The organism is Cryptosporangium phraense (assembly GCF_006912135.1).
Taxonomy (GTDB): domain Bacteria; phylum Actinomycetota; class Actinomycetes; order Mycobacteriales; family Cryptosporangiaceae; genus Cryptosporangium; species Cryptosporangium phraense.
The window spans coordinates 1-46649 of the sequence record NZ_VIRS01000050.1 but is presented as its reverse complement, the minus strand read 5'-3'; the positions used below and the strand labels follow the sequence as shown (position 1 = coordinate 46649).

The window sequence follows — 46649 nt, the reverse complement described above, 5'->3', positions numbered from 1 at the left end:
GCGGCCCAGCGCTCCCGGCCTTCGGATCCCGGCAGTAGGCCACCGCCTCACCCCCGCATCCGCCCAGACAGACTCTCGCGCCGCCGAGCCCGGGTCACCCCAGGACTCCTGCGTCACCGAGCCGCCAACGGCAGCACCACAGAACGGCATGGTTACGCTGCTGCGGTGAGCGTGCGGAGTCTCCTGGTGCCCGCTCGGCCCCCCGAGCCCACCCTCGTCACCGACCCATCCGAACGACGAGCCCTGGCCACCGAGGTCTTCCTCGTCTTCGCGCTCACGCTCGGCCTCTCCGGCGTCCGGAGCCTGCTCTCGCTCCTCGACTCGCTGCTCCGACCCGAGCCACTCGCCGACCAGACGGTCGCTATCAACGTTCCTCGGGCCGCGGCCAACCTGATCGACCTCGCCTACCAACTCGTCTCCGCGGCCCAGCTCGGCGTGTGGGGCGGGCTCGGGCTCTACCTGCTCTGGCGGTCGGGAATCGGACCGCGGGCGATCGGGCTGGCGCGCGGGCGGGTCGGTAGCGACCTGGCCGGCGGCGCCGGGCTGGCCGCGCTGATCGGGCTGCCCGGTCTGGCGTTCTATCTGATCACCCGCGCGATCGGCATCAACCTGACCGTGGTGCCGGCGGCGCTGAACGACGTCTGGTGGCGCGCGCCCGTACTGATCATTCTCGCGTTCGGCAACGCCTGGGCCGAGGAAGTCCTGGTCGTCGGGTACTTCATCACGCGGCTCCGGCAGCTGGGGTGGGCCGAGAACACCTCGCTGGTCAGCGCGGCCGTCCTGCGCGGCTCGTACCACCTCTACCAGGGCTTCGGCGGCTTCCTCGGCAACCTGCTGATGGGCCTGGTCTACGGCCGCTTCTGGCAGCGTACGAACCGGCTCTGGCCGCTGGTGATCGGGCACACGCTGATCGACGTGACCGCGTTCGTCGGCTACACGCTCCTCAAACCGCACCTCTCGTGGCTGCCTTAGCCTGCTCTTGGCCTGCGTGTGCACACTGGAAGGCATGAGAGTCGGGACCGCCGTTCTTTCATCCGCCCTGTTCCTCGCCCCTCCGACCCCCACCCCGGAATTCCAGCTCACCACCGACCCGATCGCTGCGCCCGATGCTCGGCCCGCCTCCGTTCAGACCCGGTCGGCCGCTCGTCGTGACCCGGCCCGCCTCGGACCGCCCGAGCCGGACCCCAGCGACGCCCCCCGGATCGAGCTGCCCTACCGCGGGTTCGTCGTCGTCGGTGGCGTCCCGGGGGCGGGGAAGAGCACGCTGCTGCACCGCCTGCGGGTGACGTCACCCCGGGGCATCTTCAGCGTGCGCGATCCGGAGGACATCCGGACGCGGTGGGAGCGGTTCCTCGGCGGACGTCGCGCCTACCGGGTCTGGCGGCCGCTGGTCTACCTGGAGCACTACGTCCGGCTGCTGCTGGCGTTACCGGGGCGGAAGACGATCATCCTGCACGACACGGCCACCCGGGGCTGGGCCAGGCGCCTGCTCGGCCTCGTCGCCCGGCTGTCCCGGCGGCCGGCGATCCTGCTCTGGATCAACGTGTCGCTCGAGGAGTCGCTCGACGGGCAGCGCGTGCGCGGCCGGAAGGTGCCGCGCCGGTCGGCGCAGAAGCACTGGCGTCGCTGGGCCCGCTTACGCCCGATCACCGACGCCGGCGAGCCCGGCTTCGCCGAAGTCCACACGATCACCCGCGACACCGCCCGCCGCATCCTGCTGGCCCCGGATACCCGGCGCCCGTAAACAGGGCTTGTGGACAGAACATGTACGCAGCGATGTGAAGCCCTACTGTAAGTCACCACGCAGCCCACTTTTTCGCCAGGTAATTCATGTGCACACCCGGTGGACTCTGTCTTCGCAGGTAGAACCCCCTACGGCGAACGTGGATACCGCCAAGTTCACACCGTCCTGCACAGGTCGCACACAGAGTTACCCCCACTCTTCCACAGGGTTGTCCACAGGCCTGTGCACAGGACGGTTTGTCCGCTAGCCCCGCGACTTTCTATCGTCGTCTCACCCGGCTCACCGGGAACTGTCAGACCCATCCGGTACGACGTACTCGAACGCACCGAGATGGGCCGGGGGAGGGACGCTAGTGGCCGTCAGCGACGAGGTCGAGGCCTACGCGCCATCGGGCGACTTCGATCGCACGCCCCCGCAGGATCTCGCGGCCGAGCAGAGCGTCCTCGGCGGCATGCTGCTCTCCAAGGACGCGATCGCGGACGTCGTCGAGATCGTTCGGTCGCACGACTTCTACAAGCCGGCCCACGCGCTGGTGTTCGACACGATCATCGATCTCTACGGCCGCGGTGAGCCGGCCGACCCGGTCACGGTGGTGGCCGCGCTGGCCGATCGGGCCGAGCTCGCCCGGGTCGGCGGCGCCCCGTACGTCCACACGCTGATCCAGCAGGTGCCCACGGCGGCCAACGCGGCCTACTACGCCCGCATCGTCGCCGAGCGCGCGATCCTGCGTCGCCTGGTCGAGGCCGGCACCCGCATCGTCCAGCTCGGCTACGGCTCGGCGGCCGGCGCCGGCCGTGAGGTGGACGACGTCGTCGACATGGCGCAGCAGGCGGTCTACGAGATCACCGAGAAGCGCACCAGCGACGACTACACGGTGCTCGAAGAGCTCCTCCAGCCGACGATGGACGAGATCGAGGCCATCGGCGCCACCGGCGGCATCATGAGCGGCGTCCCGACCGGGTTCGTCGACCTCGACCGGCTCACCAACGGCCTGCACCCGGGCCAGCTGATCATCGTGGCCGCCCGGCCCGGTCTCGGTAAGAGCACGTTCGGCCTCGACGTCGCCCGGTCGGCGTCGATCCGGCACCAGCTCACCTCGTGCGTCTTCAGCCTGGAGATGTCGAAGATCGAGATCACGATGCGTCTGCTCTCGGCCGAGGCCCGGGTGCCGCTGCACAACCTGCGGTCCGGCCAGCTCTCGGAAGACGACTGGACGAAGCTGGCCCGCCGCATCGGCGAGGTCAGCGAGGCGCCGCTGTTCATCGACGATTCGCCGAACATGACGATGATGGAGATCCGGGCCAAGGCGCGGCGCCTCAAGCAGCGCCACGACCTGCGGCTCGTCGTCATCGACTATCTGCAGCTGATGTCCGGCAACAAGCGGGTCGAGTCCCGCCAGCAAGAGGTCGCCGAGCTCTCCCGGGGGCTCAAGCTGCTGGCCAAGGAGCTCGAGGTGCCGGTCATCGCGGCCTCGCAGCTCAACCGCGGCCCCGAGCAGCGCACCGACAAGCGCCCCCAGCTCTCCGACCTGCGTGAGTCGGGCTCGATCGAGCAGGACGCCGACATGGTGCTCCTCCTGCACCGCGAGGACTACTACGAGAAGGAGTCCCCGCGGGCCGGCGAGGCCGACTTCATCCTGGCCAAGCACCGTAACGGCCCGACGGACACGGTCACGGTCGCCTTCCAGGGTCACTTCAGTCGATTTGTCGACATGAGCACCGGGGTCTAGGGCAGCAAGAAGGCCGCGGCCCGGCGGATCTCCTCGAACGTCGCGCCGCTGCGCCAGGCCGCGGCCGCGCGGGCCACCTCGGTCAGGTCCGACGTGCCGCCACGCAGCCGCTGGCCGTCGTGCGAGCGGCCGTCGATGCCGAAGACCCGCTCGAACGGCGTCGTGCGGACCCAGAGCGGCCGGCCCTCCGGCGTCACGCTCCGGACCTCCGCCCACTCGAGCACCACCATGGGGTCGGCGGCCTGGATCTCGCCCAGGTCGAGCCCGGCGTCAGCGGCGGCCCGCCCCAGCGCGGTCGCCAGGCTGCCGGCCGCCACGACGTCGGGATAGACCTCGGCGAACGAGGCGGGCCCGTACGGAGAGGATGGAGTCACCCCTGCAGTGTGGCCGCTACCCGGGCAGCGGCGCGAAAGTGATCGTCCCGTCGTCGCCGAAGACGATGCCCGGGTTGTGGACGACCTCCCAGCGGAAGCCGTCCGGGTCGGTGAAATACCCCGACACTCCGCCCCAAGCCCGACGTTCGGCCGGCACGAGGATTGATCCGCCCGCTGCGGTGGCACGTTCCAGTACGGCGGCGACCTCGTCCTCGGAGCCGACGTTGTGCCCGAGCGTGATCGGCGCCGCGTCGCTACCCCGGTGAACCTCGCCGGCCTCGGCCGCCATCGCCTCGCGGTCCCACAGCGAGAGGAGCAGGCCGTGACCGACCTGGAGGAAGATGACCTCCCCGGGCACGTCCAGGTGCGGCTTCCAGCCGAGCCCGTCGACGTAGAACCGGCGGGTGGCGTCCAGATCGCGCACGCCCAGCGAGATGACGTTCAGCTTCTGTTCCATGCCGACCACTCTGCCGCGCGGCCCGGCCCCGGTCTTGAACAAAACGGCCACTACCGCGAGCGTCCGGCCACCGGCCTGGAGCACGTCGTGCGCTGCCGGTGGGAGCAGCGCGTCGGCGACACCCCGCACGTCCAGCGGGTGCTCCCCGACAACTGCGCCGACATCCTGGTCACCGCGGACGGCCGCGCGTTGCTCGTCGGCCCGCCCACGCACGTCGAACTGCCCCGCCTGCCGGCCGGCACGCTGATCCGCGGCCTGCGCTTCCACCCGTACGCGGTCCGTACTGCCCTTCATACCGACGTCGCTGAGCTCACCGATCAGTCGGTCGATCTCGACGACGTGCTGGGGGCTGCCACCGCCCGGACCGTCGCCGAGCAGATCTGGGCCGGTAGCGACGTCGAACTGGCGCACACCTGGGGGAACGCCGAACCGGACCGGGCCACGGCCGGCATCGTGCGGATGCTGACCGCGCCGGGCGCCCCGTCGGTGGACGCGGTCGCCGACCGGGCCGGCTACTCGTCCCGGCACCTGCGCCGCGTGGTCCACGCCGAGACCGGCCTGAGCCCGAAGACCCTGCAGCGGGTCGCCCGCCTGCACGACTTCCTGCGCGCGGCCGAGGCCGGCATCAGCTCGGCCGCGGCCGCCGCCGGGTACGCCGACCAACCGCACGCGTCCCGCGAGATCAGGGCGCTCACCGGGTTGGCCCCTGGTCAGCTCCTGCGGGAGCGCGGCCTCACTTAGCGGGGGGCTGCGGCGGGGCGCCGGCCAGGATCGGGCCGCCCGAGAGAACGGCCTTCGGCGTTCCGGTCGGGTCGGCGTGCTGCCCGATGCCGGCCATGTTGCGCGGGTCGACGCCCCGGTCGCCGTCGGTGGCCGCCCCGAGCCGCGCCTCCAGCTCCAGGTCCTCACCGTCCTGGACCTCGGCGGGCAGCCCGTGCCGCTCCCGCCAGTACGGGTTGTCCGGCGGCAGCGTGCCGCTGACGCGCCCGTACATGCCGAACGTCATCAGCGCGGTGCCGACGACGAACGAGAAGATGACGTTGCTCATCCGGAAGGCCAGGAAGTTCAGGTCGGTCCGCATCACGGCCAGGTTGACCAGGCCGCTGAGCATGAACGCCCCGCCGAAGAACATGTTGGCCCAGGAGGCGGTGTTGCCGCCGACGACCGCGCACCCGAGCAGGCACACGCCGACGACCACCGAGATCAGCGACAGCGCGCCATTGGACGAGAGGCCGGCGATGTCGCGGCCGTCGGTGCTGAAGAAGTCCAACTCGTCGACGAAACCGAGGATCCCGAACGCCAGCAGCACCAGGCCGATGAACAGCCCGCCGTACCGGTAGACCCGCCCAAGCTTGTGGTTTTTCGGCAGACCAGACATAGCGCCCCCTTGAGTCAGTTCACACCGATAGTGCCATATCCGGATAAACCGCACCCGATGGCGGAGCAACCGATGGGGGTGACACAACCGTGTCACAGTCTGATGCAGAGGAATCGAGCTCGCTCCGGCCCGCTTCCATCGGAACAGCCGATAGAACCTTAATAAGGCCTAAAACAAAGAAATGTCCAAAGCGGGACTTATTAGAATAATGCGGCTACGGTTGCCAAACGTACGGCAATGTTTAACAGATTCCCCTCCCGTATCGCCTTTTCAAACGCTACGGTGAAGCGCTCGTTCAAATACGCTCTGTCTACTGCCGGTAGAGAGAGTCAGGGTCGAGGCAACCCGAAGAGGTTCCATGGCAGACACCGCTCCGGTCGAGCCCGCGCTCATCGCCTGTCCGGCGTGCGACGGTCTCGGGTTCAGGATCGCTCCGTGCGCCTGTCGGCACAACGGCACCGAGTTCCTGGTGAGCGGCCGCCTGCTTCTGTCCGACTCGGACCCGTACCCGGACTGTGAGATCTGCCAGGGCTCGGGCGAGACCACCGTGATGTGCTTCCCGTGCCGCCAGGGCGGTTCGTTGCTCGCGCAGGGCGTCGTCACGGTCGTGAACGCGGTCACCGGGCAGACCGGTTCCGTGCAGGTGGTCCCGGGCGCGTTCGAGCCGGTGCCGTGGGAGGCCCGCCCCGGGCGCTGGATGATCGACCTCTCGGCGATCGTCGGCGACCTGGCCGCGCGGGTCGGCGTCGACACGCTCTACGACATGCTCGACCGCCCACTGTCCACGCTCGACCTGGCGACCCCGATCTACCTGCCCGACACGTGGACGCCCTCCGCGTCCGAGGCCGAGAAGGCGGCCGCTGAGCAGGCCGCGATCGCCGAGTGGGCCGGGCGTCGCCGCTGGCACCTGTACGTCGGCTACCCGGCCGGGGTCCGGGCCGCGGCCGATCCGGAGCTGCGCCTGGCCGAGCTGCGCCGGGCCGCCGACGCCGGTCGGCTCGACCTGGTGGTCCGCTACCTGGACGGCTTCTGGTCGGTGGCCTACGAGGTGCCGGGTGCGCAGCCCCGCCAGGGCCAGGCCTGGTACCCGGGCACGCCGACGCTGGCCGAGTCCTTACTCGCGCACACGCCGTCCGATCTGGTCGAGCAGGCCAAGAGCACGACGACCGCGTCCGGGCACTGGGTGGTCACGCCCCCGCCGCCGGCCGGCGACGGGACGTCGGCCTGGACCGTCGAGGACCTCGTCACCGCGGTCACCATCACCGCCGGTGGCGCGGCCGGCGGCAGCGCCACCTGGCGCGACGGTCGCTGGCAGCTCTCCGCGCTCGCCGTCGTCGAGGAGCGGGAGCTCCTGGCCGCGCAGCAGACCGGCCAGGTCCGGTCCACTGTCGAGCGCGTCGTCGGCCGCGTCGACGAGCTGAAGACCCCGCCGTGGCTGGGCCCGCCGATCTCGACCCAGCGCTGCGCGCGCTGTGTGTCCGGCGTCGCCTGGCGCGAGTGTTCCTGTACCTATCTGGACGACGTGGCGACGCCGGATTGCCCGCGCTGCGCGGGGGTCGGGCGGGCACCCGATCCCTACTGCTCCGGCTGTGACGACACCCGGCTGGTGCATCTCGGGGCGGTCGTGACGCTGATCGGCTCGGAGGGGCGTGGCCAGACCACGAACCTGCGGATCGGGAAGGCACCGGACGTCGAGTTCTTCGTCAACGACCAGGGCGTGCGCTGCGCGCGGGTGCCGCGGGAGCTGACCGCGGTGGCCTGGGCCGAGGCGTTCGGCACCGATGTGGACTGGCTCTGCAGCCACGGGATCCGGTCGATCGGGGCCCTGGCGCGGGACGGTGTACTGGCGACCGACCTGACCGATCCGCGCGAGGTCGTCGCCGAGTACCTGGCCCGGCTGACCGCGGGGCGCCCGGGCGGGCGGCTGGTCTACTTCGTCCGGCCGCCGGGTGACGTGCCGGTGGAGTCGCTGCTGCGCCCGGTGCTGGGCGTCGACGCCCGGGCCGAGATCTCGATCGCCGCCGATTCGCGCGGCCGGCTGCGCTGGGGCCTGGCGGTCACCCACCGGGGTGCCCAGAGCCGCTACGCGCCGCCGGAGATCGACCTGACGCTCGGCGACGCGGTCGGCCGCGTCCTGTCCGCGCTTCCGCAGCGCCTCGGTGGCATCGAGCACGACGTCGCCCGCACCGAGCCGCTCAGCCCGGCCCAGCACGGCCGGGCCGTCGAGATCGAGGCCGGCATCTCCACCCTGCTGCGCGAGGTCGCCCAGCGCTACGGCCGCGTGCTGGCCGCGGTCACCCGCGAAGGCTGGACGCTCCACGCCTGGACCCAACGCCGCTGGCAACGGATCGGCGCCGGAAGTTCCTTACGCGAGCTCGTCACCCACACGCGGATGGATCAGTGATCGACCGCTGAGCGGACCCGGCGGCGGGCGTCCTCGGCGGAGGCGGCCCGGGTGGCCAGCTCCGCGTAGCGCAGGCAGTCGGCGAACGAGTGACGGGCCAGTTCGGTGCGCACCGACGCCAGGCGGTCGACCGGCAGGATCAGCGACGTCACGCCCAGGCCGATCAGGACACAGGCCAGCAGCGGATCGGCCACGCCGGCGCCGCGGGCGCTGATCTCCTTACCGGCCAACGATCCGGACGCCCCGACCAGCTCGGCCAGCCGCAGCGACGCCGGCTGCCAGGGGTCGGCCCAGCGGCCGGTGCCGGCCGCGCCGTCGGCGCCGAGGGCGTAGCGGGTCAGCCCGTCGGTGTCCACGGTCGCGAACGACGCCGCGCGCAGGATCGGACCGGCCAGGACGGCCGCAGCGGGCAGGTCGACGAGCACACCGGCGGTCGCGACCCCGGCGTACCGCGCCTCCTCGAGGAACCACGTGGCCTCGTCGGCCTCGGTGACGGTGGCGACCACCACGCCGACGTCCACCTGGTCGGCGTCGGTCTCCCGCATGGCGCGCGCCAGAGCGTCCAACTGGGCGGAGAGAACATCGGGACGGGCCTGCAGGGCCCGCACGCCCCGCACCCCGAACGGACCTTGGCGATCGCCCGGGTCGAGCGCCTCGACCGAGACCCGCGCCCCCGGGAACGCGGCCAGCACCCGCCGGTAACCGGCCTGCTGGTCGGCCACCGACCGGGGCGAGCCGTCGGGCAGCACGGCGAACCAGCTGCGCAACAGACCGACACCCTCGGCGCCGGCCGCCACCGCGGACTCGGCCTCGGCCGGATCGACCAGCTCGGCGAGCAACGAGACCGGCTGGGAGTCCGAGAGCCGACCACGTAGCGGTGAAGTCACAGGTGCGACCCTACCGCCGCCGGTACAACCCGGGAACGGACAGTAAGCTCTGGTGCCATGCCCGAGCTCAGTCACGTCGACTCGGCCGGGGCAGCGCGGATGGTCGACGTCTCCACCAAGGAAGCGTCGGTCCGGACCGCTGTCGCGACCGGCCTGTTGCGGACAACTGCCGAGGTCATCGGCCTGCTACGTCGTGACGGGTTGCCCAAGGGCGACGCGCTGGCGGTCGCCCGGGTGGCCGGCATCATGGGCGCCAAGCGCACGCCCGACCTGGTTCCGCTGTGCCACCCGATCGCGTTGCACGGTGTGACGGTCGAGTTCGACGTCAGCGACACCGAGATCGGCATCACGGTCACCGCGCGCACCGCCGACCGGACCGGCGTCGAGATGGAGGCGTTGACCGCGGTCGCCGCGGCCGGGCTGACGCTGATCGACATGGTGAAGGCGGTCGACCCGGGCGCGGAACTGGACGCGGTGCGGTGCGAGTCCAAAGAAGGCGGCAAGACCGGGTCATGGCACCGGTGACCCGCACCGCCCGGGTGATCGTCGCGTCCAACCGGGCCGCGGCCGGCGTCTACGACGACACCAGCGGGCCGCTGCTGGTCGACGGGCTCCGCGAGCTGGGCTTCGAGGTCGGCGACCCGATCGTGGTCCCGGACGGCGATCCGGTCGGTGTGGCGCTGCGCGATGCGGTCGCCGACGGCGTCGACGCGGTGCTGACGAGCGGCGGCACCGGTATCAACCCGACGGACCGGACGCCGGACGTGACCGCCGAGGTGCTCGACTACCAGGTGCCCGGCATCGCCGAGGCCCTGCGCGCGTACGCCGTCCCGCGGATACCGACGGCCATGCTCTCCCGCGGCCTGGCGGGCGTCGCCGGTCGCACGTTGATCGTCAATCTGCCGGGTTCCCGCGGCGGTGCGAAGGACGGGCTGGCCGTACTCGGGCCGGTCCTCCCGCACGCCGTCGACCAGCTCCGCGGCGGAGACCACCCCGGAGGGCACGCGTGACCCACCCCATCAGCTGGGACGACGCTCGAGCGGCCGTGCACGGCGCGGCCAGGCCGACCTCGAGCCGCCCGGTGCCGCTGGCCGAGGCCGACGGCGCGGTGCTGGCGACCCCGCTGGTGACGCTCACCGCGTTGCCGGCGTTCGACACGTCCAGCGTGGACGGATACGCGATCGCCGGGCCGGCGCCGTGGCGGCTGGTCGGGCAGGTCCTGGCCGGCGACGCCAGCGAGATCACGGTGACGCCGGGCACCGCGGTGGAGATCGCCACCGGCGCGATGGTGCCGGTGGGTACCGAGCACGTGATCCGCTCGGAGAACTCCGAGGTCGAGAACGGGGCTTGGGTCACCGCCGCGCTGCCCGACAAGCAGGAGTGGCGTCAGACCGGCGAGGAAGCGGCCGCCGGTGAGGTGCTGCTGCCGCCGGGCGTCCGGGTGACGCCGGGCGTGCTGGCGCTGGCCGCCGCGTGCGGGCACGACGTGCTGTCGGTGCGGCGGCGCCCGCGGGTCGCGGTGGTGGTGTTCGGCGACGAACTGCTCGACAGCGGCCCGCCCGGAGCCGGCCGGGTCCGGGACGCGCTGGGCCCGTCGCTGCCGGGCTGGATCCGTCGGCTGGGCGCCGAGGTCGTCGGCGTCACCCGGGCCGCGGACACGCTCGAGGCGCACGAGACCGCGGTGCGCGAGGCGGCCGCCACCGCCGACGTGGTGTTCACCACCGGCGGGACGATGCACGGGCCGGTCGACCACCTGCACCCCACGTTGTCGGCGCTGGGTGGCGAGTACGTCGTCGACACGGTCGCCGTGCGCCCCGGGTTCCCGATGCTGACCGCGACGCTTCCCGGGCCGGGCGCGGGCTGGCTGGTCGGGCTGCCGGGCAACCCGCAGTCGGCGGTGATCGGCGTGGTGACGCTGGCCGCCCCGCTGCTGGCCGGGCTGAGCGGGTCGCCGTTGCCCCCGCTGTCGTCGGTGGTGCTGGCCAACGACGTCCCGGGGCGCGGGAAAGACACCCACCTCGCGCTCGCGCGGCTGACGCCCGACGGCGCGGTGACGCTGCCGCACGCGGGCTCGGCGATGCTGCGCGGAGTCGCCGGAGCGGACGGGTTCGTCATCGTCCGTCCGGGTGATAACGCGCTCGCTGGTACCAAGGCCGACTTCGTACCCATGCCGACCTGACGGTTCCGGTGGTTGTATGGGTTCCCATGAGCAGCAACCGGGTCGTGGTGGCTCAGGTCACTGAAGAACCGATCTCGACGGCCGAGCACGAGCACCTGGTCGGCACACTGGCCGCCGGGGCCGTCGTGGGGTTCGCCGGCGTCGTCCGCGATCACGACCACGGTCGCACCGTGACCGAATTGGAATACACCGGGCATCCGTCGGCCGGTGAGGTGCTCGCGCAGATCGCGGCCGAGTTCGCGGCCCGGGACGGCGTCGAGGCGCTGGCGGTGAGTCACCGGATCGGCCCGCTGAAGCTCGGCGACACCGCGCTGGCCTGCGCGGTCAGCACGGCCCATCGGGCCGAGGCGTTCGCGCTCTGCGCGGAGCTGGTCGACGCGGTGAAGGCGCGCATTCCGATCTGGAAGCGCCAGGTGTTCGCCGACGGCACGGACGAATGGGTCGCTTGCCCCTGAATCGTTCGCACTCCGCCAGAGCCTGTAACGCGGTGCAAGTACCATCGGGCGTCGAAACGGCGGAAGGAACTCGAGTGTGAAGGTCTTGATCACCGGCGGCGCCGGGTTCATCGGGAGCACGATCGGCTCGGCCTGCCTGGACGGCGGGATCCAGCCGGTCATCCTCGACAGCCTGGTGACCGGTAAGCGCGAATTCGCCGAGGGGCGCCCGTTCTACGAGGGTGACATCGCCGACGGCGCGCTCATCGACCGGATCTTCACCGACCACCCGGACATCGACGCGGTCATCCACTGCGCCGCGCTGATCGTCGTCCCGGACTCGATGGCCGACCCGCTGCGGTACTACCGGGAGAACGTCGCCAAGTCGATCCAGCTCGTCGAGCACCTGAGCCGTAACGGCTGCGAGCGGCTGATCTTCAGCTCGTCGGCGTCGATGTACGGCACCGAGGACGACTTCTCGGTCGACGAGAACTCGGTGATCGACCCGCAGAGCCCGTACGCCACCACCAAGGTGATGGTCGAGAACGTGCTGCGTGACGTGGCCAAGGCGTCGCCGCTGCGGACGCTGTCGCTGCGGTACTTCAACCCGATCGGCGCCGACCCGCAGCTGCGCACCGGGCTGCAGGTGGCCCGGCCGTCGCACGCGCTGGGCAAGCTCGTGCAGGCCTACGAAGACAAGGTGACGTTCTGCATCACCGGCACCGACTGGGACACCCGCGACGGCACCGGCATCCGCGACTACGTCCACGTGTGGGACCTGGCCCGGGCGCACGTCGAGGGGCTGCGCCGGTTCGACGCGATCGTCGACGACTACCGGGTCGTCTGCCTGGGCAGCGGAACCGGCACCACCGTGCGCGAACTGGTGAACGCGTTCGAGGCGGTCATCGGTCAGCCGCTGCCGCACGAGGACGCGCCGGCCCGCCCGGGAGACGTCGTCGGGGCGTTCGCGCGCAACGGGCTGGCCCGGGAGCTGCTGGGCTGGGAGCCGAAGTACGGCGTGGAAGACGGGATCCGGCACTCACTCGAGTGGGCCGCGATTCGTCCGCAGCGCCTGCACGAGATCCCTAGCTGATCGGAAGACCCACCACGATCTCGCCGGTGGGCTGGCCGTTGCCGCCCTCCGGCTCGACGGTGAACGCCACCGCGTCACCCTTGTTCAGGTCGAGCACCAGCGCGGTGCCGTCCCGGCCGTCCGGAGCCAGGATCTTCATCGACTTCATCACGTCGTTGCGGATGCGCCAGAGTTCGTAGGCCTGCTTCGGCTCGATCTCCGGCAGATCGGTGTAGGTGACGACCGCCGCGTGATTGTCGGGGGAGAACACGGTCGAGAGCCGGATGCCGGTCTTCGTCGTCGTGCGCTTGCTGACCGCGTCCGACGCGGTCAGCACGGTCTCGATGCGCTGCAGCCGGTCTTGCTCGGCGGTGATCAGGCTGCGCTGGTCACGGGCCCGCTGTTCCTCGACCTCGAGCGTCAGCGTGACCGCGCACACGACGAGCGCGCAGGCCAGGAGCAGCAGCGTCAGCGGTCGGCGCCTCTGGGTGGAGGCTTCCTTCGCTACGTCGGTCATCGAGCTACTCCCAGCCGGGTGAGGTCTTCACCGCTCACTCTGCCCGGTCGCCGCTACTTTCAATAAACTCAGGCCGGCTGGGTGCGGAGGTATCGGGCGAAGTGTGGCACGGTGAACGCGACTGTCCCCCGTTCGGCCGAGTAAATCAGTCCCTTCTTGATGAGGCTGTCCCGCGCCGGTGAGAGGCTCGAGGGCTTCCGGCCGAGGGAGATCGCGATCTCGGACGTGGAGACCGCGTCCGACTCGCTGTCCAGGCCCGCCATCGCGCGCATGTACTCGCGCTCGGCCGGCGTCGCCCGCTCGTAGCGGGATCCGAAGAACCCCACCGCCAGCTCGGCTTCCGCCTCGGGCGCGGCCACCTTCACGTCCGCGGCGGTGATCGGCGAGCGCGGGGCGACGTCCCAGGTCACCTTGCCGTAGGCCTGGACGAAATAGGGGTAGCCGTCGGCGGCCTCGTACAGCGCGTCCAGCGCGTCCTCGTCGAACGTGGCGTCCTCGCGCTGGGCCGGGGCGAGCAGAGCGAGGTCGGCCGCCGACCGTTCGAGGCGGTCGATCCGGACGTAGCGGAACAGGCGCTCGGAGTACGACTTGCTGGCCGAGAGCAGCGCGGGCAGGTGGGGGAGCCCGGCCCCGACGACGATCAGCGGCGCACCGGTCTGCGACAGCTCGTGGCAGGCCGCGCACAGCGCCGAGACGTCCTCGGCGCCGAGGTCCTGCATCTCGTCGATGAACAGCGCGATGCCGGTGCCGACGTCGGTGGCGAGCTCGGCCGCGTCGGTCAGCAGCTCGACCAGGTCGATCTCGATGTCGCCGGAGTCGGCGCGCCCGCTGACGACCGGCCCGTCGATGCCGGGCTGCCAGCGTTCGCGGAGCTTGCCGCCGGTCGGGTTCGAGCGGAGCGCGAACGCCTTCAGCGTCCCGAGGAAGTCGTCGATCCGGTCCAGCGCCCGGTGGTGGGACGAGAGCTCGCGCACCGCCATGTGCAGCGCGCCCGAGAGCGGACGGCGAAGGGGCTGGTCGGGACGGGCCTCGATCTTGCCGGTACCCCACTGGCGGCCGATCGCCTGCGACCGCAGGGCGTTCAGCAGCACGGTCTTGCCGACGCCACGCAGGCCGGTGCAGATCATCGAGCGCTCGGGGCGTCGGCGGGAGACGCGCTCGAGGACGACGTCGAACTGGTCGAGCTCGCGGTCGCGTCCGGCGAGTTCCGGCGGTCGCTGGCCCGCGCCGGGGGCGTACGGGTTACGCACGGGGTCCATGCGCTAGGACCGTATCGGGGTTTCTAGCGAAAGCCGTAGATCTCGTTAGATCGAGGTAGGCGTGTCGTCCTCGTTGTTGGCCTTGAACCACCGGTCGGACGCCGGGGCCGGCTCGTCGCGGTTGATCTGGATGATGCTGTTCCGGTGGACGTCGTCCAGCGCGGTGCCCGGCGTCCGCTTCGGCAGCGGAGGCTGTCGATCCAGCGGGACACGATCTACCAGGGCTCGCCGATCTGCAGCGCGCACGGGCGTGACCGGATGCCGTGACGTGCTGGTGCGAGCCGAGGGCTTGCGGGGACGAGGAACAGCGTGGGTCATGAATGAGTCCCTTTCCCGCGGGCGGACAGTTCAGACGCGCTGACCCGGGTCACGCGGGTCGGCGCCCAACGGTTCAGTGTTCGTTGGTGTTTGTCCGGTCGACTATGCAGCGTTGTATATCAGCCCAAATGCTAGCGCCGGTGCGCGAGGGGGTCGTGTGACGCGTAGCCGCCTCTAAGGGACTCTTCGGAAATTCCTAGATTCGGCTAGAGGGCGCTACGAAGCTCGATCAGGCTGATCTCCGGCGGCGCGCCGACGCGCACCGGCGGACCCCAATAGCCCACGCCCCGGCTGACGTAGATCTGGCTGTCGCCGTCGGTCGCATGTCCGGCGACGACCGGCTGCTGCAGCGGGACCGCGAGCGTGAACGGCCACAGCTGGCCGCCGTGGGTGTGGCCGGAGAGCTGGAGGTCGACGCCCCGGTCGACGGCTTCCGGCCACTGCACCGGCTGGTGGGCGAGCAGGACGACCGGGCGGTCGCGGTCCCGGCCGTCCAGGGCTTCGGCCAGGTTGGCGCCGTGGCCGGGGACCCCGGACCCGGCCGCGGTGACGTCGTCGACACCGGCGAGGTCGAAGCCGTTCGTGCCGCCGATCTCCAGGCGACGGTTGCGGAGGACGTCGACGCCGATCGTCGGGAGGAACTCCACCCACTCCTCGGCGCCGGAGTAGTACTCGTGGTTGCCGGTGACGAAGAACGTGCCGTGCGTGGAGCGCAGGTTGGTGAGGGCCTTGGCGTCGTCGCCGAGTTCGTCGACGGTGCCGTCGACCAGGTCACCGACGACGGCCACCGCGCCGACGTCGAGCGTGTTGACCGTGCGGACGACCTTGTCGAGGAACGGGCGGTGGAGGGTCGCGGAGAGGTGGATGTCGGTGAGCAGCGCGATCTTGTAGCCGTTCATCGCCGGGTCGAGCCGGGGGAGAGTGATCGCGATCCGTTTGACGCGCACGTGTCTTGCCTCGCCGATGCCGTAGCCGACCGTGCCCAGCGCCGTGACCCCCGCGGTGAGCGCGGCCGCGCGCCCGATGAAAGCGCGCCGAGCGAAGGGGGTGCTCAGGTCGGCCGACGGCGTGTCGTCGGTGGCGGCTGCGCGGCGGGCGATCAGCGTTCGGGCGATCCAGCGCACCGGCTCCAGCACGAGCAGGATCAGGAAGAGGTAGAACATCAGCGCGATCCACAGGGGCCCGCCCCAGCTGACGATCGTGTCGAGCGGAGACGGCAGCGCCGACGGAGCACCCCGCAGCCCGAACATCGCGAACGCGACGATCGCCACCAGCACCAGCGCCCCGATCCACCGCGCCCGCCGGGACCGGAACGGCGTCGCCACCATCCGCCACCACAGGTAGGCGTGGATCCCGCCGATCACCCCGACGACGACCACCACGATCACGACGACCCGCCCGATGTCCACTACACCTCTCTACAAATCTCTAGCAGAAAGCCTAGACAGCGCTATGGAGCTCGATGAGGCTGATCTCCGGCTGCGCCCCGACCCGCACCGGGATCGTCGCGTTCCCGATCCCGCTGGTCACGTACAGCTGGCTCGCCCCCGACCGGGCCCGCCCGGCGATCACCGGCTGATCCCGCGCCACCACGTAGTCGAACGGCCACGCCTGCCCACCATGGGTGTGACCCGACAACTGCAGATCGACCCCGAACTTCACCGCGTCCGGCCACTGCGCCGGTTGATGCGCCAGCAGTATCACCGGCCGGTCGACGTCCCGCCCGTCGAGAGCCGCGTTCAGATCGGCCGCCTGCCCTGGCCACTTCCAGTCCCAGTCCTCCGCGCTGACGTCGTTGACGCCGGCCAGGTCGAAGCCTCCCAGGTCCACCCGCTCGTTACGCAGCAGCTTCACGCCGAGCGTCGGGAGGTAGTCGAGCCAGTCGTAGAGGTCGAACCGGTACTCGTGGTTGCCGGTGACGAAGTACGTGCCGTGCTTCGAGCGCAGGTTCGCCAGCTCGGCCGCGTCGCCTCCGAGGTCCTCCACCGTGCCGTCGACGAGGTCGCCGACGATCGCGACGGCGTCCGCGTTCAGTCCGTTGACTTGGGAGACCACGCCGTGCAGGAACGGTCGGCGCAGCGTGTGCGAGAGGTGGACGTCGCTGATCACGGCGATCCGGTAGCCGTCGAAGCGCGGATCGAGCTTGGTCAGCGTCATCGGCACCCGCTTGACCTCGACGTGCCGGGCCTCGACGAGCCCGAACCCGGTGGTCCCGAAGGCGACGGCACCCGCGGTCACCGCCGTGGCCCGAGCCAGGAACAGACGCCGATCCAGCCGCGGCGAAGCGTCCGAATGAGGCTCTTTACGGGCCCAGAGGAGGTGCGCCGCCAGGCGCACGGGTTCCAGGACGACGAGGACGAGCAGCAGGTAGAAGAGGACCGCCAGGTACAGCAACCCGATCCAGGCCAGTACCTCGAAGAACGCCGGACCCCCGTACCCGGTACGCAATCCGAACGGCACACAGGCCACGACCGCGACGAGCCCGGCCGCGCTGAGGATCCGCGCCCGACGAGACCGGAACGGCGCACCGAACAGCCGCCACCACACCCAGACGTGCGCTCCGACCACCAGAGCCAGCGGAACGAGGAGGAAAAGGAAGCGCACCTCGCGGAGCCTAGGACCACGAGACTGAAAACGGCCTGAGGGCCTAACCCCCGGCGAACGGAGGAAGGACGTCGACGGTGCCGCCGGACGGCAGCGGCGCCTCGAAATCGCGGGCCGCCACCCCGTCGACCAGGAACGAGCAGGCGGTGAGCACCTTCTCGAGACGGTCGCCGTGCGCGTCGGCCAGCTGCGAGCGCAGCTCGGCGAGCGTGCCCGCGGTCGCCGGTTCCTCCTCGACACCCGCCGCGGCCCGCGCTCCGGCGAAGTACCGAACGGTGACGTTCACTCAGCCTCCAATAGCCGACATCGGCCGGTCCGGCTGCAGGAAAGTCGGGTCGTCGATCCCATGGCCGGCCAGTTTGCCCCACATCGCCATCCGCCACAGGTCCGCGACCTCGTCGTCCGAGGCGCCCGACCGCAGCGCACCGCGCAGGTCGGTCTCGCCCGACGCGAACAGGCAGTTGCGGATCTGACCGTCGGCGGTCAGCCGGGTCCGGTCGCAGGCGCCGCAGAACGGCCGGGTCACCGACGCGATCACGCCGATCCGGGCCGGACCGCCGTCGACCAGCCAGGTCTCGGCCGGAGCGGCGCCGCGGTGGGCCGGATCCGGGGTCAGCGCGAAGCGCTCCTGCAGCGCGCCCAGGATCTCGGCCGCGGTCACCATCGACGACCGGTCCCACGAGTGCTGGGCGTCCAACGGCATCTGCTCGATGAAACGCAGCTCGTGCCCGTGCTCCAGCGCGAACTCGGCAAGCGCGACCACCTCGTGCTCATTCACTCCGCGGAGCAGCACGCTGTTGATCTTGACCGGCGTGAGCCCGGCCTCGGTCGCGGCTTCCAAGCCAGCCAGCGTGTCGGCGAGCCGGTCGCGGTGGGCCAGCGAGCGGAACGTCTCCCGGTCGAGCGTGTCGAGCGAGACGTTGACGCGATCGAGCCCGGCCTCGGCCAGCGTGGGGGCCAGCCGGGTGAGACCGATCGCGTTCGTCGTCAGCATGGTCTCGGGCCGGGGCCGCAGCGCGGTCGTCTCGCGCAGGATGCGCGTCAGGCCGCGCCGCAGCAGGGGCTCGCCGCCGGTGAAGCGCACCTCGGTCACGCCGAGCCGCTCGACCGCGATGCCGATCAGCCGGACGACCTCGTCGTCGGTGAGCAGCCGGTCGGACTGCAGCCAGGGCAGCCCCTCCGGCGGCATGCAGTAGCTGCATCGCAGGTTGCACTTGTCGGTCAGCGAGACTCGGAGGTCGGTCGCGACCCGGCCGAACCGGTCGACCAGCCCGGCCTCGCCCACGGGTCGGCCGGCCATGCCGGCTCGCTGGGTCGGCACGGCCGGCAGCCCTAGCGGAACCACAGCCATGTTTCCGAGCGTATCCGGCGGAGGTTGGAACTGAGTGGGTCAGACGTGGCGTCGATCCTCCATCCTGAGGTGTATGACGCAGGTCGCCTTGGCGCCGCTGAATCGTTGGATCTGGGTCGTCGCGGCGGTGCCCACCGCCATCCTCCTCGCGCTCGCCGGCCGGTACGGCTACCACCGCGACGAGCTGTACTTCTTGCTGTGCGGCAAGCACCTGAACTGGGGCTTCGTCGACCAACCGCCGCTGACCCCGGCGATCGCCCGGGCGATGGACACGATCGCGCCGGACAATCTGACGGTCCTGCGGACCCCGTCGGCGCTCATCGCCGGAGCGTGCGTCGTGCTGTGCGCGCTGATCGCCCGGGAGGTGGGCGGTGGCTGGGGCGCGCAGTTGCTGGCGGCGGTGCTGGTGGCGACGTCCGGCGGGGTGTTCGCGTTCGGTCACCTGCTCAGCACGACGACGGTCGACGTCGTCATCTGGCTGGTCGTCCTCTGGCTCTTCGTTCGCGTCCTCCGGACCGGGGACACCCGGTTGGCCCTGCTGATCGGGGTCGTGGCCGGTATCGGGCTGCTGAACAAGTACCTGATCGGGCTGTTGGCGATCGGGCTGGTCGGCGGCCTGCTGATCGCTGGGCCGCGCCGGCTGCTGCGCGACCGGTGGGTGGTGATCGGGGTGCTGATCGCGCTCGTGCTCGTGTCGCCGAACCTCGTCTGGCAGGCTGCGCACGGGTTCCCCCAGCTCGACGTGGCCGGCGAGATCGCGTCCGGAGACAGCTCCTACGCCGGCCGGCCGGTGGCCGTCGTTCTGCAGTTGGTGCTGGTCAGCCCGATCGCGACGGCCGTCTGGGTGACCGGCCTGGTGTGGCTGTTCCGGCGTGCGCAGTTCCGCGCGCTGGCCTGGGCCTGGGTCGTCGTCTTCGCGGTGCTGCTCATCGGCGGTGGCAAGGGTTACTATGACGTGCCGCTGCTGCTGGCCCTGACCGGCGTCGGCTCGGTGCCGGTCGTCGGGTGGCTCACCGGCGCGGCCCGGCGGGCCGCTTTCGCGTCCGCGGTGGTTCTGTGCGCTTGTGTGGACGCCTTCCTGATGCTGCCGTTGGCGCCGGCGTCGTCGGTCCCGGACGCCGTGGTCGCGATCAACTACGACGCGGGCGAGACGATCGGCTGGCCGGCCGTGGTGGAGTCGATCGAGAAGGTCACACCGCCCGGCGCGGTGGTGCTCGCCAACAACTACGGCGAGGCGGGCGCGGTCGCCCGGTACTCCGGCCTCCCGGTCTTCTCCGGGCACATGAGCGTGGCCGACTTCGGGGTACCGCCGGAGTCGGCGTCGACGGTGGTGGCGGTTGGGTTCGAGGATCCGGCGTACCTGCGGAGGTTCTTCGGCTCGGTGGAGCGCGTCGGCTCGGTGGACGTCGGCGTAGACATCGACAATGAAGAGAACGGGGAGCCGATCTGGCTGTGCCGGAACCGCCAGGGCTCCTGGGGCAGCATCTGGCCGCAGCTACGCAGGGTTTGACGACTTATCGGGGTTCTGAGGGCGGGCGGTTTTTGGCCCGATAAGTCGGCAGATCACGCGGCGGACCAGATCGAGTGGACGGCCATGGCCGCGTCGGCGGCCTGGGCGCGGCCGGCCCGGGCGCTCGGGCCTCGACGGCTGGGGTCGAGCACGTTGCGGCCGAACGCGGCCCGCGCGGTCGGGTTCGGCGTCACGACCGCGACCCGGGCCGAGTCGCCCAGCCGCGCGACCTGCGCCGACACCGCGGGCATCGGGCCGCCGCCCTTGGGGATCGGCGCCAGCACGACGATGCGATCGCACCCGGCGGCCAGGTCGACGTTCGCGGTCGACCGCACGCCGCCGTCGATGTACTCCCGCCCGTTGATCGTCACCGGCGGCCACACGCCCGGCACCGCGCAACTGGCCGACACGGCGTCCACCAGCGGGACGCCGCTGGTGCGGTCGAACGGCTGGAGCTCGCCGGTGTCGGCGTCGACCGCGGTGAGGACCAGCCGCCGGTTCGGCCACTCGTGCACCGGCAGCCGGGACGCGATGACCCGCCGTCGCTCCTCCGGCGTCACCGTGCGGGTACGCCGGGCCAGCGCCCCGACCCGGGCCCGGAACCGCTCCGGGCTCCGGCTCGTCACCGCGGCGAATCCCCAGCGCAGCAGCATCGCGGTGGTCATCCGGGCGGCGATCTCGTTCGTCGGCGGCTCGAGCTGGCTCCGATAGAGGTCTTCGATGTCGCTGCCGGTCGCGACGACCGCGCCAACCACCGAGCCGGCCGACGTCCCGACGATCAGGTCCGCGGTCGTCAGGTCGACGCCCGCGTCCAGTAGCCCGGCCAGCAGCCCGATCTCCCAGGCTATGCCGGTGACTCCGCCCCCGCCGAGTACCAGTGCACTCCCCGTCATCCTGTGAATTCTGGCGGTTATCAGGGCGGGTGGGAGCAGAATGCGCGGTTCGATCTCGGTAAGGTAAGGCGACCCTAACTCGACCAGGGAGGCCTGATGAGTGGAGCCCGGCGCAAGGAACGGCCGCACGTCGGTATGGGTCTGTACGAGGTCGAGGTGGCCGCGGTCCGGGACGTCAGCCCGAACATGCGCCGGGTGACGGTGACCGGCCCGTCGCTGGCCGGCTTTCTCGACGATGGTCCCGACCAGCGGATCAAGCTGCTGCTCCCGCGTCCGGGCCAGGACGAGCCGGTGCTGGCCGCGGGCACGGACAGTGGCGAGTGGTACCAGTCCTGGCTCGCGCAGCCGGCCGACGTCCGGCCGATCATGCGCACGTACACGCTGCGCGCGGCCCGTCCGGACCGGTGCGAGGCCGACGTCGACCTGCTGCTCCACGGCGACAGCGGCCCGGCGTCGGCGTGGGCCGGGCGCGTGCGGCCGGGGAACCGGCTGGCGATCGTCGGCGCCTACGCCGAGTTCTACCCACCGGAGGAGACCGACTGGCACCTGCTGGTCGGCGACGAGACCGCGCTGCCCGCGATCGGCTCCACGCTGGAGCGCCTGCCGTCCTCGGCCCGCGGCTCGGTGCTGCTCGAGGTCGGTTCCCGGGCCGAGAAGGCCTATTTGGACGAGGTGGGAGTGCCGTCCGGGGTCGAGGTCACCTGGGTCCTCCGCGAGGGGGCGGCGCCGGGCGCCCGCTTGCTCGACGCGCTCCGGGCGGCGTCGTTCCCGGCCGGGCGCCCATACGCCTGGGTCTGCGGGGAGTCCGACGCGGTGAAGGTGCTGCGTCGCCACCTCGTGACCGATCGCGGTGTCGACAAGGACGACGTCCTGTTCATGGGCTACTGGCGGCTGGGCGCGTCAATCGACGACAACTAGTCGCACGTCGTCGGCGCCTCGGGCGGTGGCGATGATCTCGGCCTCCTCGTCGAGCTTCTCGACGATCGGCCGGAATCCTTCGACGGTGATCGTCAGCTTCCGGCCCGACGCCTTCGGACGCCAGAATCCGACGATCTCCCCGTCGGCCAGCACCGCACCCGGGTTCCCGAGTGGACGCCAGAGCGCCTTCTGCTCGGCCCGGTCGGGCACCAGCAGGCTGCGGTTGCGGGTCTGCAGGTACGGGTCGCCGGGCGGCAGCAGCCGGACGAAGTCGGGGCTCGCGGGCGTGCGCAGGGCGGCTTCCTGCTCGGCCGGGATCCAGTAGCCGGGCTTGCCGTCCACCCGAACCTCGACGAGGCCGGCCGGCCAGTCCTGTTCGACCGCGGCCCTGCTCGCCGCGAAGTAGGCCGCGACCTCGGCCTTCGTGGCGGGCCCGTGCAGCCGGAGATAGGGCTCCACCGGCAGCGCGGTGGCCTCCGGGATCGACCACCCCTCGATCGGCGAGACGATCAGCGGCGTGGTCCCCGGCTCGATCCGGACGCCGCCGAGCAGCCCGGCGATACGGAAGAGCTGGTCGGAGAGGTGGTCGACCCGGCAGCCGGGGCAGAAGTACGTGAGCCGGGGGAGCCGGGCGGACAGCGCGGTGCTCAGGTCGCCCTTGCCCATCGGCGTCGTGACGAGGTCGTGCATCGCCTCGGCGGCCGTCCGGACGGCGTCCAGATCGGCTCCGGGAACCCGGGCGGACGAGGCCCCCAGCCGCGCCTTGGCGTCGGCCTCGTCCTTGGGCCGCAGCGCGGCCGCCAGAGCCCGCACCTCGTCCGCGCGGTGCACGAACGGCGCACCGCGCGCGCCCCAGACCGTGATCTCGTCGCCGAGGCCGGCTCCGCGGATCGCCAACGACTGGCGCGCGGAACCGGCCGGGGTCTCGGCGACGCCGAGGTCGAGCACGGCGAGGCCGTCGGCCGAACGGTCGAGCTGGTGCGCACCGATGCGGTACGCGAGCACGGTGTCGCGGTCGACCTCGAGTGCGTGCGCCATGGCGTCATACTGACGGACGTGGACGGGGAGTTGCGTCATCGGTTGCTGACCCGGTTCCGCTGGATCGACCCGGGCGAGTGGTGCGATCACCTGCTGACCGACCGATCCGGATGGTGGCGCGATCCGGTGCTGCTGGACGCGCTCGGCCCGGCGCTGGCCGAGCTCGCGTCCGAGCCGCCCACCGTCGTGGTCGCGCCGGCCACCAGCGGCTTCCTGCTCGGACCGCTCGTGGCCCGGGCGCTGGGCGTCGGGTTCGTCGAGGCCTACCGCGACCTGAGCGGCGCCGAGCTCGCCGACGAGCTGATCACCCGCAGCAGCGGCCCCGGGCACGACGGTCGGCCGGTCGTGCTCGGCGTCCGCGCCCGGCACCTCGGGCCGGACGACCGCGTGCTGGTCGTCGACGACTGGGTCGAGACCGGGGCCCAGCTGGCCGCGCTGGCCGAGATCGTCGACGCGGCGGGCGCGAAGTATCTCGGGGCGGCCGTGATCGTCGACGGCGCCCAATCGGATGTCCGGAACAGATTGGGCGTTCGCGGGCTGGTTCGTGAAGCCGAGCTGGATCACTGGGACCGGGACACACAAAGCCACGGAATACCTGGATGATCATCAAGACGGCGTAAGTACCCCCAAAGGGACGGTTGGCCCTCAGACGAATGGGCGAGACAGATGGGCGCACGGCCCCTTCTCGTCGTGCCGGTGAGTCGGACGCCAACCGAACGGGCATCCTATGGAAGGTCCGTACGCAGACGCGTCACGCTGTGTTGTCAGGGGTGGACCCGTCGATGCCAACGAACCCGCACCTCGGGGACCCGGTGGTGTCACCACGCACCGGCGTCGTCGTCGCGTGCCTGTTGGCGTTGGCGATCGCGGCCTTCGACGTGGCGATGCCCGGCCTGCAGTTCGTCGGGTTGCTCGTCGCGCCGCCGTTCCTGGCCGCCGCACTGTCGTCGTACCGGTCGACGTTCGCGGTCGGCACCCTCTGTTTCGTGTTGGGCGCTGCGCTCGGGACGTTGAACGGCGCCGCGCTCGATCCACGCCAGGTGCTCCGGCTGGCCGCGATCCTGGTCTTCACCGCGCTGGCGGCCTGGCTGAGCATGCTCGGCGACCGGACGTCCAAGCGCGTGGCGACGTTGAGCAAGCTGGCGGTCGTCGCGCAGCAGGCCGTGCTGCGTCCGCTCGGGCCTCGGATCGGCGGGATGAACGTCGCCGTGCGGTACGTCTCGGCCAACGCCGAGGCCGACATCGGCGGTGACCTCTACGAGGCGCTGAGCACGCCCTATGGAACCCGGGTCCTGATCGGCGACGTCCGGGGCAAGGGCCTGGAGGCGGTGCGCCTGGCCAGCAGCGTCCTCGGGTCGTACCGGCACGTCGCCCACGAGCGCGTCGACCTACGGGCGATCGTCGCCGACCTCGACCGGGCGGTCGCGCGGTCGGTCGGCTACGAGGACTTCGTCACCGCGTGCCTGATCGAGGAGCGCGGCGGTCAGCTGACCGTGCTCAACTGCGGCCACCCGGCCCCGTTGCTGCTGCGTCAGGGCGAGGTGATCCCGTTGGAGCCGCCGTCGCCGGCGCCGCCGCTGGGGTTCCTGCCGGTGGTGCGACCGCGGGTCGAGCGGCTGGAGCCCGGCGACCGGCTGCTGCTGTTCACCGACGGCCTGGCCGAGGCTCGGCAGGACGGCGAGTTCTTCCCGATCCGCGAGCGGGCCTGGCGCATCGCCGGGCACGGCACGGTCGAGGACGGGCTGACGTCACTGGTCAACGCGTTGCGGGGCTGGGTCCACGGAGTTCTCGACGACGACATCGCGCTGATCCTGCTGGAGTACACCGGGGTCGAGCGCAAGCCCGAGGCCTCCAGCGCCGCCCGGCCCACCTGGGAGTGGGACCCGATCACCGGCGACTGACTCAGGTGACGCCCGGGCGTGCCGATGGCACGGCGACCCCTCTACCCCTCGAATTTCCTGCCGCTGTGTCGCCGCTCACTGTCATGTACCTACCGATTACCCGCCGGTAACCTATCATTTGTTACCGACCGGTATACCCATTGGTAGGCGCTCGTCAGGTCGGCGGGCCAGTCGGCACGGGAGGACATGCCGCGATGAGCCACTACAAAGCCAACCTGCGCGATCTCGAGTTCAACCTGTTCGAGGTCTTCGGTGCGGGCGACCGTCTGGGCCAGGGTGTGTTCGACGCGATCGACGAGGACACCGCCCGGGCCTTCCTCGCGCAGATGGTCGAGGTCGCCGAGGGCCCGCTGGCCGAGTCCTTCGTCGACGCCGACCGGAACCCGCCGGTGTTCGACCCGGCGACGAACTCGGTGACGCTCCCCGAGTCGTTCAAGAAGTCGTACCAGGCGCTGGTCGACTCCGAGGCCTGGCAGCTCGACGTGCTGCCCGAGCTCGGCGGCATCCGCAGCCCGCGCCAGCTGGTCTGGGCGATCTCCGAGCTGGTGCTCGGCGCGAACCCGGCGATCCACATGTACGCCAGCGGCTACGCGTTCGCCGGCGTCTTCCACAAGCTGGGGACGCCGCAGCAGAAGGAGTGGGCCAAGCTCTTCGTCGAGAAGCACTGGGGCTCCACGATGGTGCTCACCGAGCCGGACGCGGGCTCGGACGTCGGCGCCGGCCGCACGAAGGCGATCCCGCAGGCCGACGGCACCTGGCACCTCGAGGGCGTGAAGCGCTTCATCACGTCCGGCGACCAGGACATGACCGAGAACATCATCCACTACGTGCTGGCCCGGCCGGTCGGTGTGGAGGGTGCCGGCGGCCCGGGCACCAAGGGCCTGAGCCTGTTCATGGTGCCGAAGTTCCAGTTCGACGACGCCGGGAATCTGGGCGAGCGCAACGGCGTCTACGTCACCAACGTCGAGAAGAAGATGGGCCTCAAGGTCTCGGCGACCTGCGAGCTGACGTTCGGCGACAAGCACCCGGCCGTCGGCTACCTGGTCGGCGAGGTGCACGACGGCATCCGGCAGATGTTCAACATCATCGAGGCCGCCCGGATGATGGTCGGCACGAAGGCCATCGCGACGCTGTCCACCGGGTACCTGAACGCGCTGGACTACGCCAAGAACCGCGTGCAGGGCGCCGACCTGACCCGGCAGACCGACAAGACGGCCCCGCGGGTCACGATCATCCACCACCCGGACGTCCGCCGGAGTCTGCTGCGGCAGAAGTCCTACGCGGAGGGTCTGCGTGCGCTGGTGCACTACACCGCGTCGGTGCAGGACCAGCTGATCCTGGCCCGCGCAGCGGGCGACCTCGACGCGGCCGAGTCGTTCGAGCGGCTGAACGACCTGCTGCTACCGATGGTCAAGGGTGGCGGGTCGGAGCGGTCGTACGAACTGCTCGGCGCCGAGTCCCTGCAGACGTTCGGCGGCTCCGGCTTCCTGCAGGACTACCCGATCGAGCAGTACATCCGGGACGCCAAGATCGACACGCTGTACGAGGGCACGACGGCGATCCAGGGCCAGGACTTCTTCTTCCGGAAGATCGTCCGCGACTCGGGCAAGGCGCTCGGCGTACTGGCCGGCGAGATCGCGTCGTTCATCGAGTCGGAGAGCGGCAACGGCCGGCTGAAGAACGAGCGCGCGCTGCTCAAGACCGCGCTGGACGACGTCCAGGCCATGGTCGGGTGGAGCGTCACCCAGCTGATGTCGATGCAGGACGACCCGGCGAACATCTACAAGGTCGGTCTCAACACGACCCGGCTGCTGCTGTCGACGACCGACCTGGTCGTCGGGTGGCTGCTGCTCCGGCAGGCCGACGTCGCCCTGCGGGCGCTCGACGCGGGCGGCCCGGACGCGGACTTCTACACCGGCAAGATCGCGTCGGCCCGGTTCTTCGCGTCGACCGTGCTCCCGGAGCTGACGGCCCGCCGAGCGGTCCTCGAGGCCACCACTCTGGACGTCATGGAGGTGCCGGAAGGCGCGTTCTGACATCCACCGACTCGTTGCGGCGCGTTCCCGTCGTACCCTGGGTGGAGTAGCGTCGGCGGCGGTCACTTGATTCGCGTGTCAGGCAGGCCATTGCCGGGTATGGCGCCCGGCAACTGGCGTACACGACCGGGAGGTCGACATGGGTATCGGCGCGGGGCTCTTCCTCATCGCCCTGGGCGCAATTCTTGCCTTCGCCGTCACGGTCGACCTGCAGGGCATCGACCTTCAGGTGATCGGTTGGATCCTGATGTTCATCGGGGTGGTGGGCATCCTGATCAGCGTCTTCTACTGGGGTCCGCGCAAGCGCGCGAGTACGACGACGCGCGAGCGCATCTACACCGACGACCCGACGCAGCCGCCTCCGCCGCTGTGAGAACTCCGGAAGCCCCCGACCGCCGTGCGGCCGGGGGCTTTCGCGTTCGTCAGAGGCTCTCGCCGCGGAGCATCAGCACCAGCTCCGACGGGGCACCGGGGACGATGCGGATCGGGATCCCCCAGTCCTGCCGGCTGAGGTGGCAGGCCGGGTTCGGTCCCTCCACATCGCAGCTGGCCGCGTGCGCGCTCACCTGCAGTACGCCGTCGCCCTCTTCCGAGGGCTCCTCCTCGTCGCTCTCCTTCGCGAGGACGATCCGGCGCTCGAGGTCGGTGGTGACGCCCTCGCCGCCCCGGAGGACGTTCGACGGATTGGCCGAGATCTCCAGGCGGGTCGACGGGCCGTAGCGGTCGTCGAGTTTCTGGCCGGCCGGGGCCTCAAAGACGATCGTCACCTGGACCGGGCCGGGGCTGAGCTCGACCGGCGGCCGCTTCGTGCGGTGCCGGGTACCGGTGATCTGCTGCGACTCGCCCGGCGGAACCGGCCGGGTCACCCGGTGCGCGGCCGACTCGACGACGACCAGCGTCCCGTCGGCGACGACCGCGCCGGACGGCTCGGCCACGTTCATCGCCAGAGTGGACACCTCGTCGGTGACCGGGTCGTAGCGGCGGATCGCGTTGTTGTACGTGTCGCAGACCGCGATCGATCCGTTCGGCAGCACGGCCACCCCGAGCGGGTGCTGGAACAGCGCCTCGTCGGCCTTGCCGTCCATCGCGCCGAAGTCGAACAGGCCCTTGCCGACGGCGGTGTGCACCTCGCCGTTCTCGATCCAGCGGAGCGCGGAGCTCTCGGAGTCGGCGATCCAGAGCTTGCTGCCGTCGGCGGCCAGGCCCGAGGGCTGGGCGAACCAGGCCTGCGCCTTGGGGCCGTCGCGGAGCGACTCGACCGTGGTGCCCGCGTAGACCTCGAGGTGGTTCGCGACCGGGTCGTACGACCAGAGCTGGTGGGTGCCGGCCATCGCGACGATGACCCGGCCGTCGTACCAGGCGAGGTCCCACGGGCTGGAGAGGCGGGCCTCCCGCGGGTCTTCGGGGATGTCGACCGGGTCGCCCGGCGCTCCGCGCCAGACCTCGCCGGTTCCGGCGACGGTCGTGGTTCGTCCGGTCTCCAGGTTCAGCGCGCGCAGTTTGTGGTTGACCGTGTCCGCGACGAGGACGTCGTACCCGACCGTTGTCGCCACTTCGGACGGCAGGACGCAGACGCCCTGGGGCTCGGAGAACTGGGGATTCTCTCCGTCCCGGGCGCCCCTGGTGCCGTCGCCGATCCGGCGCAGGACGGTCTCGCCATCCTGGTCGAGTTCGACGAGCGAGTGGTGGGCGCTGTCGCTGACCAGGAAGTTGTCGTTCGGCAGGAGCGCGATCTTGCCGGGGAAGCGGAGCTCGGTGTCTTCGCGGGCTTCCTTCTCGGGGAGCGTTCCGCTCGTGTTCAGCGTGCCCTTGGCGGTGTGCTTCTCGATCAGCTCGCGGACGATCCGGCGGAGGCCCTCGGAGTGCCCCTCGCCGGACATCGAGGCGACCAGGTAGCCCTCCGGGTCGACGACCGCGAGCGTCGGCCAGGCGCGGGCCGCGTACTGCTGCCAGGTGAGCAGCTCGGGGTCGTCGAGCACGGCGTGCGGGACGTCGTAGCGCTCGACGGCCGCCTTCAGTGCCTCGGGGTCGCGCTCGTGCTCGAACTTCGGCGAGTGGACGCCGACCACGACGAGCGCGTCGCCGAACTCCTCCTCCACCGGGCGGAGCTCGTCGATGACGTGCAGGCAGTTGATGCAGCAGAACGTCCAGAAGTCGAGCAGGACGATTCGGCCTTTGAGGTCGTGCAGGGAGAGGCTCTGGCCGCCCGTGTTGAGCCAGCCCCGGCCCTGGAGCTCGGGGGCTCGGACCCGGAAGTTTGTGCTTGTCACGCCGTTAGTTTGCCTGGTCGAGGATCAGTCCTGCTTGCGGAGGCAGAGGACGTACTCGTCCTTGAAGTTGACGAAGGCGTCGGTGGTGTCGGGTGGGCAGGAGCCGTCTTCGACCTTCGTGGTGTCGTTGACGCGGTCGATGATCTGGTAGGCGCCGTCGCTGTTGCAGTCGACCGGCACCGCGCGGTCCTTGTCGCCGGAGGCCTCGCGCTTGATGCACTTGCCGGTGGAGTAGTCGCTGCCTACGACGGAGTCCGCGGCCCAGAAGGCGCCGCCGACGCAGAGGATCAGGACGACGACCGCGCCGATCAGCGCGGCGATGATCGGGCCGCGGGTGTACCAGGGCTTCTTGGGGCCCTGGGGGGCCTGGGGTGCGGTTTGGGGGTACTGGCCTGGCTGGGCGCCCGGGAGGGGCCCCTGGGGGCCCTGAGGGCCGGTGGGGGCCCATCCGGGGGTTCCGGGAGCGCCCGGGGCGGTCGGGGTGCCGGGGCCTGGCGGGGTGCCGGGGGGTTGGGTGCCGGGGGGTTGGGTGCCCGGGGCGGCGAAGCTGCCGGAGGCGGCGGGGCCGGGGGTTCCGGCGGGGCCGGGGGGTGCGGTGGGGGCGGAGCCGTAGGCCTGGGCGGGTGGGACGTAGCCGCCGCCGTACGGGGTGCCGGTCGGGGGTGCCCAGGCCGGGCCGGCGCCGCTGGTGGGCTGCTGGTGAGTGCCCGGGGTCGCCGGGGGCGGCGAGCCCGGAATCGGCGGCTGCGGCGGCGCGGAGGTCGGACGCGGCGGGCCGGACGTGGGGTGCGGCGGGCCGGACGAAGGGTACGCGGCGGTCGGCGGGGCCGAGGTAGGACGCGGTGGTGCCGAGGTCGGCTGCGGCGGCGCGGAGGTGGGGCGCGGCGGCGCGGAGGTCGGCTGGGGCGGGGCCGACGTGGGCTGGGGCGGGGCCGACGTGGGGATGGGGGTGGTCGGCGGGGCCGAGGTGGGTGGGTCGGACACCGGGTGCGTCCCCGCGGCGGCCGGCGCGCCGGAGGTCGGCGCGCCTGGCGTGGGCGCCCCGGACGTCGGGTGCGTCGGGCCGGGCGTCGGGCCGGGAACGCCCGAGGTGGGGCGGTCCGGAGTCGGCGGCTGGGAGATCTGGACCGTCTCGGTGGTGTCGTCCGACGGCCCCGACGGCGTCTTGATGACCTGCGTGGCCTCGGAGTCGTCGGGCGCGGGCGGCGGCCCGGACGTCGGAGCACCAGACGTCGGCGCGGCCGGCGCCTTCGAGTCGGGCTCCGAAGGTGACGACGGCTCAGGCGGGCGAGTGCCCTCGGTCATCGCGACGACTCCTCCACCGGTGCGGATACGGTCCGAGACCCGGACGCTATCGGGTCAACCGGTGACAGGGTACGAACACCGCAACTCCCGTTTCGTCCGGCCGGTGAATTCGCTGAGAAAGAAAGAGCCCGGCGCCTCTCGGCACCGGGCTCGGGATGCTGCTGCGGCTCAGAACTGCCGGCTAGCAATCACCAGGATCTCGTCGCGCATCGTGCCTTCCGGCACCCGTGCCAGAACCCTCTCCAGGGCCCGGGCACGACGGTGCGCAGTACGCCGCTCACGGAGCCGCTGGGCCAACGTGGACACGGGAATCGCCTTCTTTCCGTCGCTGTTCGAAGCTTAACGCCTTCAATAATGCGCCAGTAGCCTCGAATATTCCATCGATTTATCGGTGAGACGCCCCACTTGACCGTCGGCCGAACGCACCGCGCCCCGCCCTCGTCATCGGACGAGAGCGGGGCGCGGTGAGGGAAAATTACGACCAGGCGAGCGCGACGCCCTCCGGGTCCTCGAGGAACCGCCCGACGTCGGCGAGGAACTTCGAGCCGCCCTCGCCGTCGACGATCCGATGGTCGAAGGACAGCGCGAGCTGACACACCGAACGCGGCTTCACGACACCCCGGTGTACCCACGGCCGCTCGGCGATCTGCCCCACGCAGAGGATCGCCGCCTCGCCCGGGTTCAGGATCGGCGTCCCGGCGTCCACGCCGAACACGCCGACGTTCGTGATCGTGATCGTCCCGCCGGCCAGGTCGGCCGGGGGCGTGCGGCCGGCCTTGGCCACCGCTACCAGCTGATCGAGCGCCGCGGCCAGCTCGGGAAGACCCAGTCGATCGGCGTCCTTGACGTTCGGGACCAGCAGCCCACGCGGGGTCGCGGCCGCGATACCCAGATTGACGTAGTCCTTGACCACGATCTCGGCGGTGCCGTCGGGACCGTCGACCCAGGTCGAGTTGACCTCCGGGTGCCGGCCCACGGCCAGCGTGACCGCCTTCGCGATCAGCAGCATCGGGTTCACCCGGACGTCCGCGAACGCCGGGTTCTCGCGCAGCCGCCGGACCGCGCGGAGCGTCCGGGTCACGTCGACCGTGAGCCACTCGGTGACGTGCGGCGCCGTCGCGACGCTCGCCACCATCGCCTCGGCGGTCAGCTTTCGCACGCCGCGGACCGGTATCCGCTGCTCCCGCGCGTCCGGCGCGGCTCCGGCCACTGCCGTTTCGGACGTTCCGGCCGACGCTGCGCGAGTCACGTCGTCGCGGCTCACCGTGCCGTTGGGGCCGGTGGCCGGTATCGCGGTGAGGTCGACGCCGAGGTCGCGGGCGAGCTTGCGGACCGGCGGTTTCGCCCGGGGCCGGGTCGCCGTCGCGGGGTGGGGCTCCGGGCCGGTACTCGTCGGGAACGCAGTGGTCGGGCCGGCCGCCTGGGCGGCTCGTTCCGCGGCCCGGCCCATCTCGAGGCCGCCGTGGCGCACGGGTTTGACGCCCGAGGCCAGCGCGTCCGGGATGGTCGGGAGCAGCGGGAGCGTGGTGTCGGGTGCGGGCTCGGCCTGGTCGCCGACGAGGCCGGCGCCGCCGACCGCGGGTTCCGGCTCCGGGGTCGGCGTGGCCCGCCGAGGTCGCCGCCGAGCCGCCCCGGTGCGAGGCCCGTACCCCACGAGCACCGGCGTCCGCCCGCCCTCGCCGGGTTGGTCGCCGGCGGACGCCGCCACCACGTCGGCTCCGGCCGGGGGCGCGGCCAGGGCGGCGTCGCCGGTGATGGCAGTTTCGCCCGCGGCCGTAGCGTCCGTAGTGGCATCGGACGAGCCGGGGGCGGTGTCGATCGCGATGAGGGGCGAGCCCACCTCGAGGGTGGCGCCCTCCTCGCCGTGGAGGGTCGTCACGACCCCGGCGAACGGGGACGGGATCTCGACCGCGGCCTTCGCGGTCTCCACCTCGACGATCGGCTGGTTGAGCGCGACCGTCTCCCCGGGAGCCACGAACCACCGCAGAATCTCGCCCTCGGTGAGCCCTTCGCCCAGGTCGGGCAGGTCGAACGTGCGGATCTCAGCCATCTCAGAACCCGAACGAGCGGTCGACGGCATCCAGCACCCGGTCCAGGTCGGGCAGGTACTCGTCTTCCAGCCGGGCCGGCGGATAAGGCGTGTCGTATCCGGTCACCCGCAGCACCGGGGCCTCCAGCGAGTAGAAGCACCGCTCGGTCACCCGGGCCGCGATCTCCGACCCCATCCCCAGCGTCCCCGGCGCCTCGTGGACGACGATCAGCCGCCCGGTGCGCTCCACCGACGCGTACACCGGCTCCAGATCGAGCGGGGAGAGCGTCCGCAGGTCGATGACCTCGAGGTCGCGCCCGTCCTCGGCCGCGGCCTCGGCGCTCTCGAGCATCGTGCGGACCATCGGTCCGTAACCGACCAACGTGGCGTCGGAGCCCGGACGCACGACCCTCGCCGAGTGCAGCGGGTACCAGTCTTCGGCGGGGGCCTCCTCGGAGACCTCGCCCTTCTCCCAGTACCGGCGCTTGGGCTCGAAGAAGATCACCGGGTCGTCGGACGCGACCGCCTGCTGGATCATCGTGAACCCGTCGGCCGGGTTCGAGCAGGTCACGACCTTGAGCCCGGCGGTGTGGACGAAGTACGCCTCGGGCGACTCGCTGTGGTGCTCGACCGCGCCGATACCGCCGCCGAACGGGATCCGGATGACGACCGGCAGCTTCACCTGGCCGTGCGAGCGGTAGTGGATCTTGGCGAGCTGGCTGACGATCTGGTCGTACGCCGGGTAGACGAACCCGTCGAACTGGATCTCGCAGATCGGCCGGTAGCCGCGCATCGCCAGCCCGATCGCGGTGCCGATGATGCCCGATTCGGCCAGAGGTGTATCGATTACTCGGTGCTCACCGAAGTCTTTTTGTAGACCGTCGGTAACCCGGAAGACGCCCCCTAGACGGCCGACGTCCTCCCCCATGATCAGCGTCTTCGAATCGGTGTCCAGCGCGCTGCGCAGACCGGCGTTCAGCGCCTTGGCCAGCGTCATCGACGTCATCGACGGCTCCCTTCCCGGCGGGGGACGGTACTCCGCTCGGTTTCGTCGCCAGAAGCTAGGAATTCCGAGGAATAGGCGCGGAAGGTTTCGCGCTGGGCCTCGAGCGGTGCGGTGGGGTTGGCGTAGACGTGGTCGAAGATGGTCTCGGGGGCGGGATCGGGCAGCTCGAGGCAGCCCTTTCTCACCCGGGCGGCGAGCTCGTCGGCCTCGGCGTCGATCTCGTCGAAGAAGTCCGGGCCGGCCAGCTGCTGACGGACGAGGAACGAGCGGAGGCGCTCGATCGGGTCGCGCAGCCGCCACTCCTCGAGCTCCGCGGCGATGCGGTAGCGGGTCGGGTCGTCGGACGTCGTGTGCGCGCCCATCCGGTAGGTGAACGCCTCGATGAACGCCGGGCCCTGTCCGTGGCGGGCGTCGTCGAGAGCGCGACGGGTGACCGCGTAGGTGGCCAGCACGTCGTTGCCGTCGACCCGGACGCCGGGAAAGCCGAAACCGGCCGCCCGCCGGTAGAGCGGCACCCGGGTCTGCCGGTCGGTCGGCGCCGAGATCGCGTACTGGTTGTTCTGGCAGAAGAACACGACCGGTGCGGCGAACGCGGCCGCCCACACGAACGCCTCGTTGACGTCACCCTGGCTGGTCGCGCCGTCGCCGAGGTAGGCGATCACGGCCTCGCCGTCGCCGTTGCCGACCCGGCCGTCCTTCTGGACGCCCATCGCGTAACCGGTCGCGTGCAGGCACTGGGCGCCGATCACGATCGCGTACATCGCGAAGTTGTGCTCGTGCGGATCGGCCGCACCCAGGTCGACGCCCCGGAACATCCGCAGCGCGTGCAGCGGGTCGACGCCCCGGCACCAGGCGACGCCGTGCTCGCGGTAGGTGGGGAAGGCCATGTCTTGCGGGCGCAGCGCGCGTCCGGAGCCGATCTGCGCGGCCTCCTGACCGAGCAGCGAGGCCCACAGGCCCAGCTGGCCCTGGCGCTGGAGTGCGGTGGCCTCGGCGTCGACGCGACGCACCAGGACCAGGTCGCGGAAGAAGCCGCGGTATTCGTCGTCGCTGAGTTCGACGTCGTAGTCGGTGTCGTGGACCCGTTCGCCCTCAGGGGTGAGCAGTTGAACGAAGCCCCGCTCGGGGACGGATTCGGTCATGCCGATCTCCTCGCTCGTGCACTCCGGCGCGGGATTGCCGCACCGACGGTGAATCGCTGCCGATGCCGCTCGCAGGGGTGGCGCGGGGGACACCGGGGTCTGACGGCGAGGGCGTCGGTGGCCCTCGTCGCCAGCATGTCAGACCGATGCCTGCTCATGTCTGTCGGAAACCCACAGTGCGACCGGCCGTTAGCTGTCGCGATCGACGATTGTTGACGCTTCCGGTGCCGTCGTCCGATCGGGCAGCGGAGCCTGGGCGAACGCCGGGGGCGTCAGGATCGCTCCCGGCGGGGGTGTCGTCGGACGATGAAGTCGTCAGCACGGCGGCGGGGGCGAGGCGCCGGTCGCCGGGACGCGACGACGGGGAGGGCGGGCGATGCGACGGTCTCGTTCCCGTCGGCGGTCTCCTCGTCGGCAGTCTCCTCGGCGGCGGGCGACCTGGGGTGGGCTGGCCGCGTTGTGTGTGTTGGCGACGGGGTCCACGGCGGCGCTGCTCGTCGTGGCGAACGCCGGGGCGGATCTGGTGACGATCGCACCCGCCCGGCCGGGGAGTCTGCCGCCGGCTGCGGGGGGTGGGCCGGGCGGGCAGGCCGGTTCGGCTACGCCGTCTCGGGCGTCGGCGTTCGGGTGGTCGGAGGACGAGGCTCGACGTCCGTATGTGGCGCCGTCGCCTCGGCCGCCCTGGCGCCTGCCGTCGCCGTCGTTCTCGTCTCCGTCGTCTCCGTCGTCATCGTCTTCGTCGTCTTCATCGACGGCGGAGGCGGCGGAGACGGCGGAGCCCGACGAGTGGGGTGCGGCGACGACGCCGGCTGGACCGGCGTCCCCTGGGGAGGGGTCGGACCGGTCGGACGCCGCCGTACCCGACTCGTCGGAGACTCCGTCCGCGAGCCCGTCGGTGAGCCCGACGACGAGCCCGACCGCCGGTCCGTCGCCTACGCCCACCTCAAGCCCAGGGGGCGCCGAGGATGCGCGGGCGGAGGACTGACACCTGCTCGGCCGGCGGTTCCTCCTCCGGGGGATCCTCCGGAGGAGGATTCAGCTCCTCGATCAGTTTCTGCAGGTCTTCGGAGACCGACGGGTCGACGAGCATCGCCTGCAGCAGGAGTTGCTGGGCGCGGCTCTCCTGGTCGTGGGTGATCTGGTCGACCAGCCCGGCCGGGGCGTGCCCGATCGCCTGGTTGGTCTCCTCGAGCAGCTCGGCCTGGACCTCTTCACGTCCGCGGTGGCCGTGCCCGAGCACCTCGACGAACCGGGCCTTGACCGCAGCCCAGCTCTCCGTGGCCGCGGCCGCGACGATGGCCGAGCCACCCGCGGCCGCGACCCGGTGCAACGTCGCCACCAGCTGCGCGTCCATGAGTAAACCTTGACCCTTGGTGCTGAATTAGGGCAAGAGAGACACTCATGTCCGTTTCGTGCTCACTATCGTGACGCGGGTTCGTACGCCTTCGCGAGCGCCTCGGCGAACACCTCGGTCGGCTGGGCGCCGGAGACGCCGTACCGCATGTCGAGGACGTAGAACGGGACGCCGGAGATGCCGAGCTGTTGGGCCTGCTGTTCGTCTTGGCGGACCTCGTCGGCGTAGCTTGCCGGGTCTTCCAGGATCTTCCGGGCCTCGGCGGGATCGAGGCCGGCGTCGGCGGCCAGTTCCACCAGGGCGTCGGTGCTGTGGACCGACTTCGCCTCGCCGAAGTGCACCGCGTAGGCGTGGTCGAGCAGCTGCTGCTGCTTGCCCTGCGCGGCGGCCCAGTGCGCCAGGCGGTGGAAGTCGAACGTGTTGCCGGCGTGCCGGTTGTGGTCGTAGCCGAGGCCCTCGGCCGCGGCCAGGCCCTCGAGCTTGGCTTCGGCCGCCTCGACCTGGGCCTGGGGCATGCCGAACTTGGCCTTCAGCAGTTCGGTGACCGGGGTGGTCTTGTCGGTCGGGGCGCTCGGGTCGAGTTCGAACGAGTGGTAGACGACTTCGACGTCGTCCCGGTGTTCGAAGCCGGCCAGGGCGTTCTCGAACCGCCGCTTTCCGACGTAGCACCAGGGGCAGTCGATGTCCGACCAGATGTCAACGCGCATGACGCCTATCGTTGCTCGCTCGGCCAGACTTTGCCGGTGAGGCGTTCGTAACCCTCGAAATAACGAGCTTGGGTGGCCTTGACGACCTCGTCGGGGATCTCGGGGGCCGGCGGCTGCTTGTTCCAGCCGGTGCTGGTCGCCCAGTCGCGGACGAACTGTTTGTCGTACGAGCGCTGCGGGCGGCCGGGCTCGTACTCGTCGGCCGGCCAGAAGCGGGAGGAGTCCGACGTCAGGACCTCGTCGGCGAGGACGAGCGTGCCGTCCGGAGCCCAGCCGAACTCGACCTTCGTGTCGGCGACGATGATGCCGCGCTCGGCGGCGAGTTCGGCGCCGCGGCGATAGATCTCGAGGGTGAGGGTCTTGAGCTCGTGGGCTGCTTTTTCGCCCACGAGGCGCTCGACCTCGTCGTACGAGATCGGCTCGTCGTGGCCGACCTCGGCCTTGGTGGACGGGGTGAAGATCGGTTCGGGGAGCTGGTCGCCGTCGACGAGGCCCTCGGGCAGGGTGATGCCCGAGACCGTGCCGGTCTGGCGATACTCGGCGAGCCCGCCGCCGGTGAGGTAGCCGCGGGCGACGCACTCGACCGGCGCCATCCGTAGCCGCTGGCACCGGATCGCCCGGCCCGCCCACTCGGCCGGCACGTCGGTGTTGACGACGTGGTTCGGGACCACGTCCGCCAGCTGCTCGAACCACCACAGCGAGAGCTGGGTGAGGACCGCGCCCTTGTCGGGGATCGGGGTCGGGAGCACGACGTCGTAGACCGAGACCCGGTCGGAGGCGACCAGGATCAGGTCCTCGCCGTCCAGGTAGACGTCACGCACCTTGCCGGAATGAAGAAGCTCCACGGGGTCAGGGTAGTGGTTGTTTAGAAAAATGGACGTTCATTCATTTATGGTGGCGGCATGGATTCGGGTGGAAGTCGTACGGCTGTGCAGGTCGCTCTGTTCCGGGCGCTGGAGTCGGCGCGGTCGCCGTCGGAGCGGTTGTTCGTCGATCCGTACGCGGTGCGGTTTTTGGGGGGCGGGTATCGGGTTGCCGCTCTGGCGGCGAAGGTGGCGCCGGTGGGGCGGCGGTTGGAGAGGTACATCGATTCGCGGTGGCCGAGTGGGCCGCGGGGGTCGGCGGTGGTGCGGACGCGGTTGATCGATGACTGGGTGGGTGAGTTTGGGTCCGGATCCCGGGCCGGGGCCGGGCCAGAGGCCGGGGCCGGGGTTGGGCCAGAGGCCGGGGACGGGGCCGGGGTTGGGGTTGGGCCAGAGGCCGGGGACGGGGTTGGGGTTGGCGCTGGGGGTGGGGCGTTGCAGGTGCTGGTGCTCGGGGCGGGGTTCGACAGTCGGGCGCATCGGCTGCCTGCGCTGGCCGACGCGACCGTGTTCGAGGTGGATCACCCGGCGACGCAGGCGGTGAAGCAGCGGGTGCTGCGGGGTCGAGTGGTGTTCGTGCCGGTCGATTTCCTGCGCGACGACCTGGGCGCGGCGCTGACGCGGGCGGGGTTCGACCCCAACGTGCGGACGGTCGTGATCTGGGAGGGCGTGACGAACTACCTCACGGAGGCGGCGGTCGACTCGACGGTGCGGGTCGTCGTTTCTCTGGTCCCGCTGGGGAGCGAGGTGATCTTCACGTACGTCGACCGGGCGGTGCTCTCCGGGGATCCTGATGACGTCGAGACATGGCGGGGTGCGGTCTCGGCGGTCGGGGAGCCGTGGACGTTCGGCTTCGACCCGGCCGAGTTGCCGTCGTACCTGTCGGCCAGGGGGCTGCGATTGCTGGACGACCTGTCGACCCGGGACGCGGCCGCCCGGTACGGCCGGTCGGAACCGACCGCTGCGTTCTACCGGGTCGCCCGAGCGGAGGTCGTCGGTGCCTAAGGTCAGCGACGAGCATCTGGCCGCGCGGAGGCAACAGATCCTGGACGCGGCGGCCGCGTGCTTCGCCCGGCAGGGGTTTCACCGCACGTCGATGAGCGACATCGTGCGCGAGTGCGGGGTGAGCGCCGGGCTGGTCTACCGGTACTTCAGCAGCAAGGACGAGATGATCGAGGAGATCGTCCGGGAGTGGCACGCGCATCGTGCGGTGGCTCTGCAAGCCGGGGACGCGACCGAGAGCTACCTGGGGTTGCTGCGTGAGTTGGGTACTCCGGCCGGGCCGGACCCGGGGCTGGCGCTTCAGGTGTGGGCGGAGTCGGTCCGGTCTCCGGAGATTCGCGCGCTCGCGCGCGAGGGAGTGGACGCGGCCCGCCGTTCGGCGGCCGAGGTCGTGGGGTCGGACGCGTTGGTGCGGGTGTTGATCGCGGTCTATCAAGGGCTGCTGGTGCAGACGGCGTGGGACGAGTCGCTCGACAACGGCGCGTTCGTGGAGGCGGTGCGGGGGGTGCTGGATCGGTTGAATCCCGGGGATTCCGGGGTTTTTGGAGGTCCTTGAGGTGGCCGAGGCCGCCGCGGGTGAGCGGCGGTCTCGGTATCGGGGGAGTGGGGGTTAGCGGGTCTGGGCTCGGAGCATCCAGAGGTGCTTCTCGAGGCCGTCGACGATCTGGACCACGAGGTCGTGGGAGATCGGGTCTTTCTCTTCGAGCGTCGGCAGCGTGGAGCGGGCCCGGCCGGCCACGGCGCCGACCTCGTCGGCAACGAGCGCAACGGCTTCGAGAGCGTCGAGCCACCCGGTGCGGAAGTCGGCCACGGCGGACTTCGCCACGGCGGCCGGGCGCCCGTCGATGCTCACCTCGAGAGCGATCGCCCGCTCGGCGGCGTCGTCGGAGTACGTCCGTACGTCGGCGAGCACCTCGTCGAGCTGCTCGTGGACCTGCTTGAACGTGGCTCCGTGGACGTGCCAGTGCGCCTGCTTGAGGTTGAGCGAGAGTGCGATGAGGTCGATCGCGACGCCTTCGAGGACGTGCCCGACCTCGGCGCGGACGGTTTCGTCGAGGGCGGTGGAGCGCGTGCTCATGTCGAATCCCTCCCTGGGGGTCCTCTGGGTTCTGTCGAGGGAGGGGTGTCCGGTGAGGTGGGCGGAAAACTAGCTCCTACGTCACAGGGGTCAGCGCTGACCTGGGACGCGGGGGCGGGGACGGGTGTCGTTGTCGTCCTCGTCGCGGGCCGGCGGCCGATCGGAGGCGTCGTCGCGCGTCGGCGGGCGCCCGAAGGCATCGTCGCGCGCGGCCGGCCAACCGAAGCTGTCCTCGCGATCGGGGCTGTCGTCGCGCGCGGGCCGGCGCCCGGGGGTGTCGTCGCGGGCGGGCAGACGGCCGGGGGAGTCGTCGCGGGATGTCTTGTCGCGGGCCGGTGGGCGGCCGAAGGGGTCTTCGCCGTCGTCCTCACCGGCCCACCACCGGTCGACGACATCGGCGGACTCCTTGCGGCGGCCGAAGAGCCCACGCAGGCCTTTGCGGCCGGTGTCGAGTTCTGAGTCGGTGCTCGCAGGGGCCTTGTTCTCGTCCCGGCCCGGGGCGGAGCTGGGGTTGATCGGCGACGGCTCGGCTTTCGCGGTGGACCCGCCAGCTGGGTTCGTCCCGGCCGGAGAGGTCGCTGCCGTCCCGGCCGGAGGGGGCGGTGGGGTCGTGGACGCGAACGGCGAGGGGCGGGCAGCGTGGCGGGTGCGTTCCCAGGCGATTTCGGGGTCGGCCTCCACGGCCGGGCGGGGCGGCGGGGCCGGCGGGAGGTTCCCGCCGGGGCGGCGCCCCCGCGATGCCCGAGCCGGCCGCTCGTCCGGCCCCCCCGACGCCGAATTCTGCGCGGACGGCCGGGTTGACGGCGAGGCTTGCCCGGACGGCGAGGTCTGGCCGGACGGCGAGGGCTGCCCGGACGGCGAGGGCTGCCCGGACGGCGAGGTCTGGCCGGACGGCGAGGGGTGCCCGGACGGCGAGGTCTGGCCGGACGGCGAGGCTTGCCCGGACGGCGAGGTCTGGCCGGACGGCAAGGCTTGCCCGGACGGCGAGGTCTGGCCGGGCAGCGAGGTCTGGCTGTGCGGCGGAGTCGCGGGCGTGCCCGCGCCCCGCGATGCGCGAGCCGACCATGGTTCCGAGCTGGCCGGGCCTGACGGCGAAGTCGCCCTAGGCAGGGGCGTCTGCCCGGCCGGGAAAGCCTGTCCGAGCCCGGGAGCTTGTCCAGGAGCGGGAGCTCGCCCGGGCGCGGGGGCTTGTCCGGGCCGCGGGGTGACGGGCGGAGGGGTCGCGGGCGTGCCCGCGCCTCGGGGCCGCGCCGGCCGCGGAGGCTCAGCCGGCGGAATCGCGGATCCGAGCCAATCGGCCCGGCCGCCCGGCGGGGTCGGCGCGGGGGTGGGCCACGCGGAGCCAGCAGGAGTCGACTGCCCGGGCCGGGTCGCGGCCGTAGGGCCCGGCCCGGTGCCCGGGGCGGCAGCGCCCTCCTGCGGAAGACGGGCCCCGGTCGGCCGAGTCAGGCCGGCGCCCGGCGCGGTGCTGCCCGCTTGCGGAAGTCGGGTCTCGGCCGGCTGGGCTGGGCGGGTGCCCGGCCTGGTGGAGCGGAGGTCGGACCAGGTCGCCTGGTTGCCGGGCGCTGGGTTGCCGGGCGCTGGGTTACCGGGCGCTGGGTTGCCGGGCGCCGGGTTGCCGGGCGCCTGGTTGCCGGGCGCTGGGTTGCCGGGCGCCTGGGTGCCGGAAGCCGGGGCGCCGGAAGCGCCGAGCGTGCCAGCAGCGCTCGGGGCACCGGGGGCACCAACTGCGCCGGGGCCGCCAGCAGCACTGGGAGCGCCGGGTCCGCCAGCCGCGCCCGGAGCGGCGGAGGCGCCCAGCGTTTGCGGGTGCGTGGGATTCCCCGGGGTCGAGGGGGTGCTCGGCCAGTTCGGGGGTAACGGGGCGCTGCCTGACGGGGCCGCTGGCGAGCCTGGCCAGGTCGGCGCGGTCGCCGGCGGTGGGGGCGGTGAGCCGGCCGACGGGCGCAGGTCGACGTCGGCGACCGGGGGCGTTCCGTCCCGCAGGGGCGACGGCTGCCAGGCGGCCGCGAACTGCGACCAGTTCGAGGCGTCGGGCTGGGATGCCGACGGCCCTGGGGTTGCCTCCACCGGCCGGGTGCCCAGCGGCGGCGGAGTGCCGACTGCACCGCCCCCCGGCGACGGCTGGTCGGGCGGGGTGGCTCGGTCGAGGGCGAACGGGCGCAGTGCCCGCGCGGCCGCGATGTCGGGCGGCGGGGTCGCGCTCGCCTGCCGCTCGGCCGACGGCTCGAACCAGCTGTCGGTCGAGGCCGCCGAGCCGACCTGCTCCGGCCCACCGGCCACCGCTGGCCGAGACCCGGCCGACCCACCGGCCGCATCCGGCCGAGACCCGGCCGCATCCGGCCGAGACCCGGCCGCATCCGGCCGAGGCCCGGCCGGCCCGCCGGCCGCACCCAGCGGTGAGACGCCCCCGTGCGGCCGCACCACAGGCTCGGTGGCAGGCGCCTCGAAGGCGCCGGATCGCGGCACCTCGGTGCGGGCTTGGAACGGGCTGTCGAGCCGCCGGGGCGGCGCCCCCGAATCCGCGGGTCGGGGCTGACCCGGGGCGTCTGAGCGGCCGGGATCCGTCGGCCGAGGCTGGAACGGGTCGGGGTAGTTGGTGGCAGACGGCAACGGCCCCAGACCTCCCACTTCTCTCGGCTTAAGAGGACCGACCTCGCCCGCACCTTCGAGACCCGTCGGCGACACGTCCGAAAACGGCAGCTCGCCCACCGGCAGGTCGGTAGACGGACGGGCCGACCCACCTCGAGGAACCGGCACGCCCAGGTCGACCAACGCGTCACGGACGCGCGCGTACGCGCTGAGTTCCGCGCGCACCGGGGCCAGCACCCGCTCGCGGGCAACCGGCGTCACCGCCTCGAGCACGGCCTGCTCGGCCCGCACCCTCGCGGCCCTCGCTCCGCGCCTCGCCAGCACCAGGCCGACGACGTGCAGGATCGGGCCCAGCAGCAGCCCGGCCAGCAACAATCCGACCGGCGCCACCAGCGAACCGGAGCGCGAGTCGCCCCCGCTCACAGCGGCCGCGATCCCGAGCCCCAGCGTCCAGGCGACGCCCGCGAGCAGGGCCAGCACCGCGAGGTACTGCACTCCGCGATACAGCCACCACCAGCCCGGCCGACGGGACAGGCCGAGGTCGGCGCCGGCCACCGCTCGGTCGAGCGCATCGGGGAGGCTGTCGAGCTCCGATCTCGCGGCCTGGTGCACCAGCTTGGGCCACGGCTCGGGCAGGGGAGCGGTGGCGTCCTCCGCGAGGTCGCGCAGCGCCTCCTCCACCTGCGGACGCTGCACCGGGTGCAGCACCGCCGGGCGCGCGCCGCTGCGCCGGTGACCCTTGCCCGCGTTGTCACGCAGCGGGGCCAGCGGATCGGCCTTGGCCCGGCCGAACCAGTGGATCAGCGGCCACCCGAGGCTGCGGTTCGCCGAGTACCTGTACCCGCGCTCCACCGCCTCACCGACCGCGGTGACGCCTGCGGCCTCGGCCAGCGTCGTGTACAGACGCTTCGCCGCGCTGCGGTCGACGTCTTCGCGGACCTCGGGACCGGCCAGCGGCGCCAGCTCGTCGGCGACCCCGTCGAGGTCGGCGGCCAGGCGACGCAGAGCGGCCTGGCGGGTCGACACCGTCGCCGTGATGCGGTTCTTCAGCTCGGACATGCCGTCGCCGCGCAGCGCGGAGAGCGGAACCAGCGGAACACCGCGCAACCCGTCGGCGTCGAGCAGGCGGCGGACGTCGGACAGGCAGGCCTCGGTGTCGGCGGTGCTGAGCAGGTCGACCTGGTTGAGCACCACGACCGTGACACCCGCGTGCCGGGACAGCCGCCGCAGGTAGCGGGAGTGGATGGCCTCGTCGGCGTACTTCTGCGGGTCGAGCACCCAGACCAGCAGATCGACGAGCTCGACCAGCCGATCGACCTCGAGCCGGTGCGCGAGCTGCGTCGAGTCGTGGTCGGGTAGGTCGAGCAGGACCAGGCCGCGCATCTCGTGCTGGGTGTCGGCGTCGAGAGCACTCTCGCGGGCCGTGCGGTTGTCGTACGGAATGCTCAGCCAGTCGAGCAGCGGACCGGCGCCGTCGGGCCCCCAGACGCACGCGTGCGGGGCGTTGGTGACCGGACGCCGTACCCCGACCTCGGACAGGTCGAGCCCGGCGAGCGCGTTGAACAGCGACGACTTGCCGCTGCCGGTGGCGCCGGCCAGCGCGACGACCGTGTGCGCCGGGGACAGCGAGAGCCGTTCGGTGATCTGGCGGGTGACGTCACGGGCCGAGCGCAGGTACGAGTCGTCGACGCGGCCGTCGACCACGCCCATCACGCGTTCGAGCGAGGTGAGGCGCGCGGCGATCGACGGAGCTCCGTCGCCCGCTAACACCGGCGGCCCGGCGGACGGTCGGCTCATCGGCCCTCCTCCGGCGCCGGGACTTCGGTGGTCACGGACTCGACGGTAGCCGCTTCTCCCTTTTGTGCGGGTGCCTCATCCACAGGCCCGTCGTCGGCCGATGCCCCCGGTCGCAGGTCGAGGTTCGGCTCCGGCAGCGTGGCCAGCATCGACGCCAGCGCGTTCGTCGTCTCCGCCGGAGGCTCCGACGATTCCGAGGGGCCTGACGGCCCCGTCGGCGCGGGCTCGGCGAACAGGGCCGCCACCTCGCCGCGGTGGCGATCGATGTGCCGCACGGCGTCACGCAGGCGGTCGACGGTGCCCGCCGCGGGTTCGAGCTGGTCCAGCCGAGCCGTATAGCGACGCTGCTCAGCAGCGAGTGCGGCGCTCAGCCGCCCGAGAAGATCGGCCCTGGCGACGTGAGCGGCGGCGCGCACCTCGTCGTCCTCGAAGACCTCGGCCAGCAGCTCGGCCGAGAGCGTGACCGTGCCGCCGGCGATGTCGACCTCGCGGCCGACCGGAAGCGTGCCATCCTCCAACGCGGCCGCGATCGCGATCGGCAACGCCGCCGCGCGGCGCCCACCCCCGCCGGCCGGGCCGGCTCCGGCCGAGCCGTCGATCCCGTCCAGCCAGGCGCGCGCCGCCTCTTCCGCGTTCTTCGCCGCGTCGGTCGACGCCCGATCGCCCAGCGGCTCGGCCGCCGCGGTGCCGGGTGGGGTCTTCCGCCAGCCACCGAGCAGCTCGGCGGCGGCCTCGTCGGCGACCGACGTGAACAGCCGCACGACCCCGCCGACCAGCCCGGCCCGGACCCGGGAGGCGCGGATCGACGACTGGCCGGTCAGCGTTCCGCTGCCCTTGCCCGAGCGCGCCTCCAGGATCGCGGCCAGCCCGCCGTTGCCCGCGTACTCCTGCCACCGGCCGACGACGTCACCGCGGAACAGGACGCCGTCGGCGATGCCCGAGCGCAGCTTGGCGTCCGCGGCCGAGAAGATCGAGCCGATGCTCGAGCGGAGCGTCGCCACGGTCTCCCGCTGGGCCCGGGTGGCGTCGGCGAGGACGTCGACCCGGTCGCTGATCGAGGCCAGCGCACCGGTCAGCGTCTGGCGGACGATGCGCAGGCGCTGCGCGGGCGTCTCGGACAGCCGGGTGGTCCACATCCGCAACGAGCGGACGGCCTGCTCCGCCAGCAGCCCGCGCTCGTCGAGCGTCGACTGCTCGATGACGAACAGCGGTGCGGCGCCCAGCCCCTCGTCGCGCAGGAGTTCGCGCAGGTGGGTGCTGACCGTCGCGTGGGCCAGGTGGTTGACCCGGGAGAGCACGACCGCGACCGAGGCGCCTCGGGCCACGGCGGCCCGCAGCAGGTCCCAGGGCAGCGCGTCGGCGTAGCGGGCCGCGGTGGTCACGAAGATCCACAGGTCGGCGGCGGCCAGCAGCCGGCCCGCGAGCTGGCGATTTTCGGACTCGACCGAGTCGACGTCGGGCGCGTCGACCAGCGCCAGACCGCGCGGTACCGCGTCGGACTCCAGGACGCGGATCGAGCCGCGCCGGCCGTCGGCCGAGCGCGGTAGCGACGGCAGCGGGCCGCCGATGAGGAACGTGCCGAAGTCGTCCGGGTGGCAGACCAGCACCGGGGAACGGGTCGTCGGGCGCAGTACGCCGGCCGGGCTGACCGGCTCGCCGACGAGCGTGTTCAGCAACGTCGACTTGCCGCCGCCGGTGGAGCCCCCGATGACCAGCAGCGGCGGGGTCTCCGGGCGGCTGAGCCGGGGGATCAGGTAGTCCTCGATCTGCGAGGCGAGGCTCGACGCGGTGCCGACGGCGTCGTCGGCACCGCGTAGCGGCAGCTCGAAGCGGGTGTCGGCCAGCGCGACCCGGAGCGCCTCTAAGCCGATGACCAGTTGCCTCGGAGGCGTCGGCGCGGCTGCCCGGGCGGGCAGACCGCTCTTTTCGGGCGTAGTGGGCCACGACGTGGCACGAACACCCCCGTCCGTCGTCACGCGAGTTCTGCCTCTCCGCTTACCCCGGACCGATTACCTGCGCCGACCCCACTCGACGTATCCGCTCGGAGACTACCGTCGAGAGGCTCGTCGGAGCCGACTAACGCTGTCGTGGTACGAAGCCGTGACCCGGGCGCGAGGCCTACTCGTCGTCGGTGAGGTCGGCCAGCGCCGCCTCGACCTCGGCCAGCTCGCGGCGAAGGCGTTCGGCCTGCTCTTCGGCCTCGGCGCGGGCCGCGGCGACGATGTCGTCGACCGCCTCGGTGACGCCCGGCGAGTCGAGCTGGCTCACCATGCGCAGCGCGTCGGCGGCCCGGATCGGCGTCGGCTTGATGAGCACGCGGGCGCCGCGGGACGCGGAGATCGTCCACAGACCCTCGTGGTGACCGATCGTGACCGTGAGGTCGGGCGCCTTCTTCGCGGAACCCTTCCGCGCGGGCTTCGGCTTTCCCGGCGCGGCCGGTGCCGACGCGACCGCCGGAGCGGCGGCCCGGCCCACGGCGGGCGCGGGGGCCGAGGCGCTCG

General features: G+C 71.8%; 42 protein-coding genes and 1 pseudogene. 18 read left to right on the top strand and 25 right to left on the bottom strand.

The window, feature by feature from the left end; translation table 11 throughout:
* The first annotated feature begins 165 nt into the window (after window positions 1–165).
* From FL583_RS37275 to dnaB, 3 genes are all read left to right on the top strand, one after another.
* Window positions 166–972: a CPBP family intramembrane glutamic endopeptidase gene (locus FL583_RS37275; protein WP_142709628.1), complete on the top strand. Its 807-nt coding sequence runs from the start codon at window positions 166–168 to the stop codon at window positions 970–972.
* Between the two features lie 34 nt (window positions 973–1006).
* Window positions 1007–1744, top strand: coding sequence for an AAA family ATPase (locus FL583_RS37270; protein ID WP_142709627.1), 738 nt, complete (start codon window positions 1007–1009; stop codon window positions 1742–1744).
* Window positions 1745–2096: 352 nt separating this feature from the next.
* A complete protein-coding gene (gene dnaB, locus FL583_RS37265) occupies window positions 2097–3473 on the top strand; it encodes a replicative DNA helicase (protein ID WP_142709626.1) in 1377 nt (458 codons plus the stop codon).
* On the opposite strand, the gene FL583_RS37260 is transcribed toward dnaB, so the two are convergent.
* Window positions 3470–3847, bottom strand: a complete 378-nt coding sequence (locus FL583_RS37260) for a hypothetical protein (protein ID WP_142709625.1) — start codon at window positions 3845–3847, stop codon at window positions 3470–3472. The two genes, dnaB and FL583_RS37260, sit on opposite strands and share 4 nt — an antisense overlap.
* 16 nt (window positions 3848–3863) lie before the next feature.
* Window positions 3864–4304: a VOC family protein gene (locus tag FL583_RS37255; protein WP_142709624.1), complete on the bottom strand. Its 441-nt coding sequence runs from the start codon at window positions 4302–4304 to the stop codon at window positions 3864–3866.
* Here FL583_RS37255 and FL583_RS37250 point away from each other — a divergent pair.
* Complete coding sequence (locus FL583_RS37250) at window positions 4212–5045, top strand: helix-turn-helix domain-containing protein (RefSeq protein WP_338081142.1); 834 nt, start codon at window positions 4212–4214, stop codon at window positions 5043–5045. The two genes, FL583_RS37255 and FL583_RS37250, sit on opposite strands and share 93 nt — an antisense overlap.
* On the opposite strand, the gene FL583_RS37245 is transcribed toward FL583_RS37250, so the two are convergent.
* On the bottom strand, window positions 5038–5682 hold the full coding sequence (locus tag FL583_RS37245; RefSeq protein ID WP_205752794.1) for a DUF4383 domain-containing protein: 645 nt from the start codon (window positions 5680–5682) through the stop codon (window positions 5038–5040). The genes FL583_RS37250 and FL583_RS37245 overlap by 8 nt on opposite strands.
* Before the next feature lie 358 nt (window positions 5683–6040).
* Between FL583_RS37245 and FL583_RS37240 the strand changes: the two genes are divergently transcribed.
* The gene (locus FL583_RS37240; protein WP_142709622.1) at window positions 6041–8086 is read left to right on the top strand and encodes a hypothetical protein; all 2046 of its coding nucleotides are present in this window, start codon (window positions 6041–6043) and stop codon (window positions 8084–8086) included.
* Here FL583_RS37240 and FL583_RS37235 read toward each other — a convergent pair.
* Window positions 8080–8973 carry a putative PEP-binding protein gene (locus FL583_RS37235; RefSeq protein ID WP_170324069.1) on the bottom strand — a complete coding sequence of 298 codons (894 nt, stop codon included), beginning with the start codon at window positions 8971–8973 and terminating at the stop codon, window positions 8080–8082. The genes FL583_RS37240 and FL583_RS37235 overlap by 7 nt on opposite strands.
* 57 nt (window positions 8974–9030) lie before the next feature.
* On the opposite strand from FL583_RS37235, the gene moaC reads away from it, so the two are divergent.
* From moaC to galE, 5 genes are all read left to right on the top strand, one after another.
* Entirely contained in the window at window positions 9031–9498 is a 468-nt protein-coding gene (gene moaC / locus FL583_RS37230; protein ID WP_142709620.1) for a cyclic pyranopterin monophosphate synthase MoaC, read from the top strand.
* Window positions 9486–9983 carry a MogA/MoaB family molybdenum cofactor biosynthesis protein gene (locus tag FL583_RS37225; RefSeq protein ID WP_142709619.1) on the top strand — a complete coding sequence of 166 codons (498 nt, stop codon included), beginning with the start codon at window positions 9486–9488 and terminating at the stop codon, window positions 9981–9983. The genes moaC and FL583_RS37225 overlap by 13 nt, the downstream gene beginning before the upstream one ends.
* A complete protein-coding gene (locus FL583_RS37220) occupies window positions 9980–11152 on the top strand; it encodes a molybdopterin molybdotransferase MoeA (protein WP_142709618.1) in 1173 nt (390 codons plus the stop codon). Before FL583_RS37225 ends, FL583_RS37220 begins: the two co-directional genes overlap by 4 nt.
* Window positions 11153–11178: 26 nt before the next feature.
* Window positions 11179–11607 carry a molybdenum cofactor biosynthesis protein MoaE gene (locus tag FL583_RS37215; protein ID WP_142709617.1) on the top strand — a complete coding sequence of 143 codons (429 nt, stop codon included), beginning with the start codon at window positions 11179–11181 and terminating at the stop codon, window positions 11605–11607.
* A gap of 76 nt (window positions 11608–11683) precedes the next feature.
* Window positions 11684–12679: a UDP-glucose 4-epimerase GalE gene (galE, locus tag FL583_RS37210; RefSeq protein ID WP_142709616.1), complete on the top strand. Its 996-nt coding sequence runs from the start codon at window positions 11684–11686 to the stop codon at window positions 12677–12679.
* Here galE and FL583_RS37205 read toward each other — a convergent pair.
* The 7 genes from FL583_RS37205 to moaA all read right to left on the bottom strand — a co-directional run bounded on the left by FL583_RS37205 (window position 12672) and on the right by moaA (window position 18656).
* Window positions 12672–13175: an anti-sigma factor gene (locus FL583_RS37205; RefSeq protein ID WP_142709615.1), complete on the bottom strand. Its 504-nt coding sequence runs from the start codon at window positions 13173–13175 to the stop codon at window positions 12672–12674. The two genes, galE and FL583_RS37205, sit on opposite strands and share 8 nt — an antisense overlap.
* 68 nt (window positions 13176–13243) lie before the next feature.
* Complete coding sequence (locus FL583_RS37200) at window positions 13244–14434, bottom strand: AAA family ATPase (RefSeq protein WP_142709614.1); 1191 nt, start codon at window positions 14432–14434, stop codon at window positions 13244–13246.
* Between the two features lie 45 nt (window positions 14435–14479).
* Entirely contained in the window at window positions 14480–14680 is a 201-nt protein-coding gene (locus tag FL583_RS37195) for a hypothetical protein (protein WP_142709613.1), read from the bottom strand.
* 278 nt (window positions 14681–14958) lie between these two features.
* Window positions 14959–16080, bottom strand: coding sequence for a metallophosphoesterase (locus FL583_RS37190; RefSeq protein WP_142709630.1), 1122 nt, complete (start codon window positions 16078–16080; stop codon window positions 14959–14961).
* A 112-nt stretch (window positions 16081–16192) separates the two neighbouring features.
* Window positions 16193–17356 carry a metallophosphoesterase gene (locus tag FL583_RS37185; protein ID WP_142709612.1) on the bottom strand — a complete coding sequence of 388 codons (1164 nt, stop codon included), beginning with the start codon at window positions 17354–17356 and terminating at the stop codon, window positions 16193–16195.
* Between the two features lie 43 nt (window positions 17357–17399).
* Window positions 17400–17642, bottom strand: a complete 243-nt coding sequence (locus tag FL583_RS37180) for a MoaD/ThiS family protein (protein WP_142709611.1) — start codon at window positions 17640–17642, stop codon at window positions 17400–17402.
* The gene (moaA, locus tag FL583_RS37175) at window positions 17643–18656 is read right to left on the bottom strand and encodes a GTP 3',8-cyclase MoaA (protein WP_420843234.1); all 1014 of its coding nucleotides are present in this window, start codon (window positions 18654–18656) and stop codon (window positions 17643–17645) included.
* 124 nt (window positions 18657–18780) lie between these two features.
* Here moaA and FL583_RS37170 point away from each other — a divergent pair, with 124 nt between their 5' ends.
* Window positions 18781–20217, top strand: a complete 1437-nt coding sequence (locus FL583_RS37170) for a glycosyltransferase family 39 protein (protein WP_142709609.1) — start codon at window positions 18781–18783, stop codon at window positions 20215–20217.
* A gap of 53 nt (window positions 20218–20270) precedes the next feature.
* Here FL583_RS37170 and FL583_RS37165 read toward each other — a convergent pair whose 3' ends face one another.
* A complete protein-coding gene (locus FL583_RS37165) occupies window positions 20271–21110 on the bottom strand; it encodes a patatin-like phospholipase family protein (protein WP_142709608.1) in 840 nt (279 codons plus the stop codon).
* A gap of 96 nt (window positions 21111–21206) precedes the next feature.
* Here FL583_RS37165 and FL583_RS37160 point away from each other — a divergent pair, with 96 nt between their 5' ends.
* Complete coding sequence (locus tag FL583_RS37160) at window positions 21207–22028, top strand: siderophore-interacting protein (protein ID WP_205752792.1); 822 nt, start codon at window positions 21207–21209, stop codon at window positions 22026–22028.
* On the opposite strand, the gene FL583_RS37155 is transcribed toward FL583_RS37160, so the two are convergent.
* Window positions 22011–23066 (bottom strand): DNA glycosylase AlkZ-like family protein, encoded by a 1056-nt coding sequence (locus FL583_RS37155; RefSeq protein ID WP_142709607.1) that lies wholly within the window; start codon window positions 23064–23066, stop codon window positions 22011–22013. The genes FL583_RS37160 and FL583_RS37155 overlap by 18 nt on opposite strands.
* Window positions 23067–23084: 18 nt before the next feature.
* Here FL583_RS37155 and FL583_RS37150 point away from each other — a divergent pair, with 18 nt between their 5' ends.
* The 4 genes from FL583_RS37150 (at window position 23085) to FL583_RS37135 (ending at window position 27376) form a co-directional block, all read left to right on the top strand.
* A complete protein-coding gene (locus FL583_RS37150) occupies window positions 23085–23669 on the top strand; it encodes a phosphoribosyltransferase family protein (RefSeq protein WP_142709606.1) in 585 nt (194 codons plus the stop codon).
* A 179-nt stretch (window positions 23670–23848) separates the two neighbouring features.
* Window positions 23849–24967 (top strand): PP2C family protein-serine/threonine phosphatase, encoded by a 1119-nt coding sequence (locus FL583_RS37145; RefSeq protein WP_142709605.1) that lies wholly within the window; start codon window positions 23849–23851, stop codon window positions 24965–24967.
* A 194-nt stretch (window positions 24968–25161) separates the two neighbouring features.
* Entirely contained in the window at window positions 25162–27003 is a 1842-nt protein-coding gene (locus tag FL583_RS37140; RefSeq protein WP_142709604.1) for an acyl-CoA dehydrogenase, read from the top strand.
* 139 nt (window positions 27004–27142) lie between these two features.
* The gene (locus FL583_RS37135) at window positions 27143–27376 is read left to right on the top strand and encodes a DUF6458 family protein (protein ID WP_142709603.1); all 234 of its coding nucleotides are present in this window, start codon (window positions 27143–27145) and stop codon (window positions 27374–27376) included.
* A 49-nt stretch (window positions 27377–27425) separates the two neighbouring features.
* On the opposite strand, the gene FL583_RS37130 is transcribed toward FL583_RS37135, so the two are convergent.
* The 8 genes from FL583_RS37130 to FL583_RS37095 all read right to left on the bottom strand — a co-directional run bounded on the left by FL583_RS37130 (window position 27426) and on the right by FL583_RS37095 (window position 37661).
* Window positions 27426–29273, bottom strand: coding sequence for an NHL domain-containing thioredoxin family protein (locus tag FL583_RS37130; protein WP_142709602.1), 1848 nt, complete (start codon window positions 29271–29273; stop codon window positions 27426–27428).
* Window positions 29274–29297: 24 nt separating this feature from the next.
* Window positions 29298–30578, bottom strand: coding sequence for an LppU/SCO3897 family protein (locus FL583_RS42675; protein ID WP_170324068.1), 1281 nt, complete (start codon window positions 30576–30578; stop codon window positions 29298–29300).
* A gap of 475 nt (window positions 30579–31053) precedes the next feature.
* Entirely contained in the window at window positions 31054–32628 is a 1575-nt protein-coding gene (locus tag FL583_RS37120) for a dihydrolipoamide acetyltransferase family protein (protein ID WP_142709601.1), read from the bottom strand.
* 1 nt (window position 32629) lies between these two features.
* Complete coding sequence (locus tag FL583_RS37115) at window positions 32630–33613, bottom strand: alpha-ketoacid dehydrogenase subunit beta (RefSeq protein ID WP_142709600.1); 984 nt, start codon at window positions 33611–33613, stop codon at window positions 32630–32632.
* Entirely contained in the window at window positions 33610–34755 is a 1146-nt protein-coding gene (pdhA, locus tag FL583_RS37110; RefSeq protein WP_142709599.1) for a pyruvate dehydrogenase (acetyl-transferring) E1 component subunit alpha, read from the bottom strand. The genes FL583_RS37115 and pdhA overlap by 4 nt, the downstream gene beginning before the upstream one ends.
* 943 nt (window positions 34756–35698) lie before the next feature.
* On the bottom strand, window positions 35699–36109 hold the full coding sequence (locus tag FL583_RS37105; RefSeq protein ID WP_142709598.1) for a hypothetical protein: 411 nt from the start codon (window positions 36107–36109) through the stop codon (window positions 35699–35701).
* A 65-nt stretch (window positions 36110–36174) separates the two neighbouring features.
* Entirely contained in the window at window positions 36175–36816 is a 642-nt protein-coding gene (locus FL583_RS37100; RefSeq protein ID WP_142709597.1) for a DsbA family oxidoreductase, read from the bottom strand.
* A 5-nt stretch (window positions 36817–36821) separates the two neighbouring features.
* Window positions 36822–37661: a phosphoribosylaminoimidazolesuccinocarboxamide synthase gene (locus tag FL583_RS37095; RefSeq protein WP_142709596.1), complete on the bottom strand. Its 840-nt coding sequence runs from the start codon at window positions 37659–37661 to the stop codon at window positions 36822–36824.
* A gap of 57 nt (window positions 37662–37718) precedes the next feature.
* Between FL583_RS37095 and FL583_RS42750 the strand changes: the two genes are divergently transcribed.
* Both FL583_RS42750 and FL583_RS37085 read left to right on the top strand, forming a co-directional pair.
* Window positions 37719–38684 carry a class I SAM-dependent methyltransferase gene (locus FL583_RS42750; RefSeq protein WP_142709595.1) on the top strand — a complete coding sequence of 322 codons (966 nt, stop codon included), beginning with the start codon at window positions 37719–37721 and terminating at the stop codon, window positions 38682–38684.
* The gene (locus FL583_RS37085) at window positions 38677–39237 is read left to right on the top strand and encodes a TetR/AcrR family transcriptional regulator (protein WP_142709594.1); all 561 of its coding nucleotides are present in this window, start codon (window positions 38677–38679) and stop codon (window positions 39235–39237) included. Before FL583_RS42750 ends, FL583_RS37085 begins: the two co-directional genes overlap by 8 nt.
* 54 nt (window positions 39238–39291) lie before the next feature.
* Here the strand turns inward: FL583_RS37085 and FL583_RS37080 are convergent, their stop codons facing one another.
* The 4 genes and pseudogenes from FL583_RS37080 to FL583_RS40615 all read right to left on the bottom strand — a co-directional run.
* Window positions 39292–39759, bottom strand: a complete 468-nt coding sequence (locus tag FL583_RS37080) for a Dps family protein (protein ID WP_142709593.1) — start codon at window positions 39757–39759, stop codon at window positions 39292–39294.
* Window positions 39760–39849: 90 nt separating this feature from the next.
* The gene (locus FL583_RS42670; protein WP_142709592.1) at window positions 39850–44148 is read right to left on the bottom strand and encodes a YfjP family GTPase; all 4299 of its coding nucleotides are present in this window, start codon (window positions 44146–44148) and stop codon (window positions 39850–39852) included.
* The gene (locus tag FL583_RS37070) at window positions 44145–46124 is read right to left on the bottom strand and encodes an ABC transporter (protein WP_142709591.1); all 1980 of its coding nucleotides are present in this window, start codon (window positions 46122–46124) and stop codon (window positions 44145–44147) included. The genes FL583_RS42670 and FL583_RS37070 overlap by 4 nt, the downstream gene beginning before the upstream one ends.
* 142 nt (window positions 46125–46266) lie before the next feature.
* Window positions 46267–46649: pseudogene (locus tag FL583_RS40615) on the bottom strand (hypothetical protein); the annotation flags it as partial.

What these genes read in the sequence shown, in the direction of transcription:
- FL583_RS42670 (WP_142709592.1), bottom strand. Translation starts at nt 44,148, where the DNA reads ATGAGCCGACCGTCCGCCGGGCCGCCGGTGTTAGCGGGCGACGGAGCT.
- FL583_RS37165 (WP_142709608.1), bottom strand. Translation starts at nt 21,110, where the DNA reads ATGACGGGGAGTGCACTGGTACTCGGCGGGGGCGGAGTCACCGGCATA.
- FL583_RS37105 (WP_142709598.1), bottom strand. Translation starts at nt 36,109, where the DNA reads ATGGACGCGCAGCTGGTGGCGACGTTGCACCGGGTCGCGGCCGCGGGT.
- FL583_RS37115 (WP_142709600.1), bottom strand. Translation starts at nt 33,613, where the DNA reads ATGACGTCGATGACGCTGGCCAAGGCGCTGAACGCCGGTCTGCGCAGC.
- FL583_RS37145 (WP_142709605.1), top strand. Translation starts at nt 23,849, where the DNA reads ATGCCAACGAACCCGCACCTCGGGGACCCGGTGGTGTCACCACGCACC.
- FL583_RS37205 (WP_142709615.1), bottom strand. Translation starts at nt 13,175, where the DNA reads ATGACCGACGTAGCGAAGGAAGCCTCCACCCAGAGGCGCCGACCGCTG.
- FL583_RS37245 (WP_205752794.1), bottom strand. Translation starts at nt 5,682, where the DNA reads ATGTCTGGTCTGCCGAAAAACCACAAGCTTGGGCGGGTCTACCGGTAC.
- pdhA (WP_142709599.1), bottom strand. Translation starts at nt 34,755, where the DNA reads ATGACCGAATCCGTCCCCGAGCGGGGCTTCGTTCAACTGCTCACCCCT.
- FL583_RS42675 (WP_170324068.1), bottom strand. Translation starts at nt 30,578, where the DNA reads ATGACCGAGGGCACTCGCCCGCCTGAGCCGTCGTCACCTTCGGAGCCC.
- FL583_RS37270 (WP_142709627.1), top strand. Translation starts at nt 1,007, where the DNA reads ATGAGAGTCGGGACCGCCGTTCTTTCATCCGCCCTGTTCCTCGCCCCT.
- FL583_RS37135 (WP_142709603.1), top strand. Translation starts at nt 27,143, where the DNA reads ATGGGTATCGGCGCGGGGCTCTTCCTCATCGCCCTGGGCGCAATTCTT.
- FL583_RS37080 (WP_142709593.1), bottom strand. Translation starts at nt 39,759, where the DNA reads ATGAGCACGCGCTCCACCGCCCTCGACGAAACCGTCCGCGCCGAGGTC.
- FL583_RS37155 (WP_142709607.1), bottom strand. Translation starts at nt 23,066, where the DNA reads ATGGCGCACGCACTCGAGGTCGACCGCGACACCGTGCTCGCGTACCGC.
- FL583_RS37255 (WP_142709624.1), bottom strand. Translation starts at nt 4,304, where the DNA reads ATGGAACAGAAGCTGAACGTCATCTCGCTGGGCGTGCGCGATCTGGAC.
- FL583_RS37160 (WP_205752792.1), top strand. Translation starts at nt 21,207, where the DNA reads ATGAGTGGAGCCCGGCGCAAGGAACGGCCGCACGTCGGTATGGGTCTG.
- FL583_RS37140 (WP_142709604.1), top strand. Translation starts at nt 25,162, where the DNA reads ATGAGCCACTACAAAGCCAACCTGCGCGATCTCGAGTTCAACCTGTTC.
- FL583_RS37170 (WP_142709609.1), top strand. Translation starts at nt 18,781, where the DNA reads ATGACGCAGGTCGCCTTGGCGCCGCTGAATCGTTGGATCTGGGTCGTC.
- FL583_RS37190 (WP_142709630.1), bottom strand. Translation starts at nt 16,080, where the DNA reads ATGGTGGCGACGCCGTTCCGGTCCCGGCGGGCGCGGTGGATCGGGGCG.
- FL583_RS42750 (WP_142709595.1), top strand. Translation starts at nt 37,719, where the DNA reads ATGGATTCGGGTGGAAGTCGTACGGCTGTGCAGGTCGCTCTGTTCCGG.
- FL583_RS37225 (WP_142709619.1), top strand. Translation starts at nt 9,486, where the DNA reads ATGGCACCGGTGACCCGCACCGCCCGGGTGATCGTCGCGTCCAACCGG.
- FL583_RS37200 (WP_142709614.1), bottom strand. Translation starts at nt 14,434, where the DNA reads ATGGACCCCGTGCGTAACCCGTACGCCCCCGGCGCGGGCCAGCGACCG.
- moaA (WP_420843234.1), bottom strand. Translation starts at nt 18,656, where the DNA reads ATGGCCGGCCGACCCGTGGGCGAGGCCGGGCTGGTCGACCGGTTCGGC.
- FL583_RS37120 (WP_142709601.1), bottom strand. Translation starts at nt 32,628, where the DNA reads ATGGCTGAGATCCGCACGTTCGACCTGCCCGACCTGGGCGAAGGGCTC.
- moaC (WP_142709620.1), top strand. Translation starts at nt 9,031, where the DNA reads ATGCCCGAGCTCAGTCACGTCGACTCGGCCGGGGCAGCGCGGATGGTC.
- FL583_RS37215 (WP_142709617.1), top strand. Translation starts at nt 11,179, where the DNA reads ATGAGCAGCAACCGGGTCGTGGTGGCTCAGGTCACTGAAGAACCGATC.
- FL583_RS37100 (WP_142709597.1), bottom strand. Translation starts at nt 36,816, where the DNA reads ATGCGCGTTGACATCTGGTCGGACATCGACTGCCCCTGGTGCTACGTC.
- FL583_RS37240 (WP_142709622.1), top strand. Translation starts at nt 6,041, where the DNA reads ATGGCAGACACCGCTCCGGTCGAGCCCGCGCTCATCGCCTGTCCGGCG.